General features: G+C 60.0%; 61 protein-coding genes and 2 pseudogenes. 33 read left to right on the forward strand and 30 right to left on the reverse strand.

What is annotated here, in order from left to right:
• Positions 1-156 precede the first annotated feature (156 nt).
• A complete protein-coding gene (sfsA, locus tag IEX97_RS01395; RefSeq protein WP_188880704.1) occupies positions 157-846 on the reverse strand; it encodes a DNA/RNA nuclease SfsA in 690 nt (229 codons plus the stop codon).
• Between the two features lie 193 nt (positions 847-1,039).
• Between sfsA and IEX97_RS01400 the strand changes: the two genes are divergently transcribed.
• The 4 genes and pseudogenes from IEX97_RS01400 to merA all read left to right on the forward strand — a co-directional run bounded on the left by IEX97_RS01400 (position 1,040) and on the right by merA (position 4,881).
• A complete protein-coding gene (locus tag IEX97_RS01400; RefSeq protein ID WP_188880705.1) occupies positions 1,040-1,369 on the forward strand; it encodes an ArsR/SmtB family transcription factor in 330 nt (109 codons plus the stop codon).
• A 152-nt stretch (positions 1,370-1,521) separates the two neighbouring features.
• Positions 1,522-1,890: pseudogene (locus tag IEX97_RS01405) on the forward strand (FAD-dependent oxidoreductase); the annotation flags it as partial.
• Between the two features lie 108 nt (positions 1,891-1,998).
• On the forward strand, positions 1,999-3,681 hold the full coding sequence (locus IEX97_RS01410) for an IS1634 family transposase (RefSeq protein ID WP_229776216.1): 1,683 nt from the start codon (positions 1,999-2,001) through the stop codon (positions 3,679-3,681).
• 105 nt (positions 3,682-3,786) lie between these two features.
• Positions 3,787-4,881, forward strand: coding sequence for a mercury(II) reductase (gene merA / locus IEX97_RS01415; RefSeq protein WP_268238300.1), 1,095 nt, complete (start codon positions 3,787-3,789; stop codon positions 4,879-4,881).
• A 71-nt stretch (positions 4,882-4,952) separates the two neighbouring features.
• Here merA and IEX97_RS01420 read toward each other — a convergent pair whose 3' ends face one another.
• Entirely contained in the window at positions 4,953-5,504 is a 552-nt protein-coding gene (locus tag IEX97_RS01420) for a TetR/AcrR family transcriptional regulator (protein WP_188880709.1), read from the reverse strand.
• A 194-nt stretch (positions 5,505-5,698) separates the two neighbouring features.
• Here IEX97_RS01420 and IEX97_RS01425 point away from each other — a divergent pair, with 194 nt between their 5' ends.
• On the forward strand, positions 5,699-6,082 hold the full coding sequence (locus IEX97_RS01425) for a DUF2255 family protein (RefSeq protein WP_188880710.1): 384 nt from the start codon (positions 5,699-5,701) through the stop codon (positions 6,080-6,082).
• A gap of 67 nt (positions 6,083-6,149) precedes the next feature.
• A complete protein-coding gene (locus tag IEX97_RS01430; protein ID WP_188880712.1) occupies positions 6,150-6,905 on the forward strand; it encodes a carboxymuconolactone decarboxylase family protein in 756 nt (251 codons plus the stop codon).
• Between the two features lie 470 nt (positions 6,906-7,375).
• Here the strand turns inward: IEX97_RS01430 and IEX97_RS13970 are convergent, their stop codons facing one another.
• Both IEX97_RS13970 and IEX97_RS01440 read right to left on the reverse strand, forming a co-directional pair.
• Positions 7,376-7,495 carry a hypothetical protein gene (locus tag IEX97_RS13970; protein ID WP_188880828.1) on the reverse strand — a complete coding sequence of 40 codons (120 nt, stop codon included), beginning with the start codon at positions 7,493-7,495 and terminating at the stop codon, positions 7,376-7,378.
• Between the two features lie 49 nt (positions 7,496-7,544).
• Positions 7,545-10,217, reverse strand: coding sequence for a DEAD/DEAH box helicase (locus IEX97_RS01440; RefSeq protein ID WP_188880713.1), 2,673 nt, complete (start codon positions 10,215-10,217; stop codon positions 7,545-7,547).
• A gap of 286 nt (positions 10,218-10,503) precedes the next feature.
• On the opposite strand from IEX97_RS01440, the gene IEX97_RS01445 reads away from it, so the two are divergent.
• Positions 10,504-10,824, forward strand: coding sequence for a hypothetical protein (locus IEX97_RS01445; RefSeq protein ID WP_188880714.1), 321 nt, complete (start codon positions 10,504-10,506; stop codon positions 10,822-10,824).
• A 70-nt stretch (positions 10,825-10,894) separates the two neighbouring features.
• Here IEX97_RS01445 and IEX97_RS01450 read toward each other — a convergent pair whose 3' ends face one another.
• From IEX97_RS01450 to IEX97_RS01460, 3 genes are read right to left on the reverse strand one after another with little or no spacing between them, the layout of a single operon-like run.
• On the reverse strand, positions 10,895-11,203 hold the full coding sequence (locus IEX97_RS01450; RefSeq protein ID WP_188880715.1) for an MTH1187 family thiamine-binding protein: 309 nt from the start codon (positions 11,201-11,203) through the stop codon (positions 10,895-10,897).
• A 48-nt stretch (positions 11,204-11,251) separates the two neighbouring features.
• Positions 11,252-12,793 carry a PQQ-binding-like beta-propeller repeat protein gene (locus IEX97_RS01455; RefSeq protein WP_188880716.1) on the reverse strand — a complete coding sequence of 514 codons (1,542 nt, stop codon included), beginning with the start codon at positions 12,791-12,793 and terminating at the stop codon, positions 11,252-11,254.
• Between the two features lie 31 nt (positions 12,794-12,824).
• A complete protein-coding gene (locus IEX97_RS01460) occupies positions 12,825-13,529 on the reverse strand; it encodes a hypothetical protein (protein ID WP_188880719.1) in 705 nt (234 codons plus the stop codon).
• A 398-nt stretch (positions 13,530-13,927) separates the two neighbouring features.
• On the opposite strand from IEX97_RS01460, the gene IEX97_RS01465 reads away from it, so the two are divergent.
• The gene (locus IEX97_RS01465) at positions 13,928-15,565 is read left to right on the forward strand and encodes a GmrSD restriction endonuclease domain-containing protein (protein WP_188880720.1); all 1,638 of its coding nucleotides are present in this window, start codon (positions 13,928-13,930) and stop codon (positions 15,563-15,565) included.
• Positions 15,566-15,650: 85 nt separating this feature from the next.
• Complete coding sequence (locus IEX97_RS01470) at positions 15,651-16,028, forward strand: VOC family protein (RefSeq protein WP_188880721.1); 378 nt, start codon at positions 15,651-15,653, stop codon at positions 16,026-16,028.
• A 111-nt stretch (positions 16,029-16,139) separates the two neighbouring features.
• Here IEX97_RS01470 and IEX97_RS01475 read toward each other — a convergent pair whose 3' ends face one another.
• The 10 genes from IEX97_RS01475 to IEX97_RS01520 all read right to left on the reverse strand — a co-directional run bounded on the left by IEX97_RS01475 (position 16,140) and on the right by IEX97_RS01520 (position 26,345).
• The gene (locus IEX97_RS01475) at positions 16,140-18,125 is read right to left on the reverse strand and encodes an FtsX-like permease family protein (RefSeq protein WP_188880722.1); all 1,986 of its coding nucleotides are present in this window, start codon (positions 18,123-18,125) and stop codon (positions 16,140-16,142) included.
• The gene (locus IEX97_RS01480) at positions 18,122-18,880 is read right to left on the reverse strand and encodes an ABC transporter ATP-binding protein (protein ID WP_188880723.1); all 759 of its coding nucleotides are present in this window, start codon (positions 18,878-18,880) and stop codon (positions 18,122-18,124) included. Before IEX97_RS01480 ends, IEX97_RS01475 begins: the two co-directional genes overlap by 4 nt.
• A gap of 69 nt (positions 18,881-18,949) precedes the next feature.
• The gene (locus IEX97_RS01485; protein WP_188880724.1) at positions 18,950-19,705 is read right to left on the reverse strand and encodes a lantibiotic immunity ABC transporter MutE/EpiE family permease subunit; all 756 of its coding nucleotides are present in this window, start codon (positions 19,703-19,705) and stop codon (positions 18,950-18,952) included.
• Positions 19,706-19,740: 35 nt separating this feature from the next.
• A complete protein-coding gene (locus tag IEX97_RS01490) occupies positions 19,741-20,514 on the reverse strand; it encodes a lantibiotic immunity ABC transporter MutE/EpiE family permease subunit (protein WP_188880726.1) in 774 nt (257 codons plus the stop codon).
• Positions 20,515-20,520: 6 nt separating this feature from the next.
• The gene (locus IEX97_RS01495) at positions 20,521-21,261 is read right to left on the reverse strand and encodes an ATP-binding cassette domain-containing protein (protein WP_188880728.1); all 741 of its coding nucleotides are present in this window, start codon (positions 21,259-21,261) and stop codon (positions 20,521-20,523) included.
• Between the two features lie 175 nt (positions 21,262-21,436).
• Positions 21,437-22,525, reverse strand: coding sequence for a sensor histidine kinase (locus IEX97_RS01500; RefSeq protein ID WP_188880729.1), 1,089 nt, complete (start codon positions 22,523-22,525; stop codon positions 21,437-21,439).
• Positions 22,522-23,238 (reverse strand): response regulator transcription factor, encoded by a 717-nt coding sequence (locus IEX97_RS01505; protein WP_188880730.1) that lies wholly within the window; start codon positions 23,236-23,238, stop codon positions 22,522-22,524. Before IEX97_RS01505 ends, IEX97_RS01500 begins: the two co-directional genes overlap by 4 nt.
• 342 nt (positions 23,239-23,580) lie before the next feature.
• The gene (locus tag IEX97_RS01510) at positions 23,581-23,787 is read right to left on the reverse strand and encodes a heavy-metal-associated domain-containing protein (protein WP_188880732.1); all 207 of its coding nucleotides are present in this window, start codon (positions 23,785-23,787) and stop codon (positions 23,581-23,583) included.
• Positions 23,788-23,795: 8 nt separating this feature from the next.
• On the reverse strand, positions 23,796-26,024 hold the full coding sequence (locus tag IEX97_RS01515) for a heavy metal translocating P-type ATPase (protein WP_188880733.1): 2,229 nt from the start codon (positions 26,022-26,024) through the stop codon (positions 23,796-23,798).
• 24 nt (positions 26,025-26,048) lie between these two features.
• Positions 26,049-26,345, reverse strand: coding sequence for a metal-sensitive transcriptional regulator (locus tag IEX97_RS01520; protein ID WP_188880734.1), 297 nt, complete (start codon positions 26,343-26,345; stop codon positions 26,049-26,051).
• Between the two features lie 387 nt (positions 26,346-26,732).
• Here IEX97_RS01520 and IEX97_RS01525 point away from each other — a divergent pair, with 387 nt between their 5' ends.
• The 3 genes from IEX97_RS01525 (at position 26,733) to IEX97_RS01535 (ending at position 28,672) form a co-directional block, all read left to right on the forward strand.
• A complete protein-coding gene (locus tag IEX97_RS01525; protein ID WP_229776217.1) occupies positions 26,733-27,287 on the forward strand; it encodes a TlpA family protein disulfide reductase in 555 nt (184 codons plus the stop codon).
• Positions 27,284-28,000, forward strand: a complete 717-nt coding sequence (locus tag IEX97_RS01530; protein WP_188880736.1) for a cytochrome c biogenesis CcdA family protein — start codon at positions 27,284-27,286, stop codon at positions 27,998-28,000. Before IEX97_RS01525 ends, IEX97_RS01530 begins: the two co-directional genes overlap by 4 nt.
• Positions 28,001-28,090: 90 nt before the next feature.
• Positions 28,091-28,672, forward strand: coding sequence for a TlpA family protein disulfide reductase (locus tag IEX97_RS01535; protein WP_188880737.1), 582 nt, complete (start codon positions 28,091-28,093; stop codon positions 28,670-28,672).
• 139 nt (positions 28,673-28,811) lie between these two features.
• On the opposite strand, the gene IEX97_RS01540 is transcribed toward IEX97_RS01535, so the two are convergent.
• A complete protein-coding gene (locus IEX97_RS01540) occupies positions 28,812-30,494 on the reverse strand; it encodes a multicopper oxidase family protein (RefSeq protein WP_188880738.1) in 1,683 nt (560 codons plus the stop codon).
• Positions 30,495-30,644: 150 nt separating this feature from the next.
• On the opposite strand from IEX97_RS01540, the gene IEX97_RS01545 reads away from it, so the two are divergent.
• The 3 genes from IEX97_RS01545 (at position 30,645) to IEX97_RS01555 (ending at position 33,865) form a co-directional block, all read left to right on the forward strand.
• On the forward strand, positions 30,645-31,352 hold the full coding sequence (locus tag IEX97_RS01545) for a response regulator transcription factor (protein WP_188880740.1): 708 nt from the start codon (positions 30,645-30,647) through the stop codon (positions 31,350-31,352).
• A 50-nt stretch (positions 31,353-31,402) separates the two neighbouring features.
• Positions 31,403-32,476 carry a HAMP domain-containing sensor histidine kinase gene (locus IEX97_RS01550; protein WP_229776219.1) on the forward strand — a complete coding sequence of 358 codons (1,074 nt, stop codon included), beginning with the start codon at positions 31,403-31,405 and terminating at the stop codon, positions 32,474-32,476.
• Positions 32,477-32,650: 174 nt separating this feature from the next.
• Positions 32,651-33,865, forward strand: coding sequence for a cation:proton antiporter (locus IEX97_RS01555; RefSeq protein ID WP_188880742.1), 1,215 nt, complete (start codon positions 32,651-32,653; stop codon positions 33,863-33,865).
• 19 nt (positions 33,866-33,884) lie between these two features.
• On the opposite strand, the gene arsC is transcribed toward IEX97_RS01555, so the two are convergent.
• The 3 genes from arsC to IEX97_RS01570 form a co-directional block, all read right to left on the reverse strand.
• The gene (gene arsC, locus IEX97_RS01560) at positions 33,885-34,319 is read right to left on the reverse strand and encodes an arsenate reductase (thioredoxin) (RefSeq protein ID WP_188880743.1); all 435 of its coding nucleotides are present in this window, start codon (positions 34,317-34,319) and stop codon (positions 33,885-33,887) included.
• A gap of 87 nt (positions 34,320-34,406) precedes the next feature.
• Positions 34,407-35,699, reverse strand: coding sequence for an arsenic transporter (locus tag IEX97_RS01565; RefSeq protein ID WP_188880744.1), 1,293 nt, complete (start codon positions 35,697-35,699; stop codon positions 34,407-34,409).
• A 123-nt stretch (positions 35,700-35,822) separates the two neighbouring features.
• Positions 35,823-36,173: an ArsR/SmtB family transcription factor gene (locus IEX97_RS01570; RefSeq protein ID WP_229776220.1), complete on the reverse strand. Its 351-nt coding sequence runs from the start codon at positions 36,171-36,173 to the stop codon at positions 35,823-35,825.
• Between the two features lie 337 nt (positions 36,174-36,510).
• Between IEX97_RS01570 and IEX97_RS01575 the strand changes: the two genes are divergently transcribed.
• From IEX97_RS01575 to IEX97_RS01590, 4 genes and pseudogenes are all read left to right on the forward strand, one after another.
• Positions 36,511-37,368 carry a carbon-nitrogen hydrolase family protein gene (locus tag IEX97_RS01575; protein ID WP_188880746.1) on the forward strand — a complete coding sequence of 286 codons (858 nt, stop codon included), beginning with the start codon at positions 36,511-36,513 and terminating at the stop codon, positions 37,366-37,368.
• A gap of 28 nt (positions 37,369-37,396) precedes the next feature.
• Positions 37,397-38,062, forward strand: a complete 666-nt coding sequence (locus IEX97_RS01580) for a GNAT family N-acetyltransferase (RefSeq protein WP_188880747.1) — start codon at positions 37,397-37,399, stop codon at positions 38,060-38,062.
• A gap of 54 nt (positions 38,063-38,116) precedes the next feature.
• Positions 38,117-38,787 (forward strand): annotated as a pseudogene (locus IEX97_RS01585) (GNAT family N-acetyltransferase).
• 3 nt (positions 38,788-38,790) lie between these two features.
• Positions 38,791-39,516: a hypothetical protein gene (locus tag IEX97_RS01590; RefSeq protein ID WP_188880749.1), complete on the forward strand. Its 726-nt coding sequence runs from the start codon at positions 38,791-38,793 to the stop codon at positions 39,514-39,516.
• A gap of 223 nt (positions 39,517-39,739) precedes the next feature.
• On the opposite strand, the gene hepT is transcribed toward IEX97_RS01590, so the two are convergent.
• Together hepT and mntA are read right to left on the reverse strand one after the other, a co-directional pair.
• On the reverse strand, positions 39,740-40,204 hold the full coding sequence (hepT, locus tag IEX97_RS01595) for a type VII toxin-antitoxin system HepT family RNase toxin (RefSeq protein WP_188880750.1): 465 nt from the start codon (positions 40,202-40,204) through the stop codon (positions 39,740-39,742).
• On the reverse strand, positions 40,162-40,575 hold the full coding sequence (mntA, locus tag IEX97_RS01600) for a type VII toxin-antitoxin system MntA family adenylyltransferase antitoxin (protein ID WP_229776221.1): 414 nt from the start codon (positions 40,573-40,575) through the stop codon (positions 40,162-40,164). The genes hepT and mntA overlap by 43 nt, the downstream gene beginning before the upstream one ends.
• 257 nt (positions 40,576-40,832) lie before the next feature.
• Between mntA and IEX97_RS01605 the strand changes: the two genes are divergently transcribed.
• Both IEX97_RS01605 and IEX97_RS01610 read left to right on the forward strand, forming a co-directional pair.
• Positions 40,833-41,258 carry a YkvA family protein gene (locus IEX97_RS01605; RefSeq protein ID WP_229776222.1) on the forward strand — a complete coding sequence of 142 codons (426 nt, stop codon included), beginning with the start codon at positions 40,833-40,835 and terminating at the stop codon, positions 41,256-41,258.
• A 173-nt stretch (positions 41,259-41,431) separates the two neighbouring features.
• Positions 41,432-42,250, forward strand: coding sequence for an SGNH/GDSL hydrolase family protein (locus IEX97_RS01610; RefSeq protein WP_188880754.1), 819 nt, complete (start codon positions 41,432-41,434; stop codon positions 42,248-42,250).
• Between the two features lie 110 nt (positions 42,251-42,360).
• Here the strand turns inward: IEX97_RS01610 and IEX97_RS01615 are convergent, their stop codons facing one another.
• The 3 genes from IEX97_RS01615 to IEX97_RS01625 all read right to left on the reverse strand — a co-directional run bounded on the left by IEX97_RS01615 (position 42,361) and on the right by IEX97_RS01625 (position 43,376).
• A complete protein-coding gene (locus IEX97_RS01615) occupies positions 42,361-42,669 on the reverse strand; it encodes a DUF1292 domain-containing protein (RefSeq protein WP_188880755.1) in 309 nt (102 codons plus the stop codon).
• A gap of 70 nt (positions 42,670-42,739) precedes the next feature.
• Positions 42,740-43,141, reverse strand: coding sequence for a YlbF/YmcA family competence regulator (locus IEX97_RS01620; protein ID WP_188880756.1), 402 nt, complete (start codon positions 43,139-43,141; stop codon positions 42,740-42,742).
• A gap of 1 nt (position 43,142) precedes the next feature.
• Positions 43,143-43,376: a hypothetical protein gene (locus IEX97_RS01625; protein WP_188880757.1), complete on the reverse strand. Its 234-nt coding sequence runs from the start codon at positions 43,374-43,376 to the stop codon at positions 43,143-43,145.
• Between the two features lie 145 nt (positions 43,377-43,521).
• Here IEX97_RS01625 and IEX97_RS13885 point away from each other — a divergent pair, with 145 nt between their 5' ends.
• Both IEX97_RS13885 and IEX97_RS01630 read left to right on the forward strand, forming a co-directional pair.
• On the forward strand, positions 43,522-43,653 hold the full coding sequence (locus tag IEX97_RS13885; RefSeq protein ID WP_268238301.1) for a hypothetical protein: 132 nt from the start codon (positions 43,522-43,524) through the stop codon (positions 43,651-43,653).
• 21 nt (positions 43,654-43,674) lie between these two features.
• Positions 43,675-44,184, forward strand: coding sequence for a hypothetical protein (locus tag IEX97_RS01630; RefSeq protein ID WP_188880758.1), 510 nt, complete (start codon positions 43,675-43,677; stop codon positions 44,182-44,184).
• A 22-nt stretch (positions 44,185-44,206) separates the two neighbouring features.
• On the opposite strand, the gene IEX97_RS01635 is transcribed toward IEX97_RS01630, so the two are convergent.
• Positions 44,207-44,476, reverse strand: coding sequence for a DUF3055 domain-containing protein (locus IEX97_RS01635; protein WP_188880759.1), 270 nt, complete (start codon positions 44,474-44,476; stop codon positions 44,207-44,209).
• 106 nt (positions 44,477-44,582) lie between these two features.
• Positions 44,583-45,047 (reverse strand): IDEAL domain-containing protein, encoded by a 465-nt coding sequence (locus IEX97_RS01640; protein ID WP_188880760.1) that lies wholly within the window; start codon positions 45,045-45,047, stop codon positions 44,583-44,585.
• Positions 45,048-45,361: 314 nt separating this feature from the next.
• On the opposite strand from IEX97_RS01640, the gene IEX97_RS01645 reads away from it, so the two are divergent.
• Together IEX97_RS01645 and IEX97_RS01650 are read left to right on the forward strand one after the other, a co-directional pair.
• A complete protein-coding gene (locus tag IEX97_RS01645) occupies positions 45,362-45,829 on the forward strand; it encodes a cysteine hydrolase family protein (protein WP_188880761.1) in 468 nt (155 codons plus the stop codon).
• A 77-nt stretch (positions 45,830-45,906) separates the two neighbouring features.
• Positions 45,907-46,092, forward strand: coding sequence for a hypothetical protein (locus IEX97_RS01650; RefSeq protein ID WP_188880762.1), 186 nt, complete (start codon positions 45,907-45,909; stop codon positions 46,090-46,092).
• A gap of 98 nt (positions 46,093-46,190) precedes the next feature.
• Here the strand turns inward: IEX97_RS01650 and IEX97_RS01655 are convergent, their stop codons facing one another.
• The gene (locus tag IEX97_RS01655; RefSeq protein WP_188880763.1) at positions 46,191-46,745 is read right to left on the reverse strand and encodes a YgaP family membrane protein; all 555 of its coding nucleotides are present in this window, start codon (positions 46,743-46,745) and stop codon (positions 46,191-46,193) included.
• 214 nt (positions 46,746-46,959) lie between these two features.
• On the opposite strand from IEX97_RS01655, the gene clpP reads away from it, so the two are divergent.
• The 7 genes from clpP to IEX97_RS01690 all read left to right on the forward strand — a co-directional run bounded on the left by clpP (position 46,960) and on the right by IEX97_RS01690 (position 53,692).
• Entirely contained in the window at positions 46,960-47,547 is a 588-nt protein-coding gene (gene clpP, locus IEX97_RS01660) for an ATP-dependent Clp endopeptidase proteolytic subunit ClpP (RefSeq protein WP_188880764.1), read from the forward strand.
• A gap of 8 nt (positions 47,548-47,555) precedes the next feature.
• A complete protein-coding gene (locus IEX97_RS01665) occupies positions 47,556-48,653 on the forward strand; it encodes a class I SAM-dependent methyltransferase (RefSeq protein WP_188880765.1) in 1,098 nt (365 codons plus the stop codon).
• 143 nt (positions 48,654-48,796) lie between these two features.
• Positions 48,797-49,948: a cysteine desulfurase family protein gene (locus IEX97_RS01670; protein WP_188880766.1), complete on the forward strand. Its 1,152-nt coding sequence runs from the start codon at positions 48,797-48,799 to the stop codon at positions 49,946-49,948.
• A 79-nt stretch (positions 49,949-50,027) separates the two neighbouring features.
• Positions 50,028-51,209: a tRNA uracil 4-sulfurtransferase ThiI gene (thiI, locus tag IEX97_RS01675; RefSeq protein ID WP_188880767.1), complete on the forward strand. Its 1,182-nt coding sequence runs from the start codon at positions 50,028-50,030 to the stop codon at positions 51,207-51,209.
• 49 nt (positions 51,210-51,258) lie between these two features.
• On the forward strand, positions 51,259-51,507 hold the full coding sequence (locus IEX97_RS01680; protein WP_188880768.1) for a hypothetical protein: 249 nt from the start codon (positions 51,259-51,261) through the stop codon (positions 51,505-51,507).
• A 206-nt stretch (positions 51,508-51,713) separates the two neighbouring features.
• Positions 51,714-52,367 carry an RsfA family transcriptional regulator gene (locus IEX97_RS01685; protein ID WP_229776223.1) on the forward strand — a complete coding sequence of 218 codons (654 nt, stop codon included), beginning with the start codon at positions 51,714-51,716 and terminating at the stop codon, positions 52,365-52,367.
• Between the two features lie 56 nt (positions 52,368-52,423).
• Positions 52,424-53,692 carry a Ger(x)C family spore germination protein gene (locus tag IEX97_RS01690; RefSeq protein ID WP_188880769.1) on the forward strand — a complete coding sequence of 423 codons (1,269 nt, stop codon included), beginning with the start codon at positions 52,424-52,426 and terminating at the stop codon, positions 53,690-53,692.
• Positions 53,693-53,726: 34 nt separating this feature from the next.
• Here IEX97_RS01690 and ymfI read toward each other — a convergent pair whose 3' ends face one another.
• Positions 53,727-54,497, reverse strand: coding sequence for an elongation factor P 5-aminopentanone reductase (gene ymfI / locus IEX97_RS01695; RefSeq protein WP_229776224.1), 771 nt, complete (start codon positions 54,495-54,497; stop codon positions 53,727-53,729).
• A gap of 183 nt (positions 54,498-54,680) precedes the next feature.
• Between ymfI and IEX97_RS01700 the strand changes: the two genes are divergently transcribed.
• Positions 54,681-55,703: an NADH:flavin oxidoreductase/NADH oxidase gene (locus IEX97_RS01700; protein ID WP_188880770.1), complete on the forward strand. Its 1,023-nt coding sequence runs from the start codon at positions 54,681-54,683 to the stop codon at positions 55,701-55,703.
• Positions 55,704-55,708 lie beyond the last annotated feature (5 nt).

Below are 55,708 nucleotides of genomic sequence, written 5' to 3' on the forward strand. Positions count from 1 at the left end.
TTGGAATGCGCCACAATTCCAGGTGACAATGACGGTTGGAAAAACGCCGTCAAATAAAGCGAGCGTGGACATTTTAAAAATTCATCAACCCGAGGATCTGTTTGAGCGTTTGGCATCGATACCATCCTTTTCACGATGGTGATGGAGCGTGAATACTTAAAAGTAAACCGGTACGAAGGCGTTCCATGTCACGCGGTCGGGGTTGACCAAACAATTGAACGCGCAGACCTGTACGCCCTGCGCCACCGCACGGTACAGTGCCTCGGCAAATACTGGGTCTTGCGCCTGATTCGGACGAAACGCGTGCGCATCGGATCGCTGGATGACAAAGATGACCCAGCCAGCGTACCCGCTCCGGACGGCCTTTGCCAGTTCCTCCATGTGCTTGCTTCCTCGTGCGGTCGGTGCATCGGGAAACATCGCCACGCCGTCTTCCACCAAGGTCACACCTTTCACCTCGATGAACCCGCGGAAGCCGTCTGCCTCATAATAGAAATCAAAGCGCGATTGTGCGAAACGGACCTCCTGGCGCAGCACCTGCAGCGGCGGCCATTCCGGCATGGCTGCTGCTGCGAGCGCCTCTGCCGTCACCTGATTCGGCATGTGGGAATCCACATTGACCCAGACTTTGCCTGTGTGAACCGCCACCAACGAGTAGCGTGTGCGGCGATGAGCTCCTGTCCTGGCCATAAGTGCCACCTGTGCGCCCGGTACCAGCAGTTCCCGCAACCGGCCCGTATTTTGAATGTGAATTCGCTCCACGTGGTCGTCCAACCATACTTGGCCGGCGAAGCGGTTCAATCGCTGCTGCCAGCGCGCGAAGACGATCCGGGATGGATAGCTCACCCACATGACAGATCACCGTGTGAACGCTGGACCGTGGTATGATTGCGTTTCTGTCCATTACATCATAAAATCTTAATATCAAAATGTATTATATCTTACCTGGACTCGGCAGGGAATGTGTTGCCGAGACGGTGTCAAGGTTGGCCCTGAACGCACGAACGTATGCGTTGACCGCTTGGCGTAGGTGAACGAAATGTCTGGCATGTTGTTGACCCGGAATGCAACGGAAATCCACGCGAAGTTCTTTCATGGACTCGCGAATCCGACGCGGTTGAAGATGGTGGAGCTCCTGTTGCAAGGTGAAAAAACAGTCAGTCAATTGGTCGAAGAGACGGGGGCGTCGCAAAGCCAGGTTTCGAACCAGTTGGCATGTCTCAAATGGTGCGGGTATGTGACATCGCGCCAAGAGGGAAGGTTCGTTTGGTACAAGGTGTCGGACGAACGCATTCGCATGCTGCTTGAGTTGGCGCGTGCCATCGTGGCGGATCACGCGGATCGCATCCGGACGTGTACCAGACTGTGATGGCCATGTCCAAACTGTGATGGTCACGGTTTTTCGACGGCGTGCCAGTGATGGGCCATGATGAGCGAGGTGCTGCAGGGGTGGAAGCTGCGGGCAACAACCGGATGCGACTTGTCGTCGAGGGCATGTCATGCTCGGACTGTGAACGCGACGGGAATAATGTTGACCTGTTGATCATCGGGTCTGGTGGAGCGGCGTTCGCGGCGGCCATTCAGGCGGTGTCATACGGTGCGAAGGTGGCCATGGTGGAACGAGGGACAATAGGCGGAACGTGCGTCAACATTGGCTGTGTTCCGTCCAAGACGTTGCTGCGCGCCGGTGAAATCAACCACTTGGCGATCCGCCATCCGTTCCAGGGACTCACGACCAGCGCGGGACCTGTCGAACTGGGACAGCTCGTGGATCAAAAACGTGAGCTGGTCGAGCGTCTGCGCCAACAAAAGTACGTGGATCTTCTGGATGAGTATGGAATCTCGTTGCTGCGCGGCGAAGCTCGGTTTCAGGATGAACGAACGGTGGAACCCACATTTCGCGCCTATTTTTGGGCGCGCGCATATTTTTGACAGGAAATTTGCCAGCCGGTATGGAATTCAGTAGCTCGTTGCACCTTGGACCAGGAGGATTTCCAGTTGCTCGGGGGCATTCGTACGTTTGTCATGGGACCCGCGCCTGTCCTCGCACGCCTCATCGATGAGTTGGGATGGGTGGAGATCATTGACCAGGCAGTGGGGCGTTCTGACTATAAACTGTCTGTCGGTTTGCGCACAAAGGCGTTACTCATCAACGTGGGCACCGACCGGGAAGCTCTCTATCGCGTGGAGGAGTTTTACGCGAAACGCGATACGGAGGTATTGCTGGGGGAGGGCGTTTCCGCCGAGGATCTCAACGATGACGCCCTAGCTCGCGCCCTGGACATTCTCTACCAAACCGGGGTCGAGGGGTTATACACCACCATCGCCTTGCAGACGCTGCGAAAACTGCGGGTGATAGACGAAGCCGATGACCTCATTCCCATTCATGCGGATACCACCTCACTATCGGTCACGGGCGAGTATCCGGATCAGACTGAGTTTCGCATTGACCGCGGTTTTTCGAAGGATCACAGGCCGGACCTGAAGCAAATCGTCTTCGGGCTGTGCACCGTGCGAGGCTTGGGCCTGTGTGCGAATGTGAATCCGGGGAACCTGGACGACCATACGTGGAACTTCGAGAACATCCAGCAATTGATGGGGCAACTGGACGATGCGACACGCCATAGAGGCGTGTACATTGCTGACGCCGCGTTGGTGACAAAAGAGAACCTGGAACTTTTGGCGGAGGAAAGGATTCACTTCATCTCTCGTTTGCCGGGGACATACAAGCTGACCGACCAACTCAAGCGTGCCGCATGGGAGAAGGAAGACAGCTGGCAGGAAGTCGGTCGTCTGGCAGAAGCCGAGGATGGGGCGAGCTACAAGATTCAATCCTTCCGCCGCATGCTGTACGGACGAACGTACCGGTTCGTGGTGGTCCGCTCCTCGAGCTTGGACGCGCGCAAGGAACGCAAACTCGAAGGTGTCCTGGAACGTGAAAAGAGCGAACTGCAAAAGGCCGCCAGGAACCTGAGCAAGCATGTCTTCCGTTGTGAGCAGGATGCGCAAGCAGCGGTGCAGGCGTTTGTTCACCAATACCGGGGCGTCTTGCACCGCTTGGCGACGAGCGTACGAGCTGAACAGATTCAGGAAAAGCGAACGCGCCGCGGGCGACCGCGCAAAGACGAACCGGCGCCGCCTGTGCGGACGCAGTACCGCGTGGATGTAGAGATTCTCCCGCCAACAGAAGAGAGCGTACAGATGTGGCGAGAGAAGGAAGCCACGTTCGTGCTCATCACAGATATACGCGATGACCAGCGCGTGCCTGACGCGCAGATACTGCGGCTGTACAAGGAGCAGCATGAAGTCGAGACGCGCTTTCGGTACCTGAAAAGCCCCTACCACGTGGGGCCTATCTTCCTGCACAAACCAACTCGCGTCAAGGCATTCGGATTCGTGATGCTGCTGTCCCTGCTGCTGTACAGTGTGCTGGAGTACCTGATTCGGGAACGGATGAAACAGGAGACGGATCCGCTCATTCTACCCGGGCAACGCAAGAGCTTTCGCCCCACGGGGTTATCGATTCTCGAGATGCTGGACGAGATGACCACAGCCCACGTTCAGGTAGGAGACGTGTGGCATCGGACAGCGGTGGCTCCGCATAACCCCCAGATAGAACGAGTACTGAAACTGCTGGGCATGGACCTGAGCATCTACACAGAGGTGCAAAACATCGCCTGATGCGCGTTTACCTTGGCATGCGTGTGATTTCCAGATGTGAGCAGAACTTGGAAAGATCGCGCTTTCATTTCACGATCATTTCCATCTGCTCGCACCTCCGCGGAAGTGCCCCACAAAGTCGACGAGTTTCCAGTTCATCGGAAAGAACTGGGTGCGAAATGTGGGGTGGAAGTGAACGGGCGGCGGATTTCGGCGCGTTATTTTTTGATCGCCACGGGAGCCGTTCCGGATGTTCCGGACATTCCCGGCCTGCGGGAAGTGGATTACCTGGTGAGCACGACGGCCCTGGAACTGCGTGCGGTGCCAAAACGGCTTGCGGTGTTGGGTGCGGGTTACATCGCCTTGGAGCTTGGACAGATGTTTCACAACCTGGGTTCCGAAGTCATCCTCATGCAACGAGGCCGACGGGTTCTCAAATCGTACGATCCGGAGGTATCCGAGGCCATCACGCGGGCGTTGACGAAACAAGGGATGACCATCGTGACCGGAGCCACGTTCCATCGGGTGGAACAGCAGGGAGACGTCAAACGGGTCTGCATCACCGTGGACGGCCAGGAGCGCGTCATCGAAGCAGACGCTTTGCTCGTGGCGGCCGGACGCAAGCCGAATACGGAGAACTTGAACCTGCACGCGGCGAACGTGCAAGTGGGTCCACGCGGCGAGGTGGTGGTGGATGAACATTTGCGAACCACGAATCCACGCGTGTATGCCGCAGGGGACGTGACGATGGGACCGCAGTTCGTCTACGTGGCGGCATATGAGGGCTGGTTGGTCGCCGAAAATACGGTGGGAGGGGCCATGAAAAAGGTGGATTTGACCACAGTCCCGGCGGTGATCTTCACTCATCCTGCGGTCGCCACGGTCGGCCTGACGGAAGCGCAGGCGAGACGTGCCGGATATGACGTGCGGACTTCCGTGCTCCCGCTCGATACGGTGCCGAGGGCTTTGGTCAATCGGGAGACGGACGGGATGTTCAAACTGGTGGCCGACGCTGCAACGCGGAGGTTGCTTGGGGCGCATGTGGTCGCGGACAACGCAGGGGATGTGATATACGCGGCACAACTGGCCATCCAATTTGGTCTCACGGTGGAGGACCTGCGTTCGTCTCTGGCTCCGTATTTGACGATGGCCGAAGGGCTTAAGTTGGCGGCGCTCACGTTTGACAAGGATGTGTCCAAACTGTCATGCTGTGCAGGGTGAACGCTTATCATCATGTTGTGCCCGATGCGGCCGGGTGATCCCTGGGTGCGGCCGTGATCGCGCGGCAAGTTTCAAAAATGCCGCTCGAGCAGCATGCCGACCTGCTCCGCCATGTAGGCTGGTGGGTGTGGCATGCCACTTGTGATCCACCACTCCACGACACCGACGTAGGCGGTCGCCACAAAACGAAGCATGACCTCTTGATCAATCCGCGGATCGCCTCCGCCTTCCTTGGTTAGCTCTGCCCGGAACGACTCGATGAGATACGACAAGAAGCGTGCCCGGAAGGACGGGGCCGCTTTACTGGCCAGCATCGTGGAGAAAAACCTGTGATGCTGCTCGAAGTACTCGAAGAAAACGCGCGTCGCCTCAATCCAGTCGAGGTCACACGCCCACTCGGCGATGCTGCGCATCTCTTCAATATGTTCCTCGATGAGTTTATCCAGCAGATCAAACTTATCTGCGTAGTGGAGATAGATGGTGCCTCGGTTCACGTTGGCTCTGTCCGCGATGTCCTGAACGGTGATGTCGTCAAAGCTTTTCTCTGACATCAGCTCCAGCACTGCCTGTTTGATAGCTTCTCGAGACTTCAGCACCCTTCGGTCCACTTTGGGTTTGTCCATTTGACGACACCGGCTTTCCTTTTGTGATTCTCGACAAAGTATCATCAAACGTCGAGTATTGAACGGAAAAAGCAAAATGAACGATTGCGCATCCCGCGCAACTGCCTATGATTATATATGCATCTGTCGATTAAGCGATCAACGATGAAATTCCTCGGTGTCTGTATTCGAGTCGGAGAGAAGGAGGACGACGCATGGCCGCTTGGTCTGAGGAGGAATTGCGCAGAATTTCCGAGGCGGACGACCTGCATGTGTCACCATTCCGGGAGGATGGGATCACCTACGGGACGCCGACCTGGGTGTGGTGCGTGGTCGTCGGTGACGCCGTCTACGCCCGGGCCTACAACGGTAAGGCGTCCCGTTGGTACCAGGCCGCCGTACGGCAGGGGGCGGGCCGCGTGACGGTCGCCGGCATGACGAAAGAAGTCACGTTTGAGCCGGTTGACGGGCCGATTCAGGACCACATCGACGACGCGTACCGGGCTAAGTACCGCGGCAGCCCGTATCTGGCGCCGATGATCGGCCCGCGAGCCCGCGCCGCCACCGTCAAGATCATGCCGCGCGATACCACGGATTGATGCTGCATGGCACGGGCGCTTGGCGCCTGATCATGCCCGGCTCGCATGGGGATGGGGAGGCCACGCGATGAATCGGATCGAACGCAGCGAAGAGAAGTACAGGCAACTTTTTGGCGACATCACACCTGCGGCCTATGCCACCGATCCGGAGTTTCAAGACATCTTGAGCCGATTCATCTTCGGAGAAGTCTTTTACCACGGGTCGCTCAGCGACAAGGAGCGAGAGCTCGTCACGCTTGTGGTTCTGGCCACCAACCAGACCCTACCTCAACTTCGGGCGCATGTTCATGCCGCGTTGAACCTGGGGCTGTCGCCGGTGGAAATTCGGGAGGCGGTGTACCAGTGTGCGCCGTACATCGGCTTTCCCAAGACGCTCAACGCGATCGCGGAGATGAATGAGGTGTTTCGGGAGCGCGGCATGGCTTTGCCATTGGAGAATCAGTCGCGGGTGGACGAGAACACGCGGTTCGACCGGGGACTTGCCGTACAGACGGAAATCTTCGGGGACGTCGTCCCGAGGATGCGCGCGGCCGCGCCCCCGAGCGAGCGTCACATCCAAGATTTCCTGTCCGCCTTCTGCTTTGGCGACTTTTACACGCGCGGCGGTCTTGACCTGAGAACGCGGGAACTGCTGACGTTCTGCATCGTCAGCTGCCTCGGTGGCTGCGAAAGCCAAGTCAAAGCACATGTGCAGGGCAACCTGAACGTAGGCAATGACAAGGAAACCTTGATTGCTGCCCTCACCCATTGCCTGCCGTACATGGGTTTTCCACGGACGCTGAACGCCCTGCGGTGCATCCAGGAAGTGACGGTGGACGACTAGGACATCTGCATCGTTCATGGGCCAAGCTCTCACCCGCCGAGGCGCGAGGTGACGACGGTGGCGACGTGGTCCATTGATGGGCACGTCCATCGGCGTTAACGCGGCCATCGTGCCCCTCGTCGTGAGGTGGGCGCCATTGTATGCGCGGATCGCCGAGAGGTCCTTTCGGTGGGTCGATCGCGGTGTGGTCGAGGCGGTGTGGTCGAGGCGGTGTGGTCGAGGCGGTGTGGTCGAGGCGGTGTGGTCGAGGCGGTGCAGGCGCTGAGCGTTTCCACTTGGCAGATCATCTTTGCCACTCCATGGAGGATTCGCAACGGCGGGAATGGGGGCAACTTCGCGATTGTAAGGGCTTGGGCTATGAGCCGGTTGGGCGCTTGCGAATCCACATTGACCCATTCCGCCGCTGTGCGCACGGCCACCAGTGAGCAGCGTGTCGTCCGATCCGCCCCTTCCCCCGCCTCCAATGCCACCTATGCGCCTGGTACCAGCAACTTCCGCAACCAGCCAGTGTTCTTGACCTGGACCCACTCCATGCGACCATCGAGGAGCACGTGGCCAGCAAACCGGTTTAGCCGTTCCAGCCATGACAGTGAACCTGCAGGGGTTCACACTAAAACTGAAATGCTTCCCCTTGAAATTCTACTCCTCCATGATTTCCCCTGTTTCTTCATCGTACCATGCGAACTTCGTTACGCCCGGAATTTCCGCAATCGCGTCCACCGGCCAAAAGACGTCCACACCGTTCGCGGATTCACGCACCCGTTCTGGATAGAATCCCTTGTAGGTAAGCCCGGTTTTTGGACTAAAGAACACCTTGACCACTTCAAACAGTTCGTTTTCGTTGTAAAGCGCGATGCCGAGGCTGCCGGGACGGATGATGCGTTTACGCGAACCTTCCGTCAGCCCGGTATCATGGGAAGGGGCAAGGATGAAATACGGTTCCGGACGCGCGCCCGAGTCGCGCAACAGTGCACGCAGAGCTTGCATCGTAGGCTCCGTCAACTCTAGGTCAGGCCAGACCCGGGCCAACTCGTGCATTTCTCGGATCACCTTGGTCATCACATCATCTTCCAACAGCCGCCCGCTGAGCCGGAGACTGCCGTATGTTTGATCGTACAGACAGATAAAGCGACTCCCAGCTGGGATGTCCGGGAGATGGGTGCGGTGTTTGTCAAAGGCGATACCGATATCCCTCCGTTCATAAGGCAGAACGATGAAAAACGCTTCGTACAGGAGTTTTGCCAACGTCTCAACCTTGACGCCGTCGGAGTTCAAGGCAGGGTGGGACAAGACCACGCCCGTGGTGAAGTAGAGTCTTGTAAACCGGCTACGGTCGTAGTAGACACTGGCGATACCGGATAGAGGTCCCAGCGGATATTCCGCCTTGATTTCCTTCGAGCCCCGCCGTTCTTTGACGCCGACTACCGATTCATTGATTTGAACGTCTGCCTCCACACCGATGAGAGCCCCGTAACGTTTCGCTTGATAGATCCTCTCTTCCGAAAAGCTGGGGTAGACGAGCGTTGGAAGTTGGATGGGTGCTGTGAAGTACCGGGACTCATGCCGCACTTGAATCGTCTTCTGATGCATCATGATTTTATATACGCGGTACGGGCGGGTGGCGTAGTAGTACACAGCACCCGGGTACGCTTCGCGCAGCGCCTGAGCGTGAGACAGTTGTCCAAGCTGTTCCCGGTGCGGACCTTGTACAAGTTGAACCTTGAATTGGGTCTCCACGTCGCGGAGCGGGAATACGAGATTCGGCTGGTCGCCCGCCTCCATCTTCATTTGCTGCAGTTCACGGGGGACCTGTCCCAAGCGCTCCGAATTGCATAGTTCCACAAACCCATTAGGCCAGATCACTCGGTCCGTAAGTGAAATCGAAGCAGGATCAGCGTTTGTCTGACCGTATGCGGCGTCATGTTCACCGCCCGGACGTGCCAGGCAAAGTGCATGGATGTATTGGATGCGGGGATTCTCCAGGTACAGGGCACCTTCGGCGAGGGGGCGCGTCAAAAGTTCTTCCGGGCGGTGGAACACGGTCGAGTCGAGCACGCTGCCGGAGTTGATCAGGACGACCCTGCCCGGGCGGTGGCGTCCGATGCGGCCAATGCGCTGATAGAAACTCGTACTGGAAGAAGGTACTCCAATCAGCACCGCGATGTCCAGGTCGGGGATGTCGATGCCCAGTTCCAACGCGCTCGTGCTGATAACACCACGAACTCGGCCGGAGGAGAGCCTGCTTTGAATCGTGTTGCGGTCGTGCTCTTCGTATCCCGCGCGGTATGGAAGGATGTCCAATCGTTCGAGCGGATCGAATCGTTCAAGAGGAACGTTCGCTTCAATGGATGCGGCCACTTCGTCCGTTTCCGACCCGTCAACTCCCTCCTCTTCATTGCCGCTTCCACGTGCGAGGATGGAAGACAACATCTCGGTCTGTTTTCTGCTATCGACAAATGCAAGAAACCGAGTGGAATGGTCTGCCGCCAATCGCTGTAAAAGGGCGCTCACTTCCGAAAAAAAGTCATTGTTGCCAGGTGGAGTGACCATGTCGATTGCAATGGGGTACTTGGGCGAAGAGTCCAGCTCCGGGCCAATGAGGGAGAACGGCTCTCCGAAAAGTTCGTGCAGATGGTTGTCGGGGTCCCGGATGGTAGCGGACGCTGCGACATACCGATAGTCTCCGCCAAGTTGGGCGCACACGTGGGCGATTCTGCGGAAAAGGTAGGCCGCGTTGGACCCGAACACACCCGTGTAGGTATGCACCTCGTCGACGATGATGAGTCTCAGGTGCTCCAGGAAACGTCGTATTGCCGGATCATTGAGTTTGAATAACATCCAGGCGTGCAGCACGTCCGGCGTTGTAATCAATATGCGACAATTGCGCAAAATGGAAGTGCGTTGTTCCGGCTGGATGCTGCCGTCAATTCTCGCCACAGGGAATTTCAGTCCTGCGGCTTCTATCGCTGACTTCCAGCGTTCTACCTGTTCAGTGCCGAGTGCTTTGAGCGGGTAAATGGCGAGAACCCGCGCTTCTGAATCCCGAACCAATGTTTCGATACCTGTCAAATAGAACAGGGCACTTTTTCCGGAAGCGGTTCCCGTCGTGAGGCACACGTTTTCACTTTTCAGAAAGCGGCGGAACCCTTCGTATTGGTGATGGTATAGCCCTTGTGGGAAGGAATTGACGATGTAACTCCGAATGTGGTTGTTCGGATAGAGGTCCTCTATGGAGCGGTATTCTGCCGGCCTTCCGGGCAATGAATGGCGATAGTTCAAATGCCATCCAAGCTGACGATAGACATGATCCATGAAAATCCCCCCAAGCTGGTTACGGATTCCGTTTTTCGGAAGCATCTGAGAGGTGCAAGTCGTGGATGTTGTTCGGATCACGATTTCACTCTACCACACAGGGGTGACAAATCGTGTCACCCCCGCCCAATCTTGCTGGCCATGACGGTTTTCCCTCTCGGCTGGGCCTTTTTATGGATGCAACCGTCATTGGGGTTGGATTTTCCTGGGATAGTGTCGCGCGTATCGTGGCATATTTTCTTGTGTTATGTTCGTATGGGATGATGAACGAATGAGGTGGGGATACATGCTGATTCCGATTGTCAAACTGCGGGAGGCGCAGGAGGTTCTCTTGCAGCACGGATTTGCCAAACAGCATGAGCGCATCTTCACCCTCGATCACGTCGAAGGTGCGCGCGGGGTGCAATGCCTGTTTGGGTTTGACGACGCGGGCGACGCCGGGCACTATGAGGTCAACGTGCGCTGCCTCGAGCGTCCGGTGGAACGTGGGCGCAAGGGGGCGGACATCGCTCGAGTGCGGGTGATCCAGCTGGCGGACGCACCGGCAAAGGTGCGGCAGGCTGCGGAAGCCGCCCTTCGCGCCCTGCAAGCGCTCGGCGAGGCGTGAAGCCTCGCCATCCTCCTCACGATGTGGCGACAGGGAAGCGTTGTTCACGGAGGAGGCGATGCTGCTCTTATCACTTCTCCCGCAGCTTCGCTTCCACAACCGCCACTTTTTCCTCCATGGTGTGTTCGTGATCGCGCCGGTCGTCGATCTTCACGACCGTCGAAAACCGCTGCACGCCTTGTTTCGCCAGCGCGTCGTGCATGTCGGCGATGGCCGCGAAAATCTCGCGCAGGTCGCCCTCGATGTTGGTGAACATCGGATCGAGACGGAAGCGAAGGTTGGGATAGCGGGTCAGCACCTTCTGCGCCTCCGCCACGTACGCACTCACGCTGGTCGATCCGGTGCCGACAGGGACGATGCTCACAGCGACGATGGCCATGGGGGATCACGTCCTTTTCAATAAGATGTGTTGTATTCATGGATTCTTTCAATTGGATGGTGGTGGCGGAGGAGGCGCAATGCTGACCTCGTACGTGCCGCCGGCGGCTGAGTACAGCCATGCTCCTTGGCCTGGTTGTAAATTCAGGGTCCCGCCTTGGGCAGGCACGTATGTTTTAGTCATAGGATCATATGTGAACGCTGCATCGCCAGACTGAAGAACCACGGAGACTGGCTCATTGAAGGGATTACCAATCATCGTCCAAACCTTCGCGTTTGCCGTGAGAGAATAAGACAAATCCGATGGTGGAGGAAGTGTGATGGAACGCGCTGATTTTACGTACACCCACTCTGCATTGACTGGGTTCGTGGATGATGAAATATACGATGTACCGCTCCAAAAATACGTAACAACGCCGGTTAGGGAATTCGCCACATAGCTGTCAACTAAGTTCCATCCTGGTTGCAAAGTTAGGGTTATCAGATGGTTTTCACCAGAACTCTGTTGATATGAATTTCCAGACGACGCGCCGGATTTCGCGGTACCGTTACCCCCTGCGGAGGGCGTCGCATGATAGATGAAAAGTCCGTTGTCCGTGAGCACGTCCAACGCGCTGTTGGTTGGCGACCACAGCATCGACCTGATTCGATTGAATTTATTGTTCTTAATAGTTGCTAGAATTTTCCCGGATGTACCGTCGATCACGTCAATTCGAGGCACCCAGTCCCTCTGATCTTCTCCGCTGACAAACAGGGTATCGCCGTTCTCGGCAATCGACACGTCTCCAAACGAAAGCAGGTTCGGGTCGGTAAAGACGCGTGTTTGACTGCCAGTGGTTGTATCCAACTCGACAATGTTGAAATCGGTCCCCATTCCTACAGCGTATACCTTGGAACCGTCTGGACTCTCGATAACTCCGTAAACATCCGAGATGTCGTCCGTGACGAGAAATTGTCCAGTTTCCAGCATGGTGTTGATGGCGTACACCCCCTTTTCGTATGTGCAAGGGACGTACAGGGTGACTCCGTCGGTGGTGGAAAAAGGATGATCGCTGTTCAGACCCTTGCCGCTCACTTCCCATAGGATGTCTCCCGACGTCAGATCGATTACCAGGAAGTTGCCTTGGTCATTCACGGCGTACAAAGTATTGCTGTTGGATGAAACCTGCATCTGTTTGACCAGACCAAGGTCTTGGTCGGTGATGGTGTTCGTGACATTGCCTGATGTAGTATCCACAATCGCGATATCTGTCTCATTTGAACTAAAATCACTGGAGTCGTTACCGCTTACTTGGGAGGCGTATAGAGTGCGGCCGTCCGCAGTTACTGTGATCGCTTGAGCGTTGAGACTCCATGCATGCAATACCTGGCCAGAAGGTGATACTTCAAACACTTTTCCAGAATCATCGAGTATAAACAGATCTCCGTTGGCATCTGATACCATCTGTCTTCCCGAGACTGGTATCGTTTTGCTGACGGACCAGTTTTGTGATGAGGTGCTGAACCCGGCGAAAGCTGTCGGAAGAGACATACTAAAACATGCCAAGGCGGCCATCAGTCCCGTAGTGGTTTTTCCGAGCGTCCTTTTCATATGCTCAACTCCTCAGCGGTAATTCTCCCAATCATTGATTTTGAACAGGTGTTGGGGGAGGAGGCGGCGGTTGTGGCGCTCCGTCCGTGTTCTCACCTATATTCTCACCTCGGTTGGCCGGTTGGGTCCCAATATCTGATGGTTGGGTTGAAGTCGACGGCGGCGAAGGCGGTGGGGGCGGAGATATGGCATCGCCTTGAGCACCGGATGTCCCTGACTGGCCCTTTGAGAGTGTGGTCTGTTTGTATGCAAGCTTCCATATGGCCCAAGAACCCTTCATGCTCCAAACATCGGTTGAAAACCCGATATGATCTAACACCGCCTGAACAGATTGAAGCGGGAAAAACAACTGTTTGACAACACTGCTCTGGACCCTCAACGAGATGGATTGGACTCCACGCTCCACGACCGAACCGTTCACCTGTACGACAAAGCCGCCGCCAGTCTTGGCAGGTCGGAGCTGATTGTCGTAGAGGCCGGTGACGATTGTCCATTCGTGTTTGGAAGTGTTAATCTTATTTTGGATCCCAAGTCGGGTCAGCAAATTGCTGACGGTGGACGCTTGAACGTAAATCTTCTTGTTCATTTCAGTATAACTCGAAGTTGCATACGTTTTCCCATTGAGTTGAATCGTGTACGTCTTCACTGGATTAGCGAGGACCAGAAGCGTGGGAGCCGAGCCTACCGCCACGAACAGAGATAAAATACATGAAAATATGAACTTCCATCGCCGCACTCCGATCACCCTTTTCGATGCATCAGAAGGATCATTCGATTCGGTTTGGATCTATGTTCCAATCATGATTATAATGTGTCATGATAGGTTTTCAAGCCAACGACACTTTGGGTGGGTTTTCCTGTTTATTACTAAAATGTTATAAAGGTGCATGTGACCTGCTTGGGGAACCCATTTTTGGCGGGTGTAGCCTTTTCGACGCTATGTGCGACACCTGGCAACAAACTTCGCAGGAAACAACAGGAACTTCATGATTTCGCTGTACTGGCAAGTACGCACGGGATCATGTGTACCTCGATGCTAGGTGCGGGAGGGGGCTCGGGTAATCATCACTGCTTCTTTGCAGATGAATGGGTGATGATCTGAATTTTCAGGGAACAGAGGAGGGTTAGCAGGCTGTGTCCTATGAGGCGGTGAAGCTGTACGACATTGTGAAACGAGCAGTGCACCATGAGTGGAGCATTCCCGAATTCCAGCGAGGGTTTGTATGGAAGTCGACCCAAGTGAGAGATTTGGCGGAATCCCTGTGGCTGCATTATCCCATCGGGAGTTTCTTGTTGTGGGACAGCCGAGGAGCAGGAGAGCCACAAACGGCAGTTGACGCGAAGGTCCCGACGCATTGGGTCGTGGATGGTCAGCAACGCACGACAGCGTTGTGTATCTTATTTGGCCGCAAGCCCTATTGGTGGAACGATGCGGAAGAATGGAACCGTATCCTGAGCAAGTACGACATCCGCTTCGACATCGAAGCCAAGGAGCCTCCGTATTTCCTGGTTGCCAACGCGGCCGTGCGGGCGACCAAAGTGCCACGGTACATCCCGGTACGTGATCTTCTGAACCTCGACACGAAAAAGGACAAGGACGACGAGCAATTGCGCAAACTGGCTGCGGAGATCAAGCAGCATGGGTTATGCAAGCATATGGACACCATGGAGGTTTACGTGCGTCTGGACAGGGTGCGCAAGATCCGTGACGCCGACGTCGTCACCATCACGGTTGATCACGACCTCGAAGATGTGGTTGAAATCTTTTCCCGGCTGAACAGTAAGGGGACGCGGGTCACGGAGGCAGACATCTATCTCGGTGTTGTCGCTGCAAGGATGCCGGGTTGGGTGAGGGAGCACTTCCTGCCCTATCTGCGAGAGTTGACCGATGCGGGATTTGATATCAGCCCTAACCTGCTCTTTCGCTGCGTCACCGCGATCGGAGCAAAGAAGGTGCGGTTTAGGGAGATTGACGACCGATTTTGGAGCGCCGAGTCCATTCAACCTTGTTGGCAACGGACGAAAGAGGCTTGGAAGAATCTGATAGCCTATTTTAGGCAACGTGGGATTCTGAGTAGTGATCCCATGCCGACCGAGGCTGCACTCGTCACCATGGTTGCACTGATGGACAAATTCCCAGAAGGTCCGTTCGACTTGGCGCTGTACTGGTTCCTGCAAGCCTCGCGATTTGGTCGCTACAGTGGCTCGAGCACCACAACGCTTTCAGAGGACCTGCGGGATATCGGTGAGGCGAAATCGCTGACCGAGGCCATTACGAAGTTGTTGAACAGACTGGACCATAGGACTCCGTTGACCGCAGAGGATTTTCTGCGCGATTACGGCGACGCGAGGTTCGGACGCTTTCTTCTATATCTCCTCGTGTACCGAGAAAAAGCACTGGATTGGGATGAGCAAAGCCACCGGATCGGATTTGAAGGCGTGCAAGCCTTGGCAGACTTTCGACCCCAGTGGCATCACATCTTTCCGAGGAAGTTTCTCGAGGGAAAGGTTTCGGAAGACAAAATCAACGCTCTCGCCAATATTGCTGTCATCGGTCCGAAGATCAACATTCGTATCAATGCTCGCGCTCCGATGGATTACATCTCGCGATACAACATCACAGCAGATAAGTTGAAGGCTCAATTCATTGACGAGGATGTAATGCATCGTACAGTGGACGAATATGAGGATTGGCTTCAAACACGTGCACAGCGGCTAGCCGAAGCTGCGAACAGGTTTCTCGACGAGTTGAAAGGGAACGCTGATGTGTGAGGAGAATGGACTCAAAGAGAAGGTGGCGGGCGGTGTGACGAGTGGAAGACATGACACAGCTTATGCCGCAAGGAGGGATGCATCCATGATCCGCGTCCGTTTTGTCAGCATTCCGGTGGCCAATCAGGACCGGGCGCTCGCGTTTTACACGGAGAAGCTGGGGTTCGAGGTCGTCACCGATCAACCGTTCGGCAACGGCCAGCGATGGATTGAGCTGCGTCCACCGGGATCGGAGACGTTGGTCGTATTGTTCACGCCGCCTGGCATGGAGAACCGCATCGGAGGCTATCAGAACGTGGCGTTCACGTGTGAGGATGTGGAGGCTGCTTACCGGGAGCTCTCCGCCCGGGGTGTCGAATTTGTGCAGCCGGCTCGTCGTGCGGAGTGGGGCGGGATGGAAGCCATCTTCAAGGATTCGGAGGGGAATGTGTTCGTGCTGGCGGCGCCGCAAGGTGCGCCTTAAACCAGACAGGGCGTGGAACCATTGGGTGCAGCCCGCCACAAATCTTAGCGTTGGGCCGACCTTTGCATGGAAGAGGCACCATCGTTCGAATTGTCGCTCTTCTGCCGCGCTTCAAGGCGTCAAACTGCCTGAGACGAGGTCATCCACATGCGCTGCATCGAGTAGGTAGTGGAGGTACCGCGATGTCATGAGGATCCATGCCCCCGCGATGCCCGCTCCACAGACGGCGAGCGTGGCGAAGAAGGCCTCCCATCCGGTCGTGGTCATGGTGGCGAAGTGGGAGTAGTCGACCATCGCGACAGTGGCATGAGCGGCCGCCACGATGAACGGCGTGAGAAACAGACGTCCTGTGTCGACGCGAAGGAGGCGGCGCATCACGCGGACGTCTGCTCCCATGCTCCACAACGTCTTCGCCAGCGGGAGATCCACGGTTTCTCGTTCGGCGGTCAACCGTACGTGAAGCGCGCTGAGGCAAGTGAAGAAAAGGACAAGGCTGGTCACAACGCCGCAGAACAGCGCGACCGTCGTCAACTGCATCGTTCCGACATACTCCTCGACTGTACTCGTCAATAACCATCGCTGGTTCTCTGCAAGCTGGTGGCTGAACAGGCGAAAGGCGTCACCGCTGTGTTTCCAATTGGCCAGAATGGTCCCGTGAATTGTCCACTTGTCCTGTCGGCGCGCCTGGGAGAACCCGTGTGCGAACGTGCGGTCTGGCAACACCAGCACCGCGTCCATGTGGTTTTGTTTATTAAACAACCGTGTGTTGCGTTGGCCTGTGATCTTCAACGGGATCTGCGTGGTTCCGACGGTCAACACCACTTCGTGCGTCGCCCAGCGGTGTTGCGCCATATAGGGATACGGGTATAACAGGTGTGCCGTGCCTGCCGAAGGGTTTGCCCAATCGGGCAGATACGGAAGCAACTGCGGGTACGATAGAGCGATGACACGGCGTACCCGTTCGAAGATGGACTGGGAGATGGCCATCACGGCAAGGCATTCCCTTTGTCCCCCGGATATGTCGCGAAGGGTTCCAGATAGCACCGGTACGTGAATCTCCTGGACTATCCTCAGCTGTTTCGCTGTCAAGACAGCCTCCATCTCCTTGGGCGTAAGCAGTGAGTTGGATGTATTCGGGGAGAGAAATTGTATCGAAAAGGGTGCGATGCGAAGGGTATTGACCTCCGCAACCGCTCGCATGGAACAGGCCACCCCCAGGGCCGTGAAGATGGTTGTCAAGGTCAGCGTCACCATCGTGAGTGTCCTTGCGTCTGCCGCAGTCCGCTGACTCATCCTCACCAAGCTCAGACGTGCCACCGTGTTCCGGGATGCAGTGCGGAAAACCTGCAGCGCGTCAGGGAGAAGCCACTTGTAGCCGAGGTGCGTGCCCACGCCTACCAGGGCGACCACCAGCAGCGTGGTCAGCACCACGTTGGTCTCGTGGGCGTTCAGGGCCAGCACATAGGCTCCCGCGAGGCACACGGGTGCCAAGGCGTCTCGGGCCCATGCACCGCGCGCCGACCTGCCGGATGGTCCGGGTGGCATGGAGTTGGCGCGTCGGTGCGACCTTCCTACGACTCGAAAGGCAATCCATACAGCGTCAGCTTCCGATGCCAGGCCAAACCAAATCACGGTTTGCCACACAGCCGATACGGAAGGAGGAGGGGGCACATATGGAAGATTGAACACAGATGCCGCAGAAAGCAGAAACAGCCGGCTGAACAGGAGCCCTGCCGCAATCCCCGCCACCAAGGCAAGCAGACCAAGGAGCAGCGATTCTCCAGCCACCAGACACCACATCTGCCGCGGCGTCATGCCAAGTGTAAACCACAGCCGGATTTCCTGGTCCCGGTTTGCCGCCTGGACCGCGTGGACCCAGAACGCAAATAGTGCGGAAAAGACCACCAGCGTTGCCTGGCTGATTTCGACCACGGCGATCACGATGCGCGGCGCCTCACCGCGTACCACCGCGGGTTGGTGAACGAAGGACGAGAAGAGCACGTAGATCATGACCATGAGGCCGAAGGAAGCCCAGTACCCAAGGTGCCTTGCTCCAGCGTGCAGGGTGGTCTTGAGGAGCAGTCGCGGCCAAGTCACAGCACGGCCTCCTCCAAGACGGACAAGGCGTGAAGGATCTCGTGGAAGAACGAGCGCCGGGATCCAGCCCGGTCCAGTTGGTTGTACACCTTGCCGTCCTTCATGAATACGACGCGGTGGGCGTAACTCGCGGCGAACGGATCGTGGGTTGCCATGAGGATCGTTGTGGTCTGGACGGCGTTCAGTTCCATAAACAACTCCAATACAGATTGCGACGATGCGGAGTCTAGGCTGCCCGTCGGCTCGTCGGCCAGGACCAACTTCGGTCGGTGAACCATAGCCCGGGCCACGGCGACCCGCTGCTGTTGCCCACCAGATAACTCGTGTGGGTAACGGTCGGCGATTTCGAGTAGATTCAGTTCGGACAAGAAGACTCGCACGCGTTCCGCCGCGGACGCGACATCCACCCGGTTGAGCATGAGCGGCAGCGCGACGTTTTCTTCCACAGTGAGGGCGTCGAGGAGATTGAACGTTTGGAAGACAAACCCGAGATCGCGCCGCCGTAAGGCTGCCCACTCCTTCGCGCTCAAGCGCGTCACATCGCGTCCATCCCACACCACCTGGCCGCTCGTCGGACGTTCCAAGCCCGCCACGATGTTCAACAGTGTCGATTTGCCGCTCCCCGACGGACCCATGATGCAGACGAATTCCCCCTGCGGTACATCGAGATCGAGTCTGTCGAGGGCTTTGACCACCAATCCGGATGTGCCCGCCGCGTAGAACTTCGTCAACTTGCGTACCTGAAGCAGACTCACGTGCCATTCACCCCCTTATGCCCTGTTCGAGGCAGAGCTGTGCCGCGCTCATCCTTGCCCGTTTGGGGGTCAATCGACTTCTCTTCGTTCGAACCAATGGGCGCCACCCCACCCGAGACCGGCGGCGATGGCGATGGCCGCCAGCCATACATTCCAGGCGGCGTTCTCGAACGAAGGGGTAGCTGTCCACGGCGCAAACCATCCATATACCTCATAGAATATCCGCATGGGCCAAGACCACGGGATGAACATCCAAGTGTGGTTGCCCACGCTCGTCCCGCCGACGACGGAAGCGATGAGCATGCCCATGACGCCGAGCGCGATGGGAACCGACCACCCCGCCGCCTCGGCGATCCAATACGAGGCGAACAACAGCGGCAGCACAGCGCACCAGTTGGCGAGGACGGCAGCGAGCAGGGCGCCCCATGGGATGGGCTGGACAACCCCTGCGAGCGCGCTCATGCCTGTGCTGGATGCCACAAGCCAGAGCGTACTTAGTCCCATGTATGCCGCGATCACGCTGAGCTTCGCGACGTAGAGGTGCGCTGGGGAGACATGTCGCGCCCGCAGCGCGCCCCATCCGCCCGCGTCGGCCTCCATGTGTGCGGACAGCCCTGCCATCAGCCCGGCGGCGAGCGGCAACCACAAGCCGGACCACACTTGATTCACGACATCGATGGTATCACGCCACGTTGTCCGGGATACCCCGTGTGCATGGACATACAGGACGGCGACGGCAGCGCACACCACTGGGGCCAGGAGTGTCATCCACATGACGGCCGTGCGGCGGGACTTTATCCATTCAGACCAGATGGCGGCGAGCACAATGACCCTCCTTTCGTGCAAACGCTCGCGGCGTCTCAGCGCACTTCGGTCCGACTGAACCACCATGCGCCGAGGGCCGTGATCGCCACGGCCAGCACTACGCCCAGCCCGCTCGCGATCGGAATGACCCCGGTATTCCAAAACATGCTACCCTTTTCTAATGGAAGGCCGTTGGCGTGAAACCCAAAGACCGGTTCCAAGGCACGCACCGGCCAAGCCCAGGGAACGTATACCCAGGCCTTCGTTTCGCTGGTCAACACGCCGGAAACCGTCCCTATCAACCCGACGGCCATGGTGAGGCTGAACGGGAAGGCCGTCGCGCACCACAGCATCACCGCAAGCAGCGCCAATCCAGAGGCCCAACAGACCATCGTCCCAGCCACAAGGTTTCCCCAGGGAATCGACCCGCGCAGCGGCCAGAACCGGCTCCATGCGATGAGCCCCCCTATCGCCACCACGAATCCCGAAAACAGCGCATGCGCGATGGCGCTGTGGATGGCGACAACCGTATATTTCGCGGCGTATAAGCGGCCTGGGTGCAGCGGACGGGATCGCAGCGCTCTCCAGGCACCGGCGCGGCGTTCGTACGAAGCCGCCAAGGCGGCAATCAGCGCCGAACCCAACGGCACCCCGAGCACCACCCACCAGTTGAACGCGGTGAGGAGGGTCAGGTTCCACGTCCGCCCGGTGGGCGCGATGAGGGGGAGCACGCATGCGGTGAGGGCCAAGAGCAACGGCCCTCCCACGACGAACCATGGCGTGAGGGTCCGTCGGTACTTCAGCCACTCCGCGGCGACGACACACCACACAGAGGCTCACCTTCCCTTTCCAGAGTCCGCTTCGGACTGGCGATCTTGGACGTACTCGACGAACACGTCTTCGAGGTCTTTGCCTTTTCCTTGGGTGACGAGGTCGGCGAGGGGGCCCTGGTAGCGGATCATGCCCTGGCTGAGGATGGCTACATCTTCGACGACCTGTGCGACTTCGCTCAGGATATGGCTCGAAAGCACCACAGTGATACCTTGATCGGCCAGGCTGCGGATGAGCACGCGCATCTCCCGCATGCCGATCGGGTCGAGCCCGTTCGTCGGCTCGTCCAAGATGAGCAGGCGCGGTCGGTTCAGCAACGCGATCGCGATGCCCAAGCGTTGTTTCATCCCCAGCGAGTACTGGGATGCACGCTTGCGTTCGTCCACGTCCGCGAGACCGACGATGTGCAAGACCTCATCGATCCTGGCTTTCGGAAGGTTAAGCAAGCGGCGGTGGACCTCGAGGTTTTCGCGCCCTGTCAGGTGTCCGTACAGCGCGGGCGTCTCGATGAGGGCACCCACGCGAGCCAAGTGGGCCCGCGACCACGGTTCTCCAAACAGGCGGACTTGGCCTGACGTGGGGTGGAGGAGACCCAACAACAGCTTAAGAAGGGTAGTCTTTCCAGCGCCGTTCGGCCCCAACAGCCCGAAGACCGAACCCTCGCGAACCGTCAGATTCACCCGTTGTACCGCGTACCTGCCGCGATACGCCTTCGTCAGCTCATTCGTTTCCACGATGACGCCCATGCCGGGATCCCTCCTTTAAATCCGCATCCGATCCCCAGTATGCATGGAGGGGCAGGGCGCCGCCTTCATGAAGTCTTACAATTCGGCGCGGCGAAGCTTACAGTTTCGTAAGGTGCCTTTCGCCCGATCCAAGCTTTTGAAGGGCACACGCGACCGGCATGCGGCCGTGGGGCATTCAAGGCTCGGTGGCCGCTGCGTAGAATTTCGACGCTGCCAGCGTCAACGTGAAGGTCGTTCCCTCGTTTTCTTTCGAGACTACATCCACGCGGTGTCCCAACCGGTCACAGATATGTTTCACCAAGTACAACCCCATGCCTGTCGCGCGGGAGTACGTCCGGCCGTTCGTTCCCGTGAAGAACGGTTCGAAGATGTGCGGGAGATCGCGCGCAGGGATGCCAATCCCTTGGTCCGTAAACGACACCGTGACGCACCCAGGCCGAGACGCGATCTCGATGCGAAGCGGGGACGGGCGTGTGGCGCCGGGCTTTACGCCGTATTGAAGCGCGTTGCGCAGGATCTGATCACAGACAAAGCGCAGCCATTTGCGGTCTGTGGGCACGGTCACCGGGCCGTCGGGAGCAATCATCTCCGGGTACAAGGCGCGGCGTATCCAGGCTTGCTTGTGTTCGTTCACCGCCTCCCGGATGAGCGCGGCGATGTCGACCGGTTCAATGCGAACGTCAAACGAAAACGAGGCCAAGCGTGCGGTCTGCAGGAGGAGTTGGAGCTGGGCGTCGAGGCGATCCCGTTCCTCCGCGAGTTGGTCGACCAGTGCCAGCCCGAGGGCCGGATCGGGCAACTGGCGCAGTACCGCCTTGAACTCCTCTTCGAGAAACCGCATGACTGACAGCGGTGTCTTCATCTGATGCGCAAAGTGCGTCAGGCATACCTCGTAGAAGCGGCGCCGTTCCTCCACTTCAGCGATCCGCTCGAGGTATGTCCCTTGTACCTGCCGCAGAAGCCGGATCCAATCTCGCTGCTCGCGGGTGCCCCTCGTGGGGAGGTCACAGGGGTGTCCGCTGTGCAGGCTGTGCCACAGCACATGCGCCAACCGGTACGCGCGGCGGCGGATCGAGTACTCGAGGAGGAGGTAAGCCGTCAGCATGACCAAGGCGAGAAGACACGCGTAGCCCACGTCTCCGTACGACACGGCGATGCCGTGGCTGCGGGCAGTGAGGACCGGGACCAGGAGGGCCAACAACACGCCTGTGACGTAGCAAGCGGTGAGCCGGATGTGGTCGCGCAGGAAGGTCCAAGCCGTCATGCCGTATGCGAACCGCCTTCCGGAAACGCCAAGCGGTAGCCTATGCCACGCACGGTGCGGATGGCGTCCGTCCACCCAATGGACGCCAATTTTGCGCGCAAGCGGGCGATGTTGACCGTCAAAGTATTGTCGTCGACGAAGCGGGTGTCTTCCCACGCCATTTCCAACAGCTCTTGGCGGGTGACCACGCCGCCGTCCGCGTTCATCAACCCTTGCAGAAGACGCAGTTCCGTCGCAGTGAGGTTCTCAGACCGCTGCATGTAGGATATTTGGCTCTTCCACACATCCAACACCACGCCGTGCTTCACGATAGCTTGCGATGGGGTCGTGCCTTCGGCGTACTCTCCGTACGCCCGGCGGAGCAGGGCTCTCACCTTGGCGAGCAAGACCTCAGGGTTCACGGGTTTGGTGAGGTAATCGTCTCCGCCGTAGTCGAGGGCGAGCACTTTGTCCATATCCCCCGTCCTGGCGGAGACGTACACCACCGGAGCCTTGGAGAACCTGCGGATGACCCGGCACCAGTGAAAGCCGTCGTAGTAGGGGAGATTGACATCGAGCAGGATGAGGTGTGGCTGGTACCGGTGCACTTCTTCGTCGATCCGTTGGAAGTCGCGGGCGAGCTCCACATCAAACCCAAACCGCACGAGGTGGCGCTGGAGAAGCTGCGCCAAGCTGTCGTCATCTTCCACGATGAAAATCCGTTCGTTGGGCATCGGATCCCACACCCCCAAGGGAAGGCATGGAATGACGCTTTCATTATACCGGAAACGGGTTGTCGCCTTGGCCGGTCCCGCCAGGTTGTCATTGCGAAGGCAGGGGCACGGACTTTGGTTCCTGGGAGAGCAGCAGCGAATTTGTGCAGCCGGCTCGTCGTACGGAGTGGGGCGGGATGGAAGCCATCTTCAAGGATTCGGAAGGGAATGTGTTCGTGCTGGCGGCGCCGCAAGGTGCGCCTTAAACAAGACAGGGCGGGGAACCATTGGGTGCACCCCGCCCGGCTCTTTTCTTACTCGACGTCTTATCCTCAAGGCGGAAAGCATCAGGCGAAATGCTCTTCACTCCGTCTCGTACCCCGCCTCTTCAATCGCGGCCTTCAGTTCCGCCACGCTGGTCTTCGCCTCGTCAAAGGTGACCGTCGCGGTCTGGCTCTGCAGGTCCACACGAGCCTCCTCGACACCCGCCACGCCCTTGAGCGCTTTGGTGACGGAGTTCACGCAGCCGCTGCAGGTCATCCCTTTGACGGTGATGGTTGCAGTCGTCATGGCTCAGTTCACCTCCTTTCCCAGCTTGAGGATCCCAGCTTGAGGCGGCGCAGCAACAGGCTGTTGGAGACCACGCTCACGGAGCTTGCCGCCATGGCCGCCCCAGCGATGACGGGGCTGAGGATCCCCAAGGCCGCCAACGGAATGCCCAAGACATTGTAGAAGAACGCCCAGAACAGATTCTGGCGGATCTTGCGCATGGTGGCTTTGGACAAACGGATGGCATCCACCACACCGCGCGTCTCGCCGTGCATCAACGTGATGTCCGCCGCTGCCATGGCCACGTCGGTACCTGTTCCCATCGCGATCCCGACGTCTGCCGCCGCCAGGGCGGGAGCATCGTTGATGCCATCCCCGACCATGGCGACCGTTCGGCCCTGCTTACGCAACGCTTCGACCTTGCCCGCCTTGTCGGCCGGCAGGACGCCTGCCATCACGTGCGTGATCCCCACCTGGGCTGCGATGGCTTGGGCGGTACGTTCCTGATCGCCTGTAATCATCCACACCTCGATGCCGATGTCCTTGAGTTTTTTCACCGTATCGGCCGCATCCGGCTTGACGGTGTCGGCGATCGCGATGGCGCCGAGCAACTGATCATCCTTTGCCACCCACACGGCGGTATTTCCGGCGCGTTCCCATTGCGTCAAGACCTCATCCGGAACGGCGGAGATCCCATGTTCCGACAGCCACTGGCGGTTGCCAATCCGCACCGTGGCGCCGTTGACAAGCCCCGCGATGCCTTTGCCGGGAACGGCCTCTACGTTCGTGGCACTGAGCGTGTCCACGCCTTGTTCCTTTGCATAGGTGACCATCGCCGCGCCGAGCGGATGTTCGCTTTGGGCCTCGAGTGCGGCAGCATGGGCGATGAGGTCTTCGCGCTGCACACCTGGCGCGGTCCATATGTCGGTGACCCTGGGTTTGCCCGCCGTCAGGGTCCCCGTTTTATCAAATACGACCGTGTCGATCCGGTGCGCGCGCTCCAGGTGTTCTCCTCCTTTGATGAGGATGCCGGCTTCCGCACCCAGGCCCGTGCCGACCATGATGGCAGTCGGGGTTGCCAATCCCAGCGCGCACGGGCAAGCGATGACCAAGACGGCTACGGCGGCCAAGAGGCCGTGCGACCAATGCCCAAAGGCGCCCCACAGAAGGAAGGTCACCAAGGCGATGGCAAGGACAACGGGGACAAAGATGCCCGAGATTTTGTCCGCCAGCCGCTGCACAGGCGCCTTCGAGCCTTGGGCTTGGTCGACCAGGCGGATCACTTGCGCCAGCACGGTATCGGCGCCGACCTTCGTGACTTCCATGAGAAACGCGTTGGTTTGGTTCACCGAAGCGCCCACCACGGGGTCTCCAGGGCCTTTCGTCACCGGCATGGATTCGCCGGTCAAGAACGATTCGTCCACGGACGTATGGCCTTCTTTGATGACGCCGTCCGCGGGAATCTTCTCGCCGGGCCGGACGCGGACCACATCGCCCACACGGAGGTCTTCCACGGGCACGTCCGTCTCCACGCCGTCTCTCAGCACATGCGCCACTTTGGCGTTCAGTTTCGCCAAGGACTCGATGGCTGCGCTCGATTTGGCTTTCGCACGGGTCTCCAGCAGCTTGCCCATGAAAATCAGGGTCACCACGGTGGCGGAGGTGTCGAAGTACACGTTCGAGTTTCCCGTGACGGTCAAGACGGCGCTGTACACATAAGCCACGGTGGTGCCGAGGGCCACCAACACGTCCATGTTGGCGGCGCCGCCCCGGAGCGCGTGATAGGCGCCTTTGTAAAACCGCCATCCCACATAGAACTGCACCGGCGTGGCCAGGGACCAACTCATCCAGTTCGACAGAAACGGCCGGCCGTGAAACAGCATCACGAGCATCTGGACGACAAGGGGAAGCGTCAACAGGGCGGCGAACCAGAACGTGGCAAGGTCTTTCCGATACGCCTCGAGCTTGCGCTTTTTTTCGTCCTTTGCAGCCGATGCGGAGGCCAACGTCGCCCCGTAGCCAGCCTTTTCGACCGCCCGGATGAGATCCTGCTCGGCGATCACGCCCGGCACGTAGGTGATGTGCGCCTTTTCGGACGCCAGATTGACGTGGACTTCGCGTACGGCCGGAAGGCGTCCGACGACCTTTTCGATGCGCGCGGCGCAGGCGGCACAAGTCATGCCGGTGATGTTCAGGTCCACCCGGCGCACCGGGACCGAATCACCGGATTTCTCGATCTTGTCCACGAGCTCGGGCATGTTTTCACCTCCCGGATGCTCCGTTCAGGAACGGGTGAACTGGCGGATGATGTCCATCAGTTCATCGATTTTTTCCTGGCCACGCTCTTGATGGGCCAAGGCGTCCGCCACACAGCCTCGGGTGTGGGATTCCAGAATGGACAGGCCGACCTGGTGAATCGCGCTCTTGACTGCGGCGATTTGGACGAGAATATCCACACAGTATCGGTCTTCTTCGACCATTTTCTGGATGCCTCGAACCTGTCCTTCGATGCGCCGCAACCGCCGGAGCAGGTCATCCTTATACGGCCCGTAACTGTACTGTTGATGTTCAGGACACATGGGTAAAAGCCTCACCTTCGCGGTTTCTGGATATACCATACCCCCGTACTGTGTCAGTGTCAAGCATACACCCCATCGATAGCGTACCCAAATGTGGTGCGTCGTCGAGCCATCGCCCTCCGGGTTGGTTGCATATGCCTGGTGGCAAAAGGAGGTCGTGTGCAATGAGGTCGATGCGTATCGGCGCAACCAAGTTGATTGCGCCAGACTTGGCATTTCTTCCGTACCGTGTTATGTACATAACATCACGACGTTGCGGCGGTTGTGAGGGATACCTTGCTGTCGTTCATGCATGCTTACTTCTTCATACCGTCTTCACAATCACTCGGTATGGTCATGAAGAGTAGCCGTTTTCATATGGGGATGGGTCAAGCTGGGTGACAAGTGATGATGAAACGCCAACATCGGCGTGTCGCGGGATTTGCCGTGATCGCGTCTATTTTCCTCGGATTTGTGTATTGGATGGTGCAATTCGCAAACAACGCCATGCCTGTGCAGGTAGGTGGCGTAGCCCCCGATATTCGGACGAACACCTTGTCGGGGCGACCATTCTCGCTCACATCCTTGCGCGGGAAGCCGGTACTGCTGAATTTCTTTACTCCCTGGTGTCAACCTTGCGTTGAGGAGACGCCGGATCTGATGGCTTTCGCAGAGAAATACAGGGACGACATCCATGTTGTGATGCTGGACAGGGGTGACGGACCGGCGCTCGTGGAACTGTTTGTCTCTCACTTTCGTGTACCGGACAACGTCGTGGTGCTGTTTGATGAAAAGAACAGGTGGTCACCTCCCTATGGCGTAACGGGGCAACCGGAGACGTTTTTCATCACCGCGAACGGGAAGGTCGTGCGACACGTGGTGGGTCCGCTCACCGCATCCCAAATGGTCTCTTACGCGAAGGCGGCGGGCATGAAGGTGCATGAAAGGTGGCGGGCCTCATGACCGTGGCCACCCATCCGACGCTTTGGTTGGCTTTTCTCGCCGGGATGCTGTCGTTCTTGTCTCCATGCTGCCTGCCTTTGTACCCGTCCTACATTTCTTATATTTCTGGGGTCACGTTTGGCGCCGATGAAAAGTACGCGTTCAACCATCGCCTGCGTGCGCTCACGCATACGTTTTGCTTCATCGTCGGGTTTTCCATCATTTTCTATGCACTTGGGATGTCGGCCAGTCTTTTCGGCCAGGTATTCGTGAACTACCGCAGTGCCATCCGGATGGTGGGCGGTATCATCGTCTTCTTCATGGGACTCTTTCTGACCGGCCTCGTGACGCCGAAGTGGATGTTGATGGAACGAAAGTGGGCGTTTCAAGCAACCAAGACCAGTTACATCGCATCCATACTTGTTGGGGTCAGCTTTGCCGCAGGGTGGTCCCCCTGTATTGGCCCGATTCTTGCCGCTGTGCTCGTCATGGCCGCGACACAAAGCATGCTGGGCCTCACGCTCATCACCGCGTACATTCTCGGCTTTGCGCTTCCGTTCTTCATCCTGGGTTTCACATTGGGTTCCGTGCGTAAACTCGCCCAATACGGAGCTGTCCTCACCAAGGCGGGGGGATACGTCATGATGGTCCTCGGCCTGCTTCTGATGACCAACACGATGTCGAAGATCACCGTGGTGTTGATCAAGTTGTATGGCGGTTTCACGGGATTTTGACAACACCACGTTTTCGACAATACCACGTTTTCAGTGAAGACAACGCCGCGAGAAAAGACCGTTCGACGAAAAAGGGAGGAAAGGACAGGGATGAAAACATCTGCGAAATGGGTGCTCGGCGCGAGCGCCGTTTTCCTCGCCGGCATGGCAGCGGTGTGGACTTTCAAACAGAATTCTTCCGCGACGGCCAAGACGACACCTGCGACGAATCGTGTGCGAGAGGCAGCGTCTGTGACTGCGGCACCCCAAACGGGTCACAAAATGCCACCCTTCACGCTGCCGGCATATCCGGACCACAAGACGATTTCCACAGACAGCTTGGCCGGTAAACCGATCTTCATCAATTTCTGGACGTCGTGGTGTGATTATTGTAAACAAGAGATGCCTGATTTGGTAAAGGCATACCAAAAGTTTGGTGATAAGGTGGAATTTCTCAGCATCAACGGAACCAGCATGGACAGCGTGGCGGACGTGAAGCGGTTCGTGCAGGACTACGGCATCGTCTGGCCGGTGGCCTTGGACACCAAGGGGATCGTGATGAATGAATACCATATCCTCGGTTTCCCAACGTCCTTTTTTGTCAACCGCCAAGGGATCATTGTCGGGGTCAACCAGGGGATGGTTTCGAAGGACCAGTTGATGACGGAGCTCGAACGGATCGCCGCGTCTTGATGGGCGCTGTGGCCAACAGGACGGATACGGCGATGGGTCTGGTGGCCAGCAACCCGGGATGCGTGACAACATGGGCAGCGTGGATGTCGCTGCCCATGTCACGTCATCGGATGCGGGATGTTCCGTCCGCTCCGGCTCATCACTCGGACATGTCCTTCATATTGTAGGGATCGGTGACGCCGGTGTATTGCAGGACGACATCCATCCCTGCCGAGGCGTGATGCAGGTCATGGCAGTGTAACATCCAGAGACCAGGGTTGTCTGCCTTGAAGGCGATATCGTACGTCTCACCGGGGAGAACCTCCAGTGTGTCCATGAACACAGGACTTCCTGTGACCGGTTTTCCATCCCGCGTGAGGACCTGGAACGTATGGCCGTGCAGGTGCATCGGATGGATATATGCACTCTTGTTTTCAATGTGGATCTTGACCATGTCTCCTGCTTTCACCACGAACGGGGGCACGTTCGGAAATGCTTTCCCGTTGATGGTATAGACCATGCCTTGTTTGTTCATGCCGACGCCAAGCACCATGTTGAACGTTTTGTCGAACTTCTGGCTGAGCGTGAACGTCTGCCGACCGCTCGGCGCTCCGCTGCCGTAGTGGGTGAAATCAAACCATGGAAAATTTTGGACGTTCTGCCCTTCGGGCATCGAACCCATGTTCGGGGCCATGGTATCGCCGATGGTGGCCCGCAATTCCATACGGTCCGTCGCGTCGGGGTCGCCGCTCACCAACTGGACCGATCCACTTTTGGGCATCGTGAACTCGACATCGTAACGCTGGCCGGCCCCAATCGGGAGGAGTTGGTTCTCGATGGGTGTCGGATTCGAGATATCCTGGCCGTCCATGGCAACCACCTTGAATGGGGTGCCAACGATTGTCATCAAGTGGGTCATGTTTCCAGCATTGACGATGCGCAGGCGTACGGTTTGTCCCGGCTTGGCTGGAAGTACCGTCCGTCCGCTCGCAGTCTCGTTCACCGTGAACGTGTCGTACGTGTTGGCCATTTCGTTGAGTGCCGCCTTGTCGGAGTTCAACAACTGGAACCCGTTCGTACGAGGGGGCGGTGAGCCCATCTGCATGTTGCCCATGCCGGTCATGTTGTCCATATGCATGTTGTCCATGGCACCCATGCTCATACTGTCCATACCGCTCATGCTGCCCATGCTGCCCATGCTGCCGTCACCGGACGTGGTGGACGATGTGGACCACTCATGCAGAAGCAGCGTATAGTCCTTGTCCGGGGCGGGCGTTGTCTGGTTTTTCGGAAGAACCACGATGCCGCCAAACAGCCCTTGTCCGATCTCCTGGACGCTGTTGACATGAGAATGATACCAGTACGTACCCGCCTTCGCGGCAACAAAACGATATACGTACGTACCTCCAGGCTGGATGGGGTCTTGCGTCAATCCTGGTACGCCGTCTTGCGAACCGGGCACAGGAACACCATGCCAGTGCACGGTGATGGGTACGCTGAGCTTGTTATGCACGGTGACCTTCACGAGCTCACCTTGACGGACCGTCAACAGCGGCCCCGGCACCGTGCCGTTGAAGGTCAAGGCCTGCACGGTCTTGCCAGGTTTGAGCGTGATGGTCTTTTCTTCGGCAGTCAGCGTGAAGGACCGCACCGGTGTTCCTGATTGCGGGTGCGCCACGTAGTCGGATACCGGCGTCAGCGACCCTTGGGCTGGTGTCGCGGGAGCGAGCGGGGATGCTCCCGAGCTTTTATGCGTTGACCACGCGTAATATCCTGCGCCGATGCCCACGGCGAGCACAGCGAGTGCGGCATACGCGGCCGTCTGTTTGGTCTTGTTTTTCATCTGCTCACCCCTCCTTGCACAGGTCATCCAGGGTACGGGTACTGGTTCTGTCCGGCCATGGCCAGTGTAGCAATACATTGCGAAGATCATATGAAGCGCATCATCCGCCTTCAAATCGTTACCAATCGTCACGTATGAAGGGGATCGCACATGAAACGATTTCATATTCATACCATTCTGGTCGCGGACGATGAAAAGAAGATCGCGGACGTGGTGTCGCTGTATTTGGAGCAAGCCGGGTACCACGTGGTTTGCGTCCATACGGGCCGTGAGGTCTTGCAGCGTTTGGACGAGGTGAATCCATCGCTCATCATCCTCGACCTGATGTTGCCGGATGTTCCTGGGGAAGAAGTATGCCGGATGGTGCGATCGCGCTCGGCTGTACCCATTCTGATGCTGACCGCAAAGCATCGCGATGAGGACCGGCTGCGCGGGTTGCAGGTGGGCGCCGACGATTACGTCACGAAGCCGTTCAACCCAAACGAGATTGTGGCTCGTGTTCACGCGATTCTGCGCCGCACGCAACTTGACCATCCGCTTGCAGAACGCATGGTGTACCGGGATGGCGATTTGATCATCGACGCAGTCCGGCAGGTGGTGTACAAAGCAGGGGTTGACGCGAATTTGACCGCGACGGAGTACAAACTGTTGACGACGCTCAGCCGGCATCCCAAGCGCGTGTTCAGCCGGGAGGAATTGATTGGTCGTGTCTTTGGCGCTGATTTCGACGGGGACGTCCGGACCATCGACGCGCATGTGAAAAATCTGCGGGCGAAGATTGAGGACGACCCGAAGCATCCCGTGTATGTCCAGACGGTGTATGGTATGGGGTATCGTTTCGGGGGAGATGGTGCGTGAGCATTCAGAAGAAGATGGTGCTCGCCTTTTTCACCAGTGTGTCGTTGCTGTTGTTGGCGCTGGCGCTGATTCTCCAGGCCGAGGTCCGCCGGCACTTTTTCATGGTGGTATGCCCGCAAGTCCATGCCGTCTCGCCGCCGCTGACGCAGTTGATTCAAGGTCATTTCGAACAGGCGCTTTCGCAAAGTTTGGTGTGGACGTTGTTGTGTTTCGTCCTCGCGGCAGCGGGTATGGCCGTCATGGTTTCGCGCGTGATGACACGGCGCATCGTGATCATGCAAAAGCATGCGGCACGCATTGCGCAGGGAGAATGGGGAGCTGCCATGCCTGTGGCAGGCCGTGATGAATTGTCGTCGCTTGCGAATACATTGAATTACCTGTCGGAACAATTGGCGCGGCAGGAGCAGCTGCGCAAGCATCTCATGCAGGATATCGCCCACGAACTCCGCACACCGCTCGCGACGCTGCGCGCGCATCTCCAGGCGTTTTATGATGGCCTGTGGGAACCGAATCGGGAACGGCTGCAAAGTTGCCTGGAGGAAATCGAGCGGTTCGAGGCGTTGGTGGCTGCGGTGGAAACGTTGTATGAGGCAGATACCATGTCCGAAGTCCCATCACGCTCCGGCGCACAGACGGATCTGCGTCAAGCGGCACAGTCCGTCGTCCAGCTTTTTGAGCCAAGATGTGCCGCGGCAGGATTGAACTTGGCCTTTGTCGCCGAAGACACACCGGTCTGGGTACAGATGGAAGCCAAGCACGTCGCACAGGTGCTGTGGAACCTGCTCGACAATGCGGTGAAATATACGCCGCGCGGGGGGAGTATCTCTGTATCGGTTGGTCACCGCAATGGCAGGCCGTTTCTGGCGGTCAAAGACACAGGAATCGGCATTCCGGAATCTGAACTCGAAAACATCTTCGAGCGCTTTTACCGGGTGGACAAGTCCCGGGATCGAAAAACCGGCGGTTCGGGCCTTGGTCTGGCCATTGTGAAGCGGCTCGTCGATTCGTCTCACGGTGTGATTCAGGTGGAGAGCCAAGTGGGTGTTGGGTCGAATTTCACCATCCATTGGCCCGCACCTTTCAGTTCAGCCTCATCTGATCCGCGGGGCAGCGCGGTGGAGTGACCGTGTATCTTGCCGGGATCGTGCTTTTCGTATAAGATTAGGTCAGTCTGCACGATGGAAACGTCATGTGGCTGAAGCGCGATAACTTTATACGATGTGATGAAGGAGGAGCCTGTCACCCAGGCTCCTTTGTCTTTTGGAAAGGGGTTGCGTATGCACACTGGTGCTGTGACTATGGCGCAAGCGTTGCTCACCACCCTGCTCATCATTTTCGTCGCGGGTACGCTCGGGGGGAAACTGGCAGCGCGTCTGCACATTCCGGATGTCGTGGTGTACGTCGTCATGGGGATGCTCATCGGCCCGCCCGGCTTCGGCATCATCGATATCGATCCGCGGTCGGCTTTGTATCAGGTCATTCTCTTGGCAGGGGCATCCTTCATTCTGTTCCACGGCGGCATGGTCACCCACCTCGCCACGCTCCGCCGCGTATGGTTGAGCATCAGCCTCCTGTCCACCGTCGGCGTCGTGGTGACCGCCTTCGTGGTGGCTCTGGCAGCCAGCCTCATCTTCCACGTGCCGTGGTTGACGGGGCTGTTGCTCGGCGCCATCGTAGCATCGACGGATCCGGCGGCGCTCGTACCCATCTTTCAGAAGGTGCCCGTTCGTTCCCGCATTGCTCACACGGTGGTCTCCGAGTCGGCGTTCACCGACGCCACAGGGGCCATTCTGACCACCGTCGTGCTCGGCGTTACGGCAGCAGGCGGCATCCATCCTGCCGCGATAGGATGGCGGTTTGTGCAGCTGGCGTTGGGCGGCATCCTTATCGGCGGCGTCATCGGCTGGGTGACGGCGTTTCTCATTTCGGAAAACGATCGCGGCCTCCTGCGCGAGTTCACGCCGATGGCGGTTGTTCTCAGCGTGCTCGGCAGCTACCTGGTGGCAGAGTGGCTGCACACGAGCGGCTTCATGAGCGTGTTTACCGCCGGGCTCATCGTGGGCAACGCCCGCTCGTTCCGGCTCACCATTTTGGAAAAAGAGGAGCATGCGGCGCACGCGTTCATCGATGCGGTGGGGCTGAAGTTCCGCATGCTCATCTTCGTGTTGCTCGGCAGCCAGGTGGATGTTTCGGCGCTCACGGTGTATGGATGGCGGGCGGTGCTGGTGGCTGCGGTGTTCATGTTCGTCGCGCGGCCGCTCACCGTCCTGTGTTCCCTGCTGCCGGATCGAGCGGCCAAGTGGCGTCGCAATGAAATCCTCTTTTTCTTCTGGACGCGGGAAACCGGGGTCATTGCGGCGGCCTTGGCAGGCATGGTCTCCGGCTCGGGTGCGGCGTACGGCAAGCTCATCTCTGCCGTGGTGTTTGTCATCATCCTGGCGACGCTCCTTGTGCAGGCGAGCACGACACCACGGGTCGCCAGGCGGCTCGGCCTGCTTGAACCACGGACGTGATGCGGGGATGGATGTACGATCACGACTCCTCTGTGCGCAGTTCCTCATGCAAAAATTGTCGGATCCGGGCGCCGATGGCGTCACGCACTTCGCGGAACTTGGCCAGGATTTCTTCCTCGCTGCCGGTGGCCTTGGCGGGATCGGGAAATCCCCAGTGCAATCGCTGCACGTTGGGCGGCGTCACCGGGCAACGGTCGTTGGCGTCGCCGCAGAGCGTGATGACATAGTCCACCTGCTGAAGCAAATGGGGGTCGATGACCTTGGATTGGTGATGCGAGATGTCGATGCCCACCTCGGCCATCACCTGCACGGCGCGGGGATTGAGGCCATGGGCCTCGACGCCGGCGCTGTGGACCTCGATGCGGTCACCGCCGAGGTGGCGCGCCCAGCCTTCCGCCATCTGGCTGCGGCAGGAATTGCCTGTGCAAAGGAAGTAGATGCGCTTTTTGGCCATGCGTTCGTCCTCCTTTGGCATCATCCTATGAGTGCTTGGTTTGCACGCTGCGTCTCCGCAAGTGCGGATTGGCTTATGTGGCTGCGTTTAGGTGATGATTCGCAGCCACACGTATAACCCTGTCAGGGTGGCGAAGAGGACCGGAACGGTCAGCACGATGCCCGTGCGAAAGTATCGGCCCCACGAGATGGTGATCCCCTTTTTGCTAAGGACGTGCAGCCACAACAGGGTGGCGAGGGAACCAATCGGGGTGATTTTCGGGCCGAGATCGCAGCCAATCACGTTGGCATAGACGAGCGCCTTCTGCATGGTGCCGACGGTCTGGGTGGCGTGAATGGCCAAAGCATCAATCATCACCGTGGGCATGTTGTTCATCACGCTGGAGAGAAATGCCGCAAGAAAGCCGGTCGCGAGCGTCGCCGCGTACATCCCGCCGTGGGTTGTGTCGGCGATAACGCGGCCAAGCAGATCGGTCAATCCTGCGTTACGCAGACCGTACACCACGACATACATGCCAATGGAGAAGACCACGATGGCCCACGGTGCACCGCGGATGACACGCCAAGGGTGAATCACGCCGGTCTTCGCGCCGGATACAAGGAAGATGACCGCAATGGCCGCGGCGACAAAGGAAACCGGGATTCTGAATGCTTCCGTCAGAATATATCCCGCCATCAAGGCGGCAAGAATGAACCAGGAAAGCCGGAACATCCCGTGATGCCGAATGGCTCGCGACGCATCGGGCAGGACCTCAGGGCGATACGTCTCCGGGATGTCACGCCGAAAGAAGAGATACAGCACCAACATACTCGCGGCGAGCGAGAACAGGTTGGGAACCACCATGTAGGCCATGTAGCTCAAAAATCCGATGTGAAAATAATCGGCCGACACGATGTTCACCAGGTTGCTGATGACGAGCGGCAGGGATGTGGTGTCGGCGATAAAGCCGCTCGCCATGATGAAGGGCAACATCCGGCGGGCATCAAGCCGAAGAAGATTCATTTTTTCAAGGACAATCGGCGTCAGGATGAGGGCGGCGCCGTCGTTGGCAAAGAAGGCGGCGACCATTGCGCCAAGAAACGTCACAAACAGAAAAACTTTACGACCATCTCCGTGTGCGGCACGGGCCATCTGCAAGGCAGCCCACTCAAAGAAGCCCACCTCATCCAAGATGGTGGAGATGATGAGAATGGCGACGAACGCAAACGTGGCGTCCCAGACAATTCGTGTCACATCCCACATGTCTTGCAGCGTAACGACGCGGAGAACCAGCGCCAACAACGCTCCGAGCAAGGCACTCCAACCTATGGACAACCCTTTGGGTTGCCAGATGACAAAGACAAGGGTAACGGCAAACAGTGCCATGGCGAGATACGTCATGCGCTGCTGTCTCTCCTCTGCCGGCCAGACATAAGACTCAGTGGTCATGCCCCATATCGCGAGCACATCCGAATACGCAATGCTGGATGGCTCGCGATATGGGGCAGTACCGCAGTGGTTTGTTTAACAACACGATGAACCGTTCGACTCCGCGTCGTTTTTCGGATACAACTCGGCACGCAATGTGGTGAGCAGTGCGTCAATGGCTTGTGGATTGGGAAAATAACACGTCCAGGGCCCGCGTGGCTCTTTGTGGACCAGGCCCGCCTTTTCCAATACTTTCAAGTGATGCGATACGGTGGGTTGGGCGAGGCCGGTGACTGCGACCACATCGGCGACACAACAACCGTTCTCAAACGCCGCAATCCGGTCGCAGCAAGTGGCGATGGCCCCCTTTGCCATCCATTGCAAGATGGTGAAGCGGGTTTTGTCGGCCAAGGCGTGCAGCATGGCAAGCACCATGTCGGATTCCATATCCATCACCATCGATATCGAAGTTCATGAATATCATACGAACGCGTGGCTGTGGTGTCAATCTTCCCGTGGCGTGAGCAGGCGTGTTCACTCGCTTTTCCGCGTTTGTGCTCGGTACTGTTCGCCCCACTTGGACATGGCTTCCAATACGTCGCTTGATTGCCCATGCGCGCTCCCTCGCCGTGACTTTCTTTTTGGATACTTGCTCACACGATGGTATGTACTTGCCGTGGGACAGCATATCACCGATAATCGACCTGTCACAACCCAGTGCATCGGTTTCGGTCACATTGCGCACCAAAGTTTCATCTTTCACCAGAGAGGAAGGCGAACGTGCATGGCCCTGCGGGTCACCGCGGTGCAATACCATCTGCACACGATTCGACGTTTTGATGACTTCGCGGCGCAGGTGACGCACTACGTCAAGGCGGCCGCCGAGTTTGCCGCCAAGGTCGTGGTCTTTCCGGAGTTTTTCACCACGCAGCTGATGTCCATCGGCGATGGATCCGGCCAAGCGCTGGCCATCGATCAACTGCCCTCCTTCACGCCGGCGTACCTCGACCTGTTTCGCACGCTGGCGAAAGAACAGCGCATGTACATCCTCGGCGGGACGCATGTCGTGGAGCGCGCCGGCAAGTTGTACAACGTGGCGCACCTGTTCGATCCGGACGGGGGTGTACACGAACAGCCGAAGCTCCACCTTACGCCCACGGAGGTGGGGGATTGGTGCCTGACGCCCGGCGATGACCTCCGGGTATTGGAGACGGACTTCGGCCGGATCGCCATCCTGGTCTGCTATGACATCGAGTTTCCGGAGTTGGCCCGGATGGCGCGGGCGCGCGGGGCGGATGTGTTGTTCTGTCCGTCTTGTACGGATGACAAGCACGGCTTTTACCGCGTGCGTTACTGCAGCCACGCCCGCGCCGTGGAAGACCAGGTCTACGTGGTGGTCACCGGGACGGTGGGCGCCCTGCCGACGGTGGATTGGATGCGCTCCAACATCGGCCAAGCCGCGGTCATCACCCCGAACGACGTGCCGTTTCCGCCGGCGGGCATCCTGGCCGAGGGCGAGATGAACCAGGACATGATCGTCACCGCCGACCTGGACCTGGATCTGCTCCGCCGCGCCCGCGCGCAGGGCGCCGTCCGCACCTGGCAGGACCGGCGCACCGATCTTTATCCGGACCTATGTTGACAGCCCGGATTCGGGAGGGGGCTTCGCCGTGTACCAGCAGCAACTGTACGTCTTCGACGGGGACAAGCCGCGGCCTGCCTGCATTCGCAACTACACGGAGGCGGATTTCGCCGGCCTCATCGCCATCCAGCGCGAGTGCTTCCCGCCCCCGTTCCCGTCGGAGTTGTGGTGGAATGAGGACCAACTCCGCCACCATGTGACCCTGTTCCCGGAGGGGGCGCTGTGCGTGGAGGTGGACGGAGCGCTCGCCGGATCGATGACCACCCTCATGGTTCACTTCGATCCGAACCACCCGCACCACACCTGGGCCGAGATGACGGACGGCGGCTACATCCGCACCCACCGCCCGGACGGAGATACGCTATACGTGGTGGACATCAGCGTGCGCCCGCGCTACCGGCGATTGGGGCTGGGGAAATGGGTGATGCACGCGATGTACCACCTGGTGGTGCACAAGCGCCTCAAGCGCCTCGTCGGCGGCGGCCGCATGCCCGGCTACCACAAAGTGGCGCACCGAATGTCGCCCGAGGCGTACGCCGAGGCGGTGGTGCGCGGCGAGCTGCACGACCCTGTCATCACGTTTTTGTTGCGCTGCGGCCGCACGCCGCTTGCGGTTGTGCCCAATTACCTCGAGGACGAGGAGTCGGGCAACCACGCCCTGCTGATGGAGTGGCGCAATCCGTTTTTGCCGTGAGGAATGCCACGTGCACACCGAGACTTCAATCACCACGGAGAGGATGGACGAGCGATGGAGCTGCACCGCATCACCCGCATCGACGATCCCTGGTTTGCGGATTTGCACGCCCTGATGCGCCGGGTGTTTCCGCCCGAGGAGGTCCTTGCCTACGATGCGTGGGCAAAACCGCTCGCTGACCCCAACCTGCGCGTCATGGTCGCCGTCGCGCAAGGGGAGGTGGTCGGTGCCACCGAATACCGCTATTGGCCCGATCTCGAGATCGGCATGATTGACTTCACCATCATCGCGGCCCCGGGATGTCGGTGGGACGGGTGCTGTGGCAGAGCCGGCTGGCGGACGTGGAGCGGTGGGCCGCCGGAGAGCGCAGGCGCCTGCGCGGAATGTTCGCCGAAGTGTACGATCCGTTCCGTATCCACCACCACGACTTCGGCGGCCTCTCGGTGATGCACCCGGTGGTGCGCCGCGAGGTGTTGTCGCATCTTGGGTTTCGCCGGCTCGATTTCCCCTACGTCCACCCATCGTGGCGCAACGACGGCGAGGCGGTATACGGCCTCGACCTTTGCTTCTGGCCGGCGGATGACGGACAGGCGGAGCTCGACGCATCGCTCATCGTGACGTTTCTCGAACGGTACTACGCCGTCCTGCCGAACAAGCCGCAAGCCTGGTTCGATATGATGGATGCGTTGCGCCGCCGCCGGACCGTGGCGCTGACGGGGATGTGAGCGGTGCGGCGAAGGCGCGTCATCCCTGCAGAGAGCTGGCCGTCCGATGTGGGTGGTCTTTTTTCACTGCGGCCGAGTGTCCAGGCCAGCGACGGATCGCACACCTTTGCCGTGCGCGAACTCGACCTCGAATCGGACGAGACCATCCTGCAGGCGGTGATGACGTTCCCCGATACGACGGGGAAGGTACCGGGGGATGGGTTCAATCCCGATGGCTACACGAGCGTCCTGTTGACGGATGACCGTGGTCGCCAAGTTTCAGGCGGGCGGATTGTCGGGTGGACGCCAGCGGGCACAGAGAATGCGTTTCTTGCCACCATCGAGGCGGGCAAGTTACCCTCTGACGCGTCCACACTGTTTATCACGCCGCTGCGTGAGGTACAGGTTGCCCCCATCGCGCTGCCGCGTGACCGCCCGGTGACCGTCGAAACGTCAATCGGTCCGGTGACCATATCCCCGCCGCAGTTTGACGCGGACAAAACGGTGGTTTCGGTGACAGGCGATTTTGCCACGTACCGCGGGCAGGCGATGCAGACGTTCTCGCTGTGGTGGCGGACGGGGAATGGGATGGACGCGTGCCCGGCGCCGCAGGTGGTGCCTGCCGCGGGCAATCCCGGCCGGCTGTCGTTGGTGTTGCCACATCTCGACCCAAGCCGGACGTATGAACTGGGGATCACTCGGTTTGTGCCGGCCGGGGACTTGGAGGTAAAGGTAAAGGTGGGGCAATAGGGGAGCGCGATAGGAGCTGTGGAAAGTTGTCGATCGACGTGGATGTGGAACCAGGATGACGCAAGAGGGTGTGCGTGCGCCAGACAGTGCGTGTCCCTGAACTTCGGCATGCCCGCGGCTTCGCCGCGGGCTGCTTGGTGCCATCACGCATGGCAACCTGTCTGTCTTGAACCGGACGGTCTGTACTCCTCGCTTTGCCATGGACGGGCGAGGCAGCGTCGATTCAAGACGGTGCGCCTTCCTCCGCACGGAGCACCTGGTCGCAATAAGTTTGGAAGTCCGTCAAGTGCTTTTCGATGATCGTTTGCACAACGTCGATATCAATGGACTGGTAATCGTGGATGGCGATGTTGCGAAATCCGACCATCGCCTTCATGCGACGGCAGGTCGTCTCGTCGATGATCCCTGCCTGCTCGAGCATTTCAAAAGCTTCTCGACTGGTCTGTGGGAAGCCTAGCTTACGAACCGCGACGACGTGCATGGCAAGGTCAATCGCTGCCTCGCACGCCCGTTGGAGATTTAAAATGATGGCGTCCTGCTTCGTGATGTTTTCAAGGTTGGTCGGGGTTCCGCCGTATTCCTCCCATATGCGCTGGCAGCACCGGCGAATCGTTTGCAACTTGTTGTGAATGACATTATCGATCGTCAAAACACCGACCCTCGCTTTCGAATGGCTTCCAGAATACATTGCCGCTCCTCATTGAGCAATGCGTATGCTTTCAACGCACGCATCTCGAATGCTGCCCGCAGGTTGGGGTCCCGTTCGTACAGACGGATGCCCTTGGCGACGACCTCCGCTTGCATCACGGTGGTGGCATCCTGCAAATTCACCAAATCCACATCGCGTTGGAGGATGTCGGCCATCTCCTGGGCAATCCAGAACGATGTGGTGCGCAGGACGGGCGTTTCCGGTAAGAATGCGATGTCCACGTCGCTGTCTTGCCGCAAGCGGTTCGCCGCGGCAGATCCAAAGAGGTAAATCACGACAGGGTCCACCGCTCGCACCAGATGCGATACCGCTTCCGGCAACCGTTCTGGCAGAGGCGTCTGCTCGTTCACAAAATTCCCTCTTTTCGCGAAGAATCTTCGATGGAAGACGATATGCGTGAAGACGATTTGCAACGTCCTGTATGCAACGTGTCTGCAGGGACAAGGCACGCGACGCATCCACAGGTATCTTACAGCAAAACCCATACGTCCGCACGCATGTCTGTTCCCGTGTGCCCATGAAAGGATTTCGCCATTCCGTCTGCCAGTGTGGTAGCCTAAACGATAGATACGAAACAAGCATCTTTACGCATGCGGAGGGATGGCCGGTGTGGCGGGATGCCGGGCATGTCGTGGACAAGCTGGGTTCGTGGTTTGCGCGTGCATGGGACGATGTCGGAAAAAACCGTTCGTATGTGCTGCGCGAGTTTGGCGCGAAGATGAAGCGGATCATGGCCAAGGTTCCGTTTGCGGAGGACGCGGTGGCCTTGTATTACTGCGCCTTCGACAGGCGCACACCCGTCCGGGCCAAGGCGGTTGCCCTGGCCGCGCTCGCGTACGTCATCTTGCCGGATGATTTCGTGCCCGACTTTTTGCCGGCGTTGGGTTTTACCGACGATGCGGCGGCCATCGCCATGGCGGTGCGCAGTCTGGCCGAACATGTGCGGCAGGAACATCGCGACAAGGCGCGGCGGTGGTTGCAAGGCGGGGGCAAGGGTGATCTCATCGATGTGGAATATGAAATCATAGAGTAGGTGGACGCATTGGGCCAGCCGTCGCCGTGTTCCGGAACCGGGGCCAAGCGCGTGGAACCTGTGGACGCAGCGGCCGTGGCAAGGATTTTCAACATCTTTTCAGCTTCGTCGGATAAGATGCTGTGGTATCATATAGCGGCTGAAGAATTCTGGCCGACGAGGCGGTGAACCAGGTGCGGGCAGGGAAGGCGTGGCGCCGCAGGATGCAGATGGGGTTGGCGGCGGTGTTGGGCGCAGGCGCCTTGTTCGGCGTGTGGTACCATCACCGGTACGTGATGAACCGTCTGCCCACCGTGACCTACATTCGCATGACGCCGGTGAGCCAAGAAGGCACGCGGGTGCTCGTCGTCGGGGGATCGGTCGCCCACGGTTGGAACGATTCCGACGGGGGGTTCATCGTGCGTGCGTTTGAGGCGTTCGGCGGCGATGAACCGTTCGAAATTGTCAACCATTCGGCTGTGGGGGACGGCCCTGTACAATACGCGCCCAAGTTTGCGGACGATCTGCGCCGGGTGGCGCCCGATGTCCTGGTCATCGCCTGGGGCACGCTCGACGACATCTACAACCACACACCCTTGTCGGCGTTCTCGGCTGCCATTCGTGCGGAGATTAAGCAGGCGTTGGCGCACCGTGCCGTGGTGATGCTCGTCACACCGCCGGTCACGAAAGCGAGTTACACCCAGTACCGGGATGAGGAGCCGCTGTACGTCGCGGCCGAGGTGGCGGTGGCGCACCGTTTCGACAGCCCGAACGTGTACGTGTTCGACGTGTTTCATGAGATGCAGGCGTGGTTGACGGCGCACAGGGTTTCGTACGAAGCGTACGCGTCGGACGGATGGCATCCGAACGCGCTCGGCCACGCGTTGGCAGGCGAATTGCTCGCGCACGACATGGCCAAGGCGTTTGGCGAAGGTCCTATCCAATTCAGGTCTCCGCAAGGAAAATCGTTGGACGAACACGGTACGGTTGCTCAGGGGAAAGAGACCACTTGACACTCCGCTTGTTGACACTCCGCATGGAGAAAACAACGGGGAAAGCGGGCCCGGTCGGCTCCGCTTACGCCAAAACATGACGCGCACGGAGCCGCCGGCACCGCACAGGCTCATTCGCCGTCCTCTTCTTCGCCTTCCAATTCGTCGAGTTGCGCGTTGTACGCCTGCACGACCTTTGCCCATTCCGCGTCGTCTTCAATGTCCGCCAGGATGAGTTGATCATCCTCCTCGCCTTCGATGCGGAAGATGACGCCCTCTTCAAGGTCTTCGTCGATGGGCAACAGGACAGCATAATCCTGCCCGTCGACCGTCAGGACCTCGCCCAACACGAAGTTATGCTCTTTGCCTTCCTCGTCTTCCAAGACGATGATGTCGTCGTCCATCGCAAAGTCGTGTTCATGCGTGGATTCGTGCGCCATGGCAAGACCTTCTTTCTCCTCGTGGGGTCGGATCAAACTGGCCAAGGATACCACGATTTCAGGCTGATTGTCAAATCGATGGCGGCGGATGGTCGGTATGTGTCCCCTGCACCGGAGGGTGAGGGTGCATGCGCTGTCTCACTGCGGCCGCCAGCCGGTCCGTGACCTCTTGGAGCAGGTCATTGACAGCCTGTTGCGCCTCGAGAAACGCCTGAACAATAGGTATCTTCTCCAGTTCGTCGAGCAACGATTCGGCTTCCTGGATCAGGTGCGCATAGTACGCTTCGGGAACCTGCCGGGCTTGGAAGGTGCCAATCTCTTCTTGAAGTTCACGCAGGCGCGCCATCTTGGCTTGGGCGGCCGCGTCCTCGCGCAGCGATGCCTCCGCTTCGAGGTACGCCTCAATTTCAGGACACTTGAGCAACAGGTCGGCCAATTCCTCCGCTTCCGCCCACAGTTCGTTGCGGTCCATCTCAGGCCTCCTCATCCTGTATCTCCCGGCGCACGCGCACAGGACGGCGATGGTGTTGCAGGTTGTGGTGTTGGAATCGCCGCACCGGCGCGTTGTCCCACCGGTCTGCCAAGCCGCCGGCGAAGAGGGCGACGGCCGCGGACGCGGCGGCCAAGGCCGGTTCGCGCGAGAGGATGCCTGCGATCACGCTTGCAAATGCGAACAGATACAGCAGGTACTGGCCCCGTCGATGCACAGTGCGCCTCCTCTCCGGGTCGCCGGTCGTCACGGCTATTATACGCCCGCGCCTGTCATCGTACAATTCAGTCTTGACGCGCGTTCTGGTTCCTCGTAAGCTGAAATGCGAGAGGATGCGGACAACATGCGCTGGAGGGATGGACATGGCCACCCACGGGCTGCTCGGGATGGCGGTCGCTGCGGCCGGACTGTTTTGGATGCTGTTCGCGTGTGCTTCGGAGACCAAGGAGCAGTTCGACCGGGCGCTTGCGCGGGAGTCGGGAGAGGAAGAATGATGCGCGACACCGGGTACCGGGGTGAAGACGTTGGCTGAGGGCGGGTACCGGTTTCTCTTTCCGAAAGCGAAGCCGTACGTGTTCCTGTATGAGAACGCCCCCCTGGTGTGGTTGCGCTGGGACCGGGACGACGCCCACCACCTGTTTCTCATCCGCAATCAACTGCAAGATACGCTGACCTTGGATTATCCCGGGGATGCGTTCACACAACGCGTGCTGGACGATGTGTCGTCCATCTTTTTTGTCGAACTGCGGGAAGAGGGGGCGGAACAAGGGCGGAAGCTGGCTTTGGGCTGCTATTTCACCGTCGGCCGGCAACCGTACGGGGCGTATTACGAACGGGATCGCACGCCGCCGGACGTGGTGTTGTTGCGCGTCGATGGTGAACCTCCCCGGAGAACGCTGGCGGTTCCGGATGAAGAAGAGTATGCGCACGTTGCGGGCGTGTTCTATGAAGCGATGCGCGACTGGCTCGACATCCGGCGGGCCGGGGATCCGGACGGACACCGCGAAGCAGATGAGACATCGTAAGGGGCTCAGGTGTTCGGTCAGGTCACCAATGTGCGCGCAGCACGCGTGAGAGCTCTTCCGCTTCTTCCTCACTGCGCAATTGGAATGCCTCCATGAGGTAGCTTGCGTGGGAAGCCTCGTCTTCGCCGAGGATGGCGGTGCGTCCCGATTGGATCAGGGTGACCAGCTTCTTGCCGTAGAAGTGTGCTGTCGTGGTGATGGCCACGTCGAAACGCGTGGTCTCGCCCGCTACACCGAGGAAGCGGGTGGAGGTCGCCTCCGTATCGTCATACAGAATCATCCACTCGTCCATGGAGCTCGCTTCCTGCCTTTGTCATGGTCTCTCTGTGCGGCGTGTCGTGAGCAGCATCCAAGTTGCGGCGTGCCACCGCGCAGGCAGCGTGCCCCGGGTGGCGCCGCTAGCGATCGCGATCGTCCGAGTCATAGGAACTGAGTTCTTTCCACTCGCGGGCCGCCTCGTAGAACAGTTCGCGGTTGCCTTCGTCCAGCGCCTGGTCGATGATGCGCCGAAGTTCCTCTTTGCGCGCCGCGCGCGCTTGCACCTCTTGCAACACCTGCGTCACTTCCACAGGCATCGGCAAATCCGGCAGATTGATGAACAAATACAACGTCTCCTGACGCTGGAAGAAGTGTTGCAACAGCTCGATGATCTCCGCAGGCTGGCTCGCTTTCCGCATGCCGCCGTTCATCGGGATCCGCGCAATCATCCCGTGCCGGCCGATGATGAGCAACGGCACGTTTTCCATCACAATTTGCGTCAACTCCACTTGGTGGAGGCGGTTGAGCAGGAAGTCCAATACCATATCCGCGCCGCTCGGAAGGATTTTCGTCTTCAACAGAAGGATGTCTTCCTTGGTGACCATGCTGGAATCCCTCCTTCGCAGGGAACGTCCCGGGCGCTTCCTTCCGTGGCAAGTCCGAAACGGGAGGTGGGGAGCGAGATGGGCGCGCTGCCGCGACCCAAGGCTCCTTCACAGCATATGCGGCGCGGGGTGTGCGCTTTTCGCGCCAGTGTCCCCGCTGTCCAGGCAAATGAGAACCCCTGGCTGTACATGTTAGTTTAGCAAAAATCGCATACGCATAGAAGTGGCAAGGATTGGCCTTGTGCTACCCGCTTCCCCATCTTTGTGTGACATGCTACCATGAAGGACAGAATGTGGGGAAAGGCGTGAATCGCATGAAGAAGGCATTGATGGTGCTCGATGTTCAATCCGACTTTCTCGGCAACACGCTGGACTACATCGCCCCGCTTTGCCAACGCTATTTGAACGAACACGGCGACGCGTACGACGCCATTGTGCTCACCCAGTGGGTGTACGATGAATTGGGCGGGATGGACACCTTGCTTTTGTCCCATCCCAAGGCGCAGGTGGTGCGCAAATCGACGTACTCCGCCTTCACCCCTGAGGTGCAGCGGGTTTTTGCCGACAAGGGGATCCGAGAGGTGCATCTCGCCGGCGTGGACGCGGAGATGGGGGTGCTCGCCACCATGTTCGCGTTGCTCGACGCCGGGTATGAGGTGAAGATCTTGGAGCGGCTTGTCACCGGATATCACGGCCGGAACTGGGAAGCGATGATGATTGCCCGGCACACCCTCGGCCCGGAAAACGTGTTGAACATCGGCGGCGGCCCCGTCTACCTGTGATTGCGCCAGCGCGCACAGGTTTTGCCTGCAAGCGCCCCCCGGCCGCGCACATACTAGCAGGCAAGGGGGGCGGTGCGATGGCGAACGACTGGGTGTACTTCGCGGGGTTGTACGACTCCAAGTTCGAAGCGTATTGCGCGGTGATGTGGGTCGAGGCGGACGAACGCATCCGCGGAACCGCAGCACCCGAAGAGGTGCAGGTATACCAGACACGCAAAGGCAAATACGGCGTTCGCTTTCGCCGGCGCCGGGCGTTCGCTTGATGTGTGACGCGTTGCATGTCGGCATACGGGGGCAGGGTGCACACGGCGGCATACGGCGGCATCGGGGCCACCGCGGGCGGGCGTCCTCGCCGCCCGCTTCAGTGGACGGTGGCGTCCTCCGTTGCGCGGCTTGTCGCCTCCCGGCGGTTGCGGGCGTTCGCCGCATGGGCCCCTTGTGCCGTTTCATGCAAAGGGTCATCCGAAGCTGCCCGCCTTGCTTCCGGCTCTGTTCGCCGCGCGGCGCGGGATCCGGCACGTTCCGGGCGGACGAAATTCACTTTGCGCGATGACGCTGCATCCTTCCCGGTGTTCGTGGCCGCCTCGTTCTCGGCATTCGTGACCGCCTCATCCGCTTGCCCGACGGGCGCGGCCTGTGTGCCTTCCGCTTGGGCCGCTGGCCGGCGGTTGCCGGCGGAGGCCACAGCGGTCTCGGCACAGGTCCAGGCGTGTACGAGCGGGCACCAGCCGAGGATGCCTTCCGCAATCTTCATCGCGCCGAGCGTCATCAGCGCCGTGCGGGCGGTGGCGGCGCGGCGCCCCATCGCCTGTGCGGCGCCGAACAAAAGCAGCCCTCCCGCCAACCGGACGTAACGTTCCAATGAGCCGAGATTGCGTGCGCCTGCGGACCGGCCGCTCTGCCCTTGTGTCTGCATGCTCATCCTCCTCACCGAAGCTCCGCGCATAGTATGTCCAGCCCCTTTCTCTCTATGAGCCGGGTTGATGTGAACGGCGGCGATCCGGCGGTATCTTCAGGGACAGGCCCGCCCATGATTTGACCTTGACTATTGTTGATGAAAAACGCGTTGTGGTGCATACTGGAGGGGAAGCAAAGCCATACTCGGCTCGGAGCCAGAGGGGGTTGGCAACATGGGATTGATTCCTTTCGTCGTCGAACAGACCAGCCGCGGTGAACGCAGTTACGACATTTATTCGCGTCTGCTGAAAGACCGCATCATCTTCCTCGGCACGCCCATCGACGCAGACGTGGCGAATTCGGTCGTCGCCCAGCTTTTGTTCCTCGCCGCGGAAGACCCGGAGAAAGACATTCAGATGTACATCAACACCCCGGGCGGTTCGGTCACCGCCGGTTTGGCCATTTACGATACCATGCAGCATGTCAAGCCGGACGTCTCGACCATGTGCATCGGCATGGCGGCCAGCATGGGCGCGGTGTTGCTCGCCGGCGGAGCGAAAGGGAAGCGGTTCGCGCTGCCCAATTCGGAGATCTTGATCCATCAGCCTTGGGCCGGCGGGATCCGGGGCCAGGCGACGGACATTCAGATCCACGCCGAGCACATCATCAAGACCCGCAACCGCCTCAACCAGATCCTCAGCAAACACACGGGTCAACCGCTGGAGAAGGTGGAGCGGGATACAGACAGGGACTACTTCATGTCGGCGGAAGAGGCCAAGGCGTACGGACTCATCGATGACGTCATCTATCGTCACGGTTGAGACGGGCGATGCGGCCACCATATGCGGATACGCACGGAGGAAACGAACCGGGGCAGGGATTTGTGCCGTTTTCCGCTTTCATGCGCGAGGCGCTGTACGGGCCGGAAGGTTACTACGCGCGCAGCGTCCGCATCGGGGCGGACGGAGATTTTGTCACGGCTGCCGCGTCACCTCTCTTTGCGGGTGTGCTCGCCCGCTACATCGGCAAGGTATGGCATCGGTTCGGACGGCCGCGCCGGTTGCAGTTGGTTGAACTTGGCGCCGGCGAAGGGACGTTGGCGGAAGGTCTGCTCCGTGCGCTGGCCGATCATCTGGCCGATGGCCCGGAAGTCATCGTGTACGTCATCATCGAGGCTTCGGACGTGCTCCGCACCCGTCAGGAAGCACGCCTGCGCCCCCGACCTTCGCCGGCAACCGGGCGGCCATGGATACAGGTGCACTGGGCCGACCCGGATCCGTCGCTGGATACCGTGCTCCTCGCCAACGAAGTGCTGGATGCCCTGCCTGTGGAACGTGTGCGGCGCACGGCGGACGGATGGGAGCGGATGTGGGTGCGCTGGGAGCGAGGGATGCCAGTGGAAATTGCGTGGCGCCCCGCTCCGCCTGACCTTGCGGAACGTGCCGACGTCTGGCTCGACATCCCTCCCGGCACCGAGGCGGAGTTGTGCCTCGAGTACGAGCCGCTCATGCTTCGGTGCACCCGCTTCGGCCGGCGGATGGCCGCGTTGTGGTTCGATTACGGGATCACCCGCGACGAGTGGCAGGCGGGTATCCGGCCGCGCGGGACGCTCCGGGCGTACCAACGCCACGCGTGGGTCGACTGGCGCCGGGAGGCGGGGCGATGCGACATCACCGCCGACGTCCACTGGGACCTGGCGATGTGGGCGGCGGAGCAAGCCGGGTGGCAAGTGCGGCTGTGGCAGCAGGGGGAATTCCTGCTCGCGCACGGCATCCTTGACTTTGTCCAGCCCTTGGCGGATGATGGGTCCGAGTGGCGGCCCGCCCTGGCGCGGTACCGGCAGACGGCTGCGCTGAAGCAGTTGATCCTGCCCGGAGGGATGGGCGAGCGGTTTTCGTGCCTGGAGTGTTGGCGAGCGGACGGGTGATCGCATGTGCTGCGGCGGTTGGCCATTCTGTGTTTGATTGCCGGTGTGGTGTTTCTCCTGCTCGGCGTGCGGTACATCTGGATGGGACCGTCTTAGCGGACGGCAAACGTGTCACGTGGCGACAGAAGGGGGTCGACGCAGGCGTGGCAGGGCGAGAACTGTATTTTGACACGGCGGCGACGACGCCCCTGTTGCCCGAGGTCAGGGAGGCGCTGGTCGCCGCTTTCGACAACTACGGCAATCCGTCTTCGCTGCACCGCAAAGGGGTGGAGGCAGAACGCGCGATGGCATCCGCGCGGGCCGAGGTGGCGCGTTGCCTGGGGGTCGAGGGCGGCAGCGTCATCTTCACCGGCTGCGGCACGGAGGCGAACAACCTGGCCATCTTCGGAACCGCGTGGCGGCATCGCGATCGCGGCCGGCACATCGTCACCACGCAGATTGAGCATCCTTCCGTGCTTGAACCTGTCCGCTGGCTCGAGCGGCAGGGATGGACGGTGACCTACGTGCCGCCGCAGCCGGACGGGAGTGTGCGGGCGGACGACGTGCTGGCGGCGGTGCGCGACGATACGGTGCTCGTCAGCATGATGCACATCAACAACGAGACCGGGGCCATCCTGCCCGTGGCGGAGGTCGCGCGCGGGCTCAAAGCGCGCCGGAAGGTGGTGTTCCACGTCGACGGCATCCAGGCGTTCGGAAAGGTGCCCGCGTGCGCCAAGGAGGCGGGGGCGGACCTGTACACCGTCTCCGGGCACAAAATCGGTGCGCCGAAAGGCATCGGCGCGCTGTACATCCGGCAAGGCCTCCGGATTGATCCGGTGCTGCACGGCGGCGGCCAGGAGCAGGGCTTGCGTTCGGGCACGGAGAACGTCCTCGGCATCATCGCGCTGGGGGTGGCGTCCGCCGTCGCAAGGCAACATGCCGAGGCGCGCTGGCAACATGTCTTGCGCCTCGCGGATCGGTTGTGCGCGGGGTTGGCGGACGTGCCGGGAGCTGTGCTGCAGCGGCCGCCGGTTGCGTCTCCTTACATCGTGAGCGTGACCTTCCCCGGCTTGCGCGGCGAGGTGATGGTGCACGCCCTGGAGGAGCAGGGGCTGTACGTGTCGACGGGATCGGCTTGTTCCACGAAAGGCCAACACGCGACGGCGAGCCATGTGCTGCGGGCCATGGGGAAGCGGCCGGACGAGGTGACGGGGACGTTGCGCTTCTCGCTCGGTTGGTGGCATACCGAAGACGACGTCGATGCGGCGTTGGCGGTGGTCAAGGAGAGAATCGGCTGGCTGCGCAGCTTGTGGTGAGGGCACCGCGGTGTGCCGGCCGGTTCGGTAAGCTGCCGCCGCGCGGGCTGCCGCGGGTGACAGGTAGGGGGAAGACGGTTTGATTCAACATGTCATCGCGCGCTACGGCGAGATCAGCCTCAAGGGCAACAATCGCACGGAATTTGAAAAGACGCTGCAGCGCAACATGCAGCGGGCGCTGCGCGCCTGGCCCGAGGTGAAGGTGGAGCGCACGCACGGACGCATGCTCGTCCACCTGAACGGTGCCCCGGCGGAAGACGTGATGGCACGCCTCGCCCGCGTCTTCGGGCTCATCTCGCTCAGCCCGGTCCGCGTGGTGGCGCCGGATTTGCAGGCCATTCACGAAGCGGCGCGCGCGCTGTTGCAGGACCATCAACGTCAGGCGGGCCGGCCGGGCACATTCAAGGTGGAGGTCAAGCGGGTCAACAAGCAGTTTCCGCTCCGTTCACCGGAGGCAGCCGCCCGGATTGGCGCGGCGCTGTTGCGCGCCGGGATGGGCTGGAAGGTGAACGTGCACGAGCCCGACGTGACGGTGTACGTCGAGATCCGGGACGTCGAGGCATTCGTCTACGGAACGAAAGTACCTGCGGTCGGCGGCCTGCCGGTCGGGATGAGCGGCCGGGTCGGGCTGCTCTTGTCGGGCGGGATCGACAGTCCGGTGGCGGGGTGGCTCAGCCTCAAGCGCGGGGTGGAGGTGGAAGCCATCCACTTTCATAGCTTCCCGTTCACCAGTGAACGCGCGCTGCAGAAGGTGGAGGATTTGTGCCAGGTGTTGGCCAACTGGGGCGGGCGGATCCATCTGCACACGGTCCATTTTACCGAGGTGCAGACGGCCATTCGCAAACACTGCCCGGAAGAGCTCGGCATCACCATCATGCGCAGGATGATGTTGCGGATAGCGGAGCGGATTGCGGCACAGCGCGGGTTGTTGGCCTTGGTGACGGGCGAGAGTCTGGGCCAGGTGGCGAGCCAGACACTCGAAAGCCTGCGCACCATCAACGCGGTGACGTGCCTGCCGGTGCTGCGGCCGCTCATCTCGGAAGACAAGGTGGACATCATCCGCCGGGCGCAAGCCATCGGGACGTACGACATCTCCATCCTGCCGTATGAAGACTGCTGCACCCTGTTCGTCCCGCGCAATCCGCGTACCAAGCCGCGGGTGGAAGAGGCGGAAGCGGCGGAGCGCGCGCTCGAGGTGGACAAACTGGTAGCCGAGGCAGTCGAACGGACGACGATGAAGACGTTTCTATCCGCATGGTAGGGTGGGGAGAAAGCCATCGGCGCATCCTATGCCCAGGGAGGGGATGGGGATGCGCACCTTGCAGGTGTTGTTTCGGGTGTTTCGCCTCGTCGCGACCGTGTACGGCGTGTGGCAGATGCTGTCCCGCGGCAAGTGGCTGCGCGCCGCCTGGGCCGTGTTGCGCCACCTGCGCCAGGCGCCGGACCGCGACGCCCGGCGGACGGCGGAGTTCATCGCCGTTTCCGGCGGGGAACCGGCCATTTACCGGCGGCGCGGCTGGCGGCGTGTGGGGGCGCGGCGTGCACGGGCCGAGGTGTGAGGGGGCATCGTTCGCGCGGCGACGGAGTGCCCAAAGAAGCGGCGGCGCATGCGTCCGCTGCAGGCGTCCGCGCCCGTCGCCGGAATGCGTCTTGGCGCCAAGGTGCGGCCCGCGGAAGATTCCGCGGGCCGCAGCATGTTTAAAGACTGGTAGTTCTGGGCATGATTCATGATAGTTTCGACATAGCCAGTCGAGGTGGCTGAGGAATGCACCAGAACATGCGAACGATGCGCCAAGATGCTTGGACCGCCGAAGATGACGCCCAATTGGCGGAGGTGGTCCTGCGCCACATCCGGGAAGGTAGCACGCAGCTCGCAGGTTTCAACGAGGCGAGCCGCAAGCTCGGCCGCACGGCGGCCGCGTGCGGATTCCGCTGGAACGCGTTTGTGCGCAAGCAGTACAAGGCGGCCATCGAACAGGCCAAAGAAGAACGCAAGGTCCGCAAATCCGAAAAAGTGCAAGCCCAGATGGAGGGCGGGGACTACGATCACCCCACGGCGACCCTGATGACGTGGGCGCAGGTGCTTCGGTTTTTGCGCCAGGAGAAAAACACGGCGCAACAGTGGGCTTCCCGCTGGCGGGCCGCAGAACGGGCCTGCAACGAGTGGAAGCAGAAGTACCAGCAACTGGAGAAGGTGTATCTCGAGGTCAAGGGCGAGTACGATCGCCTGGTCCGGGAGCACCAGACGGTGGTCGAAGACTACCGGGCACTGGTGCAGATTGTCGATCGCGCACGCAAGGCGGCATTCCTCGACGGGCAGACCGATGCCATCCAAGGTTTCATGTACCGGATTGACGAGTACGGCAATCTGGAACGGATATCTCCTCCCGAGGAACCGCCCCTCGAACAAGCGGAGTAACCCCCGCCTGCATGTCAACGGTTACCTGCGGCCACACTAGCGGCGGAGGGCGAGACATGATGAGATGCCGCTTTGCCGCTTGGGCCGCGGCTGCCTGTTTGGCAGCCCTGTGCACCGGTTGCTTCGACCGCAAGGAGTTAGAGCAGCAGGCGTTCGTGACGTCGCTTGGCATCGACGAAGCGCCCCAGGGTCAGGTCGATTGCACCCTCCGCATCGCGCTGCCGCAGAGCAACAACGGAGGCACGGGCGGCGGGGGCGGAGGCGGGGCCGGAGGCAAGGAACCGCTCGCGGGCAGCGGCCCTGTCACCTACCGGGCGCGCAGCGTGATTGAAGCGTTGAACCTGGCCAACACCAGCATCGAACGGACGTTGTCGCTCTCCCATCTCACCGACGTCCGCTTCGGCGCCAGCCTGGCACAGCGAGGCATCGCCCGCCACCTGCGGCCGCTGTTGCGCTTTCGGGAATTTCGCCGCACCATCTATGTGTTCATCAGCAGGACCACGGCACGTGAGGAGATGCAGGCCGAGACGCCGGTGGTCGAGAAGACGCCGACGCGGGTGGCGGACGACATCGACCTCTTGAGCAAATACAACGGTTTGATGGTGGAAATGGCCCGCTTGCACGACTTTACGAACGCGCTCGACGCGGGGCACGAAGGGGCGTTGTTGCCCCTGTTTGCGGTCAATCGCGAGGTGGCCGCCGATCCAGCGGGCAAGCAAGGTGTCCAAGCGGACCGCACCAGTTACGTGGCCGGCCATGTGGCGCGCGCGGGCGGGAACCCGGTGGAGTGGGCGGGGGCCGCGGTGTTTCGCGGGGATAAAATGGTGGGGTACTTGGACGGCCGCGAGACGACGCTCTTGCGCCTTCTGCGCGGCACCATCAAGCACGCGAAGTTCGAGTTGGCCGATCCGCTGGCACACCGCGGGCTGCTCTCCTTGAGCCTCAACCGCGAACACCGCCCGCGTTACCACGTCCGTCTCGGTCAGCCCTTGGTCATGGTCATCGATGTCCCGCTCGAGGCTGACCTTTTGAACATGGACGCCGGATACAACCTGCAGGGCCCGCGCCAATTGGCGCGCCTCGACGCGTCGCTCAGCCGCGAGGTCAGCCAGGAGATGCGCCGGGTGGTGGAGAAGTTGTTCCGCCAATACGGTGTCGACCCGATTCCGGTGGCGCGCGCGGCACGGAGCCAGTTTGCGACGCACGCCGCGTTCGCCGCGTATCCCTGGGAGGCGCGCTTGCGCGACGCGCAGGTCACCGTGCGGGCCGACGTGCACGTGCGCCGTTTCGGCGTGCAAATTGCCCAGGCGGAGTCGCGGGTCTGAGGGTGCGCAAATCCCCGGAGCGTACCGGACAGCGTCACGTCACCAGTCCGCCGTTCGGGCTGATGACCTGCCCCGTGATGAACGACGCGGACGGTGTGGCGAGGAACAACACCGCCTGTGCCACGTCGTCCGGTTTCCCCAGCCGGCCCACCGGGGTTTGGGCGATGAGCTGCGCCCGTTCGTCTTCGCGCAGATGATCCAACATCTCGGTCGCGACCGCGCCCGGTGCGACCGCGTTGACCGTGATCCCCATCGGCGCCACCTCCTTCGCCAGGGCTTTCGTGAATGCAATCAATCCTCCCTTCGCCGCCGAATACGCCACTTCCATCGCCGCGCCGGTCATGCCCCAAATGGAAGCGATGTGGATGATGCGTCCGTAGCGGTTGCGCAACATGTACGGCATGACCGCCTTGGCACACAGAAACGCACCCGTCAGGTGGGTGGAGAGGACGAGGTTCCAATCGTCGAGGCTCGTCTCATGGAGCAGGCGCCAACATGCCACCCCCGCATTGTGGACGAGAATGTGCGGCGGTCCGAACTGGGTGGCGGCGACCACGAGCCGTTCCACCTCCTCGGGACGTGTGACATCTGCCTGGACGGCGAGCGCCCGGCTCCCCGTCTGCCGGCACTCCGACACGACGCGTTCCGCGTCGGCTGCGGAACGACGGTAGTTGACAATGACGGCGGCACCGGCCCGCGCGAGGTGGACGGCGATGGCGCGGCCGATGCCGCGGGCGGCGCCGGTGACGATGGCCACCTGGCCGTACAGCGGCCGCGTGGTGGAAATGGCGTGCGCGTTGGACACCCTGCATCCCCCCGGTCCCAGACTCAGGCTCCCATTGTACCACAGACAGGCGCGCCGGGTTGGGGACTGTCATTTGGTAAGTGAAGTGGTATGATGGAGGGCGGTGCGGCATGTCCGCCACCTCGACACCCGCCGCGTGGCCGATTGTGGCATCCAGCAACGCAGATGAGAGGTGACACGAGGATGCCCGGTTTGTTCGATCCCGTCTCCTTTCGGGGCTTGACGTTGAAGAACCGGATCATGGTCTCTCCGATGTGTCAATACCAGGCGGGTCCGGACGGGGTCGCCACCGACTGGCACTTTGTCCACTATGGGTCGCTGGCGTTGGGCGGCGCCGGGTTGATCATGGTCGAGGCGACCGCCGTGGAGTCGCGCGGCCGCATCAGCAACCGCGATCTTGGGTTGTACGACGACCGCCACGTGGACGGGCTGCGGCGGATGGTCGCGTTTGTGCACAGCCAAGGGGTGCGCATCGGCGTGCAACTTGCGCACGCGGGACGCAAAGCCGACCTTGCGGAGCCCATCGTGGCGCCGTCGGCGGTGCGCTTCAGCGAACGGTATCAGGTGCCGCACGCCTTGACGGAAGCCGGGTTGGACGAAGTGGAACAGGCGTTTGCCGCGGCTGCCCGCCGCGCGGTGGCGGCAGGATTCGACGTCATCGAGATCCACGCCGCGCACGGGTATTTGCTGCACCAGTTCCTGTCGCCCATCAGCAACCTGCGCACCGACGCGTACGGCGGGTCCGCAGCGGGGCGCTTGCGCTTTCCTTTGCGCGTCGTGCAAGCGGTGCGCCGCGCCATCCCGGACGACATGCCGTTGTTCATCCGGGTCTCGGCATCAGAGTGGGATGATCGGGGATTTACCTTGGACGAGGTGATTCAGTTCTGCCAGGCGTTTCGCGAAGCGGGCGTCGATCTGGTGGATGTCAGCTCCGGCGGCAACACGCCGTCGCCGCCGCGCGTCTACGCCGGGTACCAGGTTCCGTTCGCCCAAGCCATCCGCGAGCGGGTGAAGGTGCCGGTGGCGGCGGTGGGCCTGCTGGACCAGCCTGTGCTGGCCGACGCGGTGATCCAAGAGGGCCGGGCCGATCTCGTCGCCATCGCCCGGGGGTTCCTGCGCGACAAACACTGGGGGCATACCGCGGCGCGGGCACTCGGCCACCCGGTGGACCCGCCGCGATCGTACCAGCGGGCGTACCTGACGTGAGAGTG

Source organism: Paenalicyclobacillus cellulosilyticus (assembly GCF_014647315.1).
In the GTDB taxonomy this organism is placed as follows: Bacteria; Bacillota; Bacilli; order Alicyclobacillales; family Alicyclobacillaceae; genus Alicyclobacillus_J; species Alicyclobacillus_J cellulosilyticus.

What these genes read in the sequence shown, in the direction of transcription:
- IEX97_RS01615 (WP_188880755.1), bottom strand. Translation starts at nt 42,669, where the DNA reads ATGGCGCACGAATCCACGCATGAACACGACTTTGCGATGGACGACGAC.
- IEX97_RS01540 (WP_188880738.1), bottom strand. Translation starts at nt 30,494, where the DNA reads ATGAAAAACAAGACCAAACAGACGGCCGCGTATGCCGCACTCGCTGTG.
- IEX97_RS01505 (WP_188880730.1), bottom strand. Translation starts at nt 23,238, where the DNA reads ATGCCCAACGAACGGATTTTCATCGTGGAAGATGACGACAGCTTGGCG.
- hepT (WP_188880750.1), bottom strand. Translation starts at nt 40,204, where the DNA reads ATGTATTCTGGAAGCCATTCGAAAGCGAGGGTCGGTGTTTTGACGATC.
- IEX97_RS01445 (WP_188880714.1), top strand. Translation starts at nt 10,504, where the DNA reads ATGCTGATTCCGATTGTCAAACTGCGGGAGGCGCAGGAGGTTCTCTTG.
- IEX97_RS01500 (WP_188880729.1), bottom strand. Translation starts at nt 22,525, where the DNA reads ATGACGGCTTGGACCTTCCTGCGCGACCACATCCGGCTCACCGCTTGC.
- IEX97_RS01635 (WP_188880759.1), bottom strand. Translation starts at nt 44,476, where the DNA reads ATGGACGAGTGGATGATTCTGTATGACGATACGGAGGCGACCTCCACC.
- IEX97_RS13885 (WP_268238301.1), top strand. Translation starts at nt 43,522, where the DNA reads ATGGCCACCCACGGGCTGCTCGGGATGGCGGTCGCTGCGGCCGGACTG.
- IEX97_RS01510 (WP_188880732.1), bottom strand. Translation starts at nt 23,787, where the DNA reads ATGACGACTGCAACCATCACCGTCAAAGGGATGACCTGCAGCGGCTGC.
- IEX97_RS01690 (WP_188880769.1), top strand. Translation starts at nt 52,424, where the DNA reads ATGATGAGATGCCGCTTTGCCGCTTGGGCCGCGGCTGCCTGTTTGGCA.
- IEX97_RS01680 (WP_188880768.1), top strand. Translation starts at nt 51,259, where the DNA reads ATGCGCACCTTGCAGGTGTTGTTTCGGGTGTTTCGCCTCGTCGCGACC.
- IEX97_RS01535 (WP_188880737.1), top strand. Translation starts at nt 28,091, where the DNA reads ATGAAAACATCTGCGAAATGGGTGCTCGGCGCGAGCGCCGTTTTCCTC.
- IEX97_RS01620 (WP_188880756.1), bottom strand. Translation starts at nt 43,141, where the DNA reads ATGGACCGCAACGAACTGTGGGCGGAAGCGGAGGAATTGGCCGACCTG.
- IEX97_RS01515 (WP_188880733.1), bottom strand. Translation starts at nt 26,024, where the DNA reads ATGCCCGAGCTCGTGGACAAGATCGAGAAATCCGGTGATTCGGTCCCG.
- IEX97_RS01420 (WP_188880709.1), bottom strand. Translation starts at nt 5,504, where the DNA reads ATGGACAAACCCAAAGTGGACCGAAGGGTGCTGAAGTCTCGAGAAGCT.
- IEX97_RS01555 (WP_188880742.1), top strand. Translation starts at nt 32,651, where the DNA reads ATGGCGCAAGCGTTGCTCACCACCCTGCTCATCATTTTCGTCGCGGGT.
- IEX97_RS01525 (WP_229776217.1), top strand. Translation starts at nt 26,733, where the DNA reads ATGATGAAACGCCAACATCGGCGTGTCGCGGGATTTGCCGTGATCGCG.
- clpP (WP_188880764.1), top strand. Translation starts at nt 46,960, where the DNA reads ATGGGATTGATTCCTTTCGTCGTCGAACAGACCAGCCGCGGTGAACGC.
- IEX97_RS01430 (WP_188880712.1), top strand. Translation starts at nt 6,150, where the DNA reads ATGAATCGGATCGAACGCAGCGAAGAGAAGTACAGGCAACTTTTTGGC.
- IEX97_RS01450 (WP_188880715.1), bottom strand. Translation starts at nt 11,203, where the DNA reads ATGGCCATCGTCGCTGTGAGCATCGTCCCTGTCGGCACCGGATCGACC.
- IEX97_RS01700 (WP_188880770.1), top strand. Translation starts at nt 54,681, where the DNA reads ATGCCCGGTTTGTTCGATCCCGTCTCCTTTCGGGGCTTGACGTTGAAG.
- IEX97_RS01520 (WP_188880734.1), bottom strand. Translation starts at nt 26,345, where the DNA reads ATGTGTCCTGAACATCAACAGTACAGTTACGGGCCGTATAAGGATGAC.
- IEX97_RS01440 (WP_188880713.1), bottom strand. Translation starts at nt 10,217, where the DNA reads ATGGATCATGTCTATCGTCAGCTTGGATGGCATTTGAACTATCGCCAT.
- IEX97_RS01640 (WP_188880760.1), bottom strand. Translation starts at nt 45,047, where the DNA reads ATGGTCACCAAGGAAGACATCCTTCTGTTGAAGACGAAAATCCTTCCG.
- IEX97_RS01650 (WP_188880762.1), top strand. Translation starts at nt 45,907, where the DNA reads ATGGCGAACGACTGGGTGTACTTCGCGGGGTTGTACGACTCCAAGTTC.
- IEX97_RS01645 (WP_188880761.1), top strand. Translation starts at nt 45,362, where the DNA reads ATGAAGAAGGCATTGATGGTGCTCGATGTTCAATCCGACTTTCTCGGC.
- IEX97_RS01575 (WP_188880746.1), top strand. Translation starts at nt 36,511, where the DNA reads ATGGCCCTGCGGGTCACCGCGGTGCAATACCATCTGCACACGATTCGA.
- IEX97_RS01495 (WP_188880728.1), bottom strand. Translation starts at nt 21,261, where the DNA reads ATGGGCGTCATCGTGGAAACGAATGAGCTGACGAAGGCGTATCGCGGC.
- IEX97_RS01455 (WP_188880716.1), bottom strand. Translation starts at nt 12,793, where the DNA reads ATGAAAAGGACGCTCGGAAAAACCACTACGGGACTGATGGCCGCCTTG.
- IEX97_RS01400 (WP_188880705.1), top strand. Translation starts at nt 1,040, where the DNA reads ATGTCTGGCATGTTGTTGACCCGGAATGCAACGGAAATCCACGCGAAG.
- IEX97_RS01530 (WP_188880736.1), top strand. Translation starts at nt 27,284, where the DNA reads ATGACCGTGGCCACCCATCCGACGCTTTGGTTGGCTTTTCTCGCCGGG.
- IEX97_RS01470 (WP_188880721.1), top strand. Translation starts at nt 15,651, where the DNA reads ATGATCCGCGTCCGTTTTGTCAGCATTCCGGTGGCCAATCAGGACCGG.
- IEX97_RS01665 (WP_188880765.1), top strand. Translation starts at nt 47,556, where the DNA reads ATGCGGCCACCATATGCGGATACGCACGGAGGAAACGAACCGGGGCAG.
- arsC (WP_188880743.1), bottom strand. Translation starts at nt 34,319, where the DNA reads ATGGCCAAAAAGCGCATCTACTTCCTTTGCACAGGCAATTCCTGCCGC.
- IEX97_RS01570 (WP_229776220.1), bottom strand. Translation starts at nt 36,173, where the DNA reads ATGGAATCCGACATGGTGCTTGCCATGCTGCACGCCTTGGCCGACAAA.
- IEX97_RS01655 (WP_188880763.1), bottom strand. Translation starts at nt 46,745, where the DNA reads ATGCAGACACAAGGGCAGAGCGGCCGGTCCGCAGGCGCACGCAATCTC.
- IEX97_RS01425 (WP_188880710.1), top strand. Translation starts at nt 5,699, where the DNA reads ATGGCCGCTTGGTCTGAGGAGGAATTGCGCAGAATTTCCGAGGCGGAC.
- IEX97_RS01685 (WP_229776223.1), top strand. Translation starts at nt 51,714, where the DNA reads ATGCACCAGAACATGCGAACGATGCGCCAAGATGCTTGGACCGCCGAA.
- IEX97_RS01565 (WP_188880744.1), bottom strand. Translation starts at nt 35,699, where the DNA reads ATGACGTATCTCGCCATGGCACTGTTTGCCGTTACCCTTGTCTTTGTC.
- IEX97_RS01545 (WP_188880740.1), top strand. Translation starts at nt 30,645, where the DNA reads ATGAAACGATTTCATATTCATACCATTCTGGTCGCGGACGATGAAAAG.